This is a genomic window from Herpetosiphonaceae bacterium, from assembly GCA_036374795.1.
Classification (GTDB): domain Bacteria; phylum Chloroflexota; class Chloroflexia; order Chloroflexales; family Kallotenuaceae; genus LB3-1.
Genome location: DASUTC010000242.1, coordinates 1 through 57,671 on the forward strand (window position 1 = coordinate 1; position 57,671 = coordinate 57,671).

The following is a 57,671-nucleotide window of genomic DNA, read 5'->3' on the forward strand; positions in this document are numbered from 1 at the left end:
GCCATTCCGCTGTATCTGCGAGAACGCGATTCAGCGGGATGGCTCATTGCGGTCTACGCTGCTGATCTCAATGCAAAAATGAGCCGATTCACGCCTTCGATGACCATGTAAGCGCTGCCGATCGGTAGCAGTGAACGTGCCGGTTGCCCCGATACCTGAGCTATGGTGCCGCCGCTGCAATCGCGGAACTCCCATAGATCAAAGGTCATTGTCACATCGTAGTATCTGCTAGAAGCAGGTTTTACAAAGTTCAACACTCCGGATAGCGAGTCCATGCCTGGCATCCCGAATCCGTGGGTGTGAGATCGCGGCGTGAGGCCACACGGCCTGACGAGTTTTTTTGAAACAGGAGTACATCATGACGCTTCGTTTTGCCCGCACACTGCTGTCTATTCTTGTCCTGGCCGTGGTCTTCGGTGCTCGCCCCGCTGCCGCCGTGCCACCTGCCCCGACGCCTCTCTCGCCGACGCACGGCGCAAACGTCCTCCTGCCGGTCACTATCGCCTGGTCCGCCGTCAGCGACCCCAGCGGAATCGTCGCCTACAACTGGGAGGTCAGCCCCTCGTCGAACTTCACGACAGTGATCCTCAGCGACTCTACCAGCGGCGAGACTCAGGATACCGTGAGCGGCCTCGCGAATGGCACGTATTTCTGGCGTGTTCAGGCCGTGAACGGCGCGTTCGTCCAGGGAGCGTGGTCCCAGGCGCGGAGCTTCAACGTTACCGGAGTAGGACCCAATGCGCCGGGCACGCCCAGCCTCGGCCCGACCGTGGGGTACTCGACCTTTCACCCGTGGGAATCCATCTCGTTCAATTGGAGCGCCGTTCAGAACGCCGCGACCTACGTCCTCCATGCCTCGACAGACCCGAACTTTCCGGTGGCTACGCGGATTCAGATTGATAACATCCCGACCAACAGCTATGGATTCGCCATCGCCGACGAAGGCAACTACTACGCGCGCGTCTTCGCCGTGAATGCGGACGGCATCGCCAGCGCGCCCTCGAACGTGATCACCTTCTCCGTCTTCTACAATAACCCGGTCCCGCCGCCGCCGTCACCTGTCGCGCCAGCGAATGGCACGACGCTTACGCTGCCAGTCACGCTCACATGGACCCACGTGCTCAATCCGCAGCCCAGCGGATACGAGGTGGAGATCGCCAAAGACTCCCGGTTCGCGACGATCGAGGAGCACATTCCGCAGCTCAATGGTCCGTCCCGAACGGTATTGTCGCTCACGTCGGGGACCAAGTTCTGGCGGGTGCGCTCACACCACGGAGCCGCCTCGCCCACCACCTCCGCCGTCACTGCGTGGTCGGCTACCGGCACATTCACGGTGAGCGCCGCCCCTCCGACGCCTGTTTCGGTGACGCTGACCAACGACCCGCTGTATGGCGGCGATTCCACCTGGGTTGCGGTGCAGCTAACGACGGCGGCTCCTTCGGGCGGTGCGACGATTAGCATGACTAGCTCAAATCCGAATGTGGCACCTGTGCCAGCGACGATCGCGATGCCGGGCAACACGGCCTGGACGCAGTTCATGATGGACACCAGGCCGGTAACGTCGCCGACGCCAGTCACGCTTACCGCGACGCTCAACGGCGCCTCCGCCTCCGTCCAGCTCACTCTGCTCCCAGCATCCTTGAAGTCGATCTCGACGCCCAGCACGACCACCGGCGGCACGCCGGTAGACGCAATCATTATGCTGCATGGCACGGCTCCACCAAACGGAGCCGTGGTGCGCCTCACAAGCGACTCGCCCGCCGCCCGACCGCCCGCCGAGGTAATCATCCCATCGGGCAGCCCCTCGGCATCGGTCCTCATTCCCACCAGCGCCGTCACGACGAATACCCCGGTCACGATCACCGCGAGCTACAACGGCGGCAGCGTCCAGTCGCGGGTCACGTTGACGCCACAGCAGCCGCCTACGTCGCTGACGCTGGACCCGACCGTGACGATTGGAACAGGCGGCAGCTCCTCAGGGCTTGTCACCGTCGCGTCGCCTCCGCCCACGGATCTGCTCCTGCCGATCACCAGCAGCCACCCGGCAATCACCAGGATCAACACCAGCGTCATGATTCCCGCCGGTACGACGCGCGGCAGCTTCAATATCTTCACGAGCGCCGTCACCGAGTCGACCGTCGTCACCATCTCGGTTTCCGGCGCTGGCGTGACAAAATCGGCTACACTGACGGTGAATCCCGATCTACAGCCGACGCCGACGCCGACAGGCCCGCTGCCTGCGCCAAGCCTCGTCAGCCCCGCAAACGACGCCCGCTTCTCGCCCGGCCAGGCGATCACCTTCGACTGGGCCGATGTGAGCGGTGCCGCGAGCTATACTATCCAGATCGACGATGACCAGTTGTTCTCCTCACCGCAGGTTGTGAGCCAGAGCACGACGGCCTCGCAGTTCACTACCAGCACGCTTCCCAGCCGACGCATGTGGTGGCGGGTGCGCGCCAATGATTCCGCTGGCACGCCCGGCATCTGGTCCGCGATCCGACGCTTCGAGGTGAAGAACTAGCATCAGGCTGCCGTCGAGCATACCGCTCTGTTCCACCCGGCATCGTGTCCATCCTGCTTCACGGTATGTCCCAGCACGAAGCCGCCCGGTCATCATCTACCAGGCGGCTTCGATAACTTGATGAGCCGTCATGCTAGCTGTCGGCTTGCTCAATTCGGCCCGGCTGCCCGGCATGCGACTCGCGCCCGACCACGGGCTGCGCTATCGACCATCATTCACGCGGCGGGGCCTTGAGCATCTTCTGGTAACGTGGGTATAGCCCAAGGATTGAAGGGCTGCTACCGGAGCGGAGGGCTGGCGAGTTGCGCCAGCTCAAGCGCCTGCTCCGGGAACCATGCCCCCGCGTCCGGGTCTACCCGGCCCCAGACCGGGTCTACTACGTCGCCGCTCCCCAGGCCACGGCTGCACCGACCATCCGACTCGCCCGGCACCTTGATCCACAGATAGGCGTCCACGAGCGGATGATCGGTAGCTGCCGTCGGACGAATCCCCAGCCCACGATCCGGAGGATTGCACCACGTCTGCGGGTCCGGGAAGGACTGTGTCGGCGTCCACGGCCCCTGACCGTTGCGGCTGGTATCGATGACAAAGTGCGTGGTCGGCTCGACACCGCCGAGGATCAGGTCGTAGCGCGAGCTGATGCCAGCGGTGTTGGCGTACGGTGAATCAGCGTCATCGCTCCAGATCAGGGCCGGGTCGAGCGCCACACCCTGCCAGTTATTGGCCGGACCACCGCTCCAGTACTGGTTGCCGCACGCACCGAAGCCGGTCGGGTTCACCTGCGTGACGTAGGCGATGCAGGAGGAGATCCACGTGCCGTACGCGACCAGATTCTCCGTCCACTGGTAGTTGGACACATTGAGGAAGAAGCCGTCGGCGTCCTGCACGCCAGCCTTCAGCAGCCGGTCCGTGATGTCCCCGACATTCAACCACCCGCTGTGGGTGGCGTCCAGATAGACATGCGTGTTGGGCAGCGCGCCGAGCACGTCCACCGCGTAGTTCAGCATCGCGAAGCGATCGGCTGCGGCGGTCTGCGAGTCGGCCTCGGCTGGCTGGCACCACTCCCGCACGCCATCGATCGTGGTGTACCACGGAATGATTCCGAGGCCGTCGGGCTCAAGGATAATGATCGCCTCACGGCCCTCGATGCCGCGCGCGACGCCGTCGATCCAGGCTGTGTACTCCGCAACCGAGGTCGCGCCACCAGCGGAGTACTGGGCACAGTCACGGAATGGGATGTTGTAGAGCACCAGGACCGGGATCGCCTGCTTGCCGGCGGCCTGGTAGGTGATCTGGCGGACCTGCTGCTCCGCCTGCTTGGCGGAGCCGCTCGTCACCCAGACCGCCGTAGGCGTGCTGATCATCGCGCGGATACGCTCCGCGTCGGCCCTGCGACCCTGCGACGTCAGCTCCGCAACTTGCGCGACCGCGTCGTGATTCGGCTTCGGGGTATAGAACTGGGTGTTCGGATCGAAGCTCAGGCGCGGACCCGTCTTCAATCCTGCCGAAGCGAACGCCGACGTCGTTGAGACGATGAGTGCCGTCAGAAGCGCACTCACCAGCAGCATGTGTCTCAGCGTTGAGCGATGTGCCATGTCCGTCCCTTTCGTCTGTCCAGTCTTGTGCAGGCGAATGTACCTGCAAGCGTTTCTCCGCACGATCCGGCGCAGGATGGCGTTCGTGTGGCGTACCATCGCCACAGAAGTCGGGCCACGCTGCCCTATTCATTAACACTATTGAGACGTTTGCGCGGAATCTTACCTAAGAGTGGGCAGCGCGTCAATCCCGTTTCTGCACGCGCTGACCAGCGCCTCAGCCTCAGGATGCCGCCGATCCGCGCTACTCCGGCGACACAAAGATCCAGATACGGTACACTTCGAGATCGACCGGCGCGAACGTGGTGCCGCTCTTGATGTCGTTGGAGGAAACTGATCGTGAGCTGTATCAAAAATTCATCGCCAACTACGGCAACTACGAGCCGATCTTCGATGTTGGCGCGCTGTACGACAAGCTCAGCCCCATCTCGGAGGAGTTCGACCTGTTCAAGCTCCAGGTGATCCTCAGCGACGACGAGCGCGGCTGGTTCCTGCGCATCCGCTCCAAGACCGGCGTGATCGCGGAGCCGGTTCTGGCGCAGCTTGGCGAGCATCTGATCCGGTTTTTATCGGCTGGCTTTGCCGATCCCAACCTGCCGCTCAAGGATATTGCGCTGCTTGCACCCGACGAGATCGAACGCCTCCGAGCATGTGGTCGCGGCAGCCAGCGAGCAGCGCCCGCGCAGATCGTCGAGCAGATCCGCGATCATGCGCTGCACTCCGGCGAGCGTCCGGCGGTGGTCTGGCGCGAGCAGCAGCTTAGCTACGCCGAGCTTGAAGGGCAGTCGAACCAGTTCGCGCGGATGCTGGCTGCGGCGGACGTGCAGCCCGAGGCGCGTGTGATGCTGATCATGCCGAAATCGCTGGATGTGCCGGTATGCGTGCTGGGCGCCTGGAAGGCCGGAGCCGTCTACGTGCCGGTCGCGCCCGAACTTCCCGCCGAGCGGCTGCTGGCGCTGATCGAGGATTGCGATCCTGACTATCTTGTCGTCGGGCAGGATGTGCTCGAAAAGCTGTCGTTTAAAACGCTGGCGGAGCACGCACGATCGGCGCAGGCTCCTCGCCCGGTGGTGCTGGCCGACGATCTGGAGTACCTCTACACCGAAGAAAGCGCGGATGCTGTTTGCGCGCCGCTGGATCAGCACAGCCTGGCTTACATTATGTACACCTCAGGCACAACCGGCACCTTCAAGGGCGTGTCGATCAGCCACGGCAGCCTGAGCAACGTGCTCCAATGGTTCCGCGAGGCATATCGGCTTGGCGCGCACACGCGGCTGTTGCAGCTCACGCCGCTGACCTTCGATCCGAGCCTTGAGCAGTTGATCGGAGCGCTGGCAGCGGGCGGGCAGGTCCACCTGGCTAGCTCCTCCGAGCTAGCCGCTCCTGAGGCGCTTGCAGAGCGGATCGAGCAGCAGGCGATTGGGCAGCTCAACGCGACGCCGACGGTCATTGAGGATTTGCTGGCGAGCCGCGAGAAAATTCCGAGCCTCGAAACAGTGATCGCCGGCGGCGACAGCCTGAGCGATGAGCTGAAGGCGACGATCCTTGGCAAAGGCTACCGGCTGTATAACCACTACGGTCCCACGGAATGCACGATCGATGTGGCGGCGGGCGGGTGCCACCTTGAGCAGCCGGTGACGATTGGCCGACCGATCGACAATACCCGGATCTCGATTCTGAATGCCGACTTGCAGCCACAGCCGATTGGCGTAGCCGGAGAAATCTACGTCGGAGGCCGAGGGCTGGCGCGCGGCTACTGGCGCGATGCCGCGCTCACGGCAGAGCGGTTCGTGCCCGATCCGTTCGGCGAGGGCGAGCGCCTGTACCGCACGGGCGATGTGGCGAGCTGGACGCCGGAAGGCGAGATCGTGTTTGGCGGTCGGAGCAGCACGCTGGTCAAAGTGCGCGGCGTGCGGATCAATCCCGCCGAGATCGAGCGCGTGCTCAGCGGCGATCCACGGATCAAAGAGGTTGCCGTCGCAGCCTACCACAACGCGATCGGCGAGGAAAGCCTGTGTCTCTTTGTCGGCGGCTCGGACTACAGCGAGAGCGAGATCACGGATCTGCTGCTTCAGCGCCTACCGCACTATTTCGTGCCGTCGCGCACGGTGCTGGTCGAGCGGCTGCCACGGCTCGATAGCGGCAAAGTCGACAACACGCAGCTTCGAGCGCTGGCGTCGCAGCTTACAGTCAGGGCGGCGTACCGGGCACCCGAAACCGAAACCGAGCAGATCATCGCCGCGATCTGGGCCGACGTGCTGAACGTCGAGCAAGTCGGGATCGACACCGACTTCTTCGCGCTCGGCGGTCACTCGCTCATGGCAACCAGGGTCATCTACCGCATCTACGAGGAGTTCGGCATCGACATCAACCTGCGCACCTTTTTTGAATCGAGAACCGTCGCGCAACTGGCGACCGTCGTGGAAGAGCAGCTTTTGCTGACGATGGAGCCAGAAGACCTGGCAAGCATCGATCAGGAATCCGGCGCAGCTCAGGACGAGACGCCCGCGTCATGATCAAAGCGCGATCGAATCGTAGGGACGCGCTGCCCACACCCTGGGACGTATGCAGCCCCTACCGACGTGTTCCGAATATCGACTATCTACAAGGGAGAGCACGTGATCGATTCATCCAAGCTAGAGCATGATCTTCAAGCGCAGATGCAGGCGGGCAAGGTTCCCGGCCTCGCGCTGGCAATCTTCAACGATCGAGAGGTTCTTTACGCCAACGGCTTCGGCGTTACCAGCAGCGAGGATGGCGCTGCTCCGGTGACACCACAGACCTTGTTTCGGATCGGATCGACGACCAAGCCGCTCACGGCCACGGCGATTATGCGGCTGGTCGAGCGTGGACAGCTTGATCTCGATCTGCCGATGACGACCTACCTGCCCTGGCTGGCGGAGCAACTGCCGGAGAGCGCGACAATATAGGCCATCAGGTCCGCGATCGTGTCCCGGCGCCCGGCGTCGGTGACGTTGCCCAGCGGCAGATAGGCCATATCGTCGGCGGCATTGATAGCCGCCTCGATCTCAGCCGTCGTGGGCGCGCTCCCGCAGTAGAACGCATGGCGCAGCGGCTCGCCAAGCGGAGCGCCATACGCCAGCGCGAAGTGATAGGCCGCACCCATGGGCGTTCCGGCATCGCCGGGCGTGGGCGGCACCCACAGATGCAGCCGCGTCCCCTTCCGACCAACGTAGCGCTCGTAGTAGGCCTCATCGAAATGCTCAAGCAGACGCATGTTGGCAAGACAATTCAGCGCAGTGCCGCCGGTCAGCACCAGCTTGCTGCTTCCGATCGTGCGGATCAGGTACTCGACGATATGAAAGAGCACGTCCTCGAACAAGAGATGCATTGCCGCCGCCTTGTCCACGCGCTCGCGGGTAATCTCGGCGTGCTGAATATCCTCGACGTTGAGCACGGCATCTGGATTCCACATCTGATCGGGCGGGATCGCCGGGCCGAGGATCTCGGTCAGCGCGGCGGTGTACGGCTCGGCGTGATCGTGATGCCAGTTAGCCAGCGCGCGATTGAGATAGACCTGCCCATCGTTGCCGAAGTACATAAGCTGCCGCAACTGGCGATAGTATGGATTGGTCAGGCGATCGGTGTTGCCCCAGGCCGCCGCGCCCATGTAGCGCCCTTCGCTGCTGAGCTGGGTCCAGCCGCCCTGCGTCGAGCTGATAAAGCTATACAGCAGGCCCAGCGAGTCGTACTGGCTTTTGTTGTCGCGGATCAGCGTGAGATGGCCCTGCCGCGCGACATACAGCGAGATCGAGTTATCTTCGCCGCTGCCGTCGATCACCGTGATCAGCACCGGCTCGTCGCTGTTGGCGAAGGGCGAGACGGCGTAGGAGAAGTAGGCGTGGTTGCCGTGGTGGCGCATGCCGATGATCGGAAACGGCCTCTGGAGGCCGAGCTGCCGACCCAGTCGCTCGGCGGCCTGGGTATAGCCTTCGCCCAGCGGCACTTGCGCCGCCTCAGGCTGCGGCGCGGGAGCGGTATCCTGCTTGCTGGCGCGGCCTCGCAGCAGCCCGCGCAGCCGAGCTTTGATCGCGTGGGTAATATCGAGATGGCGAAGCTGGCGCAGCGTCCCCGGCAGCTCCTCGACGATCACGCGCGGCGAGTAAAATTGCACAAAGTCGAAGTTGGCGAGGCAGGCATGGAGATCGTCGGCGCCGATGCCACGCTCGGCCATCTGGGCCTTGAGCGCCTCGATCGCCTGCTCCGGGAACCGATCGCAGTGCTTGTGGCCGACGTAGCGCTCTTCTTCGTTATTACAGATCAGCCGCACGCCGCGCTCCCGCGACACCTCGACCAGCGCAGCGCCGGTGTTATGCGTGCGAATGCCGATCCCAAGCAAATACACTGTCTCGCCGCGCTGGAGCTTCTGATGCATCAGCATGGCACGCTGGTGGGCGTAGGCGCTGTCGGCGGTGTAAAAATGCTTCTTCGCGCTAAAGGCTTTCCATACCGGCAAGTACAACCGCTCAGAGATGTTGCCAAGCAATGGATGAGCCGGGCCATATACGCCAAACGTCCGTGCCATCTGGACTGTCCTCCCGACAGAGCTTCTTTCGCTTACCGCAGCTATGACCAGCCGATCGGATTGGCAAGGCCCTTCGACAAGCAGGGTTGGATCGCAGCGACATAGCGGCTGATCGCGGCGAGGCTAAGATTCCGCGCAGCCACAAAGACACGTTGATTCTGCACCAGGCCCGAATTTAGCACAATCGCCCATCCCGGCTTGCCTGCACCTGCCAAGGTCATCGAACGCCAGGCAGGACTTCTGATGCTTGACAGTGCTGCACAGCAACCTTACCATATTTTTATGTTTTGACCGAGCCACCCGACCACGAAGATCCCCAAGCCCGCCGAAGTTCTATGGAGGCATGCTTGCAGGTCCGTTCCGCCTTGCAGTTCGATAACGACCGAGAATTAAAGAACACAGGACCGGAGAGCTGGTGCCTTTCCCCACGATTCCCGATCTGATGTAGAATCGAGCGGTCTTTAATTCTGTACCCAGGAAACGAGCATGGACCATCAGTTAGCACAGCAGACGATTCTGATCGCCAGCTATCTGGAACCTGAGCATATCGAGCGCATTCGGGGCGTCGATGCGCGGCTGCATGTGATCTACGAGCCTGATCTGCTCAGGCCGCCGCGCTTCCCCAACGATCATATCGGGCAGCCGATCCAGCGCACGCCGCAGCAGGAGCGCCGCTGGCGCGATCTGCTGGGCCAGGCGGATATTCTCTTCGATTTCGATCATACCCACCTTGACGATCTGCCGGAGCTTGCGCCCAGGCTGCGCTGGATTCAAGCGACTAGCGCCGGGATCGGCCAGCTCGTCAAAAGGCTGGACTATCCCAGCCGCCTGCCGAACACGGTGCTGACCACCGCGAGCGGTGTTCATGCCCAGCCGCTGGCCGAGTTCTGCCTGATGGCGATGCTGATGTTCAGCAAGGATCTGCTGCGCACGCTCCGCGACCAGGCTCGCAAGCATTGGAGCCAATACTCCGTGGCGGATCTCGAAGGCCGCACGCTGCTGATCGTCGGCGTGGGCAAGATTGGGCGGGAGCTGGCGCGGCTAGGCCAGGCGCTGCGCATGAACGTGATCGGCATCAAGCGCTCGGTCGACGGTGTTGATCCGGCGACGCTGTTTCTCGATCAGGTGTACGGGCCGGAAAGCCTCCATCAGCTCTTGCCGCAGGCCGAGTATCTGGTGCTGATCACGCCGCACACGCCGCAGACCGAGCAGCTGATCGGCGAGGCTGAGCTGGCGCGTTTGCCGCGCGGCGCGATGTTGATCAATATCGGTCGCGGCGCGCTCGTGGACGAGCCCGCATTAATCGCCGCGCTGCGATCGGAGCATCTGGGCGGCGCCGCGCTTGATGTGTTTGCCGAGGAGCCGCTTCCCCAAAGCAGCCCGCTCTGGGATCTGCCCAACGTGCTGGTCAGCCCGCACTCAGGCGGCACCAGCGATCGGGAAAATGAGCGGATCGTGGATCTTTTCTGCGACAATCTGGCCCGCTGGCTGGCCGGTGAGCCGCTGCGCAACGTGTTCAATCCCCAGACGCTCTATTGATGAATCACGCCCTTACGGCGTCACCTGAATGTCGTTCGCCCGCACATCGTCGCGACTCACCGGCTCGGCCATGCCGACGACAACCTTGCGCGATCCCACAAATGGCGCGCGACCATGCGCCACCAGCATATTGTCAAGCATCAAAATATCTCCGCGCTGCCAGGGGAAGGACACCGTTTCCTGATGGTAGGCTTCCCGCAGGGCCTCAACCACCTCCGGCTCGATCGGAGTTCCATCGCCATAGTAGCTATTGGCTGGCAGATCTTCTTCGCTAAACTCCGCCAGCATCGCGTCGCGCACCATCGGGCTGAGCGTGGTGACATGGAAAAACGTCGCGTGGTTGAACCAGACCAGCTCGCCGCTCTGCGGATGGCGCAGCACGGCCTCGCGAATAGCGCGGGTCCGTAAGCGATCACCCTCGCGCCAGGTTGCCTCGATCTGGTGCTGGCGGCAGTACTCCTCGACCGCAGCCTTATCCTCGGTCTGAAACACCGTCTGCCAGGGCAAGCCGATGCCCTGCCCAAAGTTGCGCACATACATCCAGCCCTTGCGCGCAAAGCGCGCGCGAATCGCGGGATCGATCCGCTGATAGACCTTGCGCACATCGGCGATCGGCGTCTCGCCGCCCTGCTCGGCAGCCGTGACACAGAAGAAAAAGATTTTCAAAGGCCAGGTATGCTGGTAGGAGTTCTCGTTGTGGAGAAAAATCGGCTGATCGGCGGGGTAGTCGGTGGATATGTAAATATTGCCGCTGACCTGGCTGCGCGGCGATGAGCGCTCGCGATATTCAAGCAAATTTCCCGATGTCGCCCTCACAAACTGCTCGAAGTCCGCGATCTCAGGCACCGCAAAATCACGGAAGAGCAGGCCGCCGTGCGTCAGCAGATGAGCTTGAATCTCCTCGCGATGCGCTGCGGCCCAATCGATCAGATTCACCCCGTCGATCGTCGGCTGAACCAGGAGCGGCAGGCTGCTGCCGGGCAGGAGCGGAGCAACCTTGACCAGCTCTGCCTGCGCTATGTTCACCGCTTTGCGCTGGATCGATCCCGGCTTCTTTGGTCCCGGCTTCGCCGGGTCTGAGTTCGCCATCGTTCGGCCCCCTTGTCGCTCTCGAACATCAAACGCTGCGGGCGGATCGTGATTGTACCGTATGGTGAAAAACATGCAGCATGCCCGGTCATGTTGCCGACGATACGCGATAGCGGCGGGCTGCACCACCCGCCGTCACCAGCACGGGCGGTCCACCGTCCTCGGCTGGCTCAAACTCGATCAGGCCGCGCGGGCTGATAAAGCTGGTCGCCGTGAGCGGCGTGCAGACCACCTCATCGCCCCACCACTGCATATGCAACCGATCGTCGGCGATGCGAATCTTGATCGGCGTCGGGTCGATCTCCCAGACGGCATACGCGCCGGTATAGGCCGCCCACGCGCCGACATCCGGCACGAACGAGTGGTCACGCGCGAAGCGGCGGTACGGCTCGCTATCGATCATCACGTACTGCACCGGACCTGACGCTTCGGCAACAAAGCCAACGTAGGTCGAGCCGGTATGGTACAGGCCGCCCTCCACGGCGGTCAGCGGCATCGTCTCGCCGTTGAGCTCGAGCATAAGCTGATCGTCGACGATCTCGATCGTCGCGAGGCCGGAGTGGACGCTGAGATACGTGCCGACATAGCGCGGCCACGCCGATCGGTCGGGCGCGACCGCCGCTGGCTGGAAGCGGGCGGCTGGCAGATCGAGCAGCTCGTTGTAGAGCGCTCCGACCAGGCTGCCCATGTCGGAGCCGTCCTCGTAGTTGCATTGCAGAATAACGGCAAGCTCGCGCTGAGGAAAGAGCGTCAGCAGACAGTTGTAGCTTTCCAGCATGCCGCCGTGGGTGACATGCCGCACACCCTTGTAGTGGCCGGTGTAGAAGCCCAGTCCATACCCCGCCTCATAGCCGAGTCGGTAGCGGCTTGCCTGGGGCGTATGCATCAGGGCGACCGACTCGGGTGTGAGGAGCGCGGTATCTTGGAACCGGCCCTGGTTGAGATGCATGATCGCAAAGTTGGCAAGATCGAGCGTTGAGCTGATGCCAAAGCCCGCCGGATTGCCGCTCACGTTGTCGGTAAAATGATGCCTGGTACGCAGCACGCCATGCGCATCGACTTCATGCGCCAGCGCCAGCGGATAGGTCATCGCAACGGTACGGTCGAAGGTGCTGCGGCGCATCCGGAGCGGCTCGAAGATCAACTCCTGCACTAGCTGATCGTAGTATCTTCCCGTCACCACCTCGGCCAGATACCCCGCCAGGACGATGACCGTGTTGTTGTACAGATGGACCTTGCCCGGCTCCGCGATGAACTGATAGCGCGGGATCTCGTCCCACACAAAGCGCCGCAGCGCATCCGGGTCGCGCGGGCCAAAGTCCTTGCCTGCGGCTGGCAGGCCCGTGCTATGGCTCAAGACATGCCGGAGCGTAACCGCCTGGCCGAGCTTGGGATCGCTGAAGGCAAAGCCCGGCAGGTAGCTGATCACCGGCTCGTCCAGATCGAGCTTGCCCTGCTCGACCAGACGCATCACCAGCGTGCCGGTCAACGATTTGCTGATCGAGCCGATACAAAACAGCGTATCGGGCGTTACCGCGATGCCGCCATCTTCGACGCTGGTGGTGCCGAAGCCACGCGCATAGGTAATGTCGCCGCCCTGCACCAGCGCCAGCGCCAGGCCGACATAGCGCCGCTCCTGGACCGCCTGCTGGACACGTTGTTCGAGCCGGTAGAGATTCAACATCGCAGTGCTCCCGCAAAAGTCGTGTGACGAAGGCATCCTCGTGGGTGCGCCATACGATACCATGAGATCGCGCCGTACACCGCCCGCAGATTGTCCCGTATGAGAGGGTACTCGTGGGGATTTACGGCAAAGGCCGGTTGGTTTATAATCATTTACCCGCGCTGTGTTCGCCACAGGTCCGACACGTTGAGCTACCCCACAGCTGCCTGACCAAAGCGGTAGCATCCGAAGAGAGCCGCACAACCAGCGCTTCAGGAGATCAGTCATGGCATTGGTGTATCGCATTGCGGACCTGACCAAAACATATAAAGGCGCACAGCATCCGGCCAACGATCGGATCAGCCTTGATATTCACGCAGGCGAGATCTTTGGCCTGCTCGGACCAAATGGTGCCGGAAAATCCACGCTGGTCAATCAGATGGCCGGGCTGATCCGACCAAATCGCGGATCGATCCTGCTCTTCGGCATGGATGTGGTCAGGTCGTCGGAGATCGTGGCAGACTATGTATCGCTCCAGCCGCAGCATACGATGGCCTTTTGGGATCAGTACCCCGAAGAGGCCATCTTTCATACCGGGCTGCTCCGGGGCATGGCAAGAGCAGCGGCGCGCAAACAGGTCGATGAGTTGATGGCGGAGCTGAGCCTCGATCCGCTGCGCAGGCGACGCATTCGGACGCTCTCCGGCGGCCAGCAACGGCTCGTCGCGCTGGCGGTCGCCTTTGTCGGCGATCGGCCCGTGCAAATCTTTGACGAGCCAACCAACGACCTTGACCCCAAGATTCGGCGGCTGGTATGGGAAAAGCTGCTGCACCAGAATCAGCGCGGCGCGACGATCATTCTTGTCACCCATAACGTGCTTGAGGCCGAGCGGATCGTCCAGCGCGTGGGCATCATCAACCATGGCCGCCTCATGGCCCTGGGCACGCCCGGCGGGCTCAAAGCGCGGGTTGAGCAGCGCGTCCGGCTGGAATTGCTCTTCAAATCCGAGCCCAACGGCTACCGCGAACTGCTGCAACACCTGGGCGAGTGCCGCGCGCTGTCGCAGCAGCACCTCACGATCTTATGCCACCGCGATACCGCCCGCGCCGCGATCGACCATGTGCTGGCCCAGATCGGCCTTGATCAGCTCGACGATTTTCGCATTCTGACGCCATCGCTTGAAGACGTGTACCTGGAACTAGGAGGAGATAAGCGCCTTGAGTAACGACTCCCTGGCCGCGCCGCCCTACCCGCCGCCGCGCCGGACGCTCGCCATCAGCCTGTGGCGATACCTGATCCTGACGCGCGTGCTGCTCACCGAATACCGCACGACGTGGTTCTATCACTCCTTTTTCGGCACGGTCATGCCGCTTGGGTTGATCTTTTTCTTCAAAACGATGAACGGAGCGATGTCGGTGCAGCAGGCAGTTTTTTTGCTCGGCGGCAACATGGCGCTCTCGATCGCCTACGGCCCGACGCAGATGATGATCGTTAAGATCGGCTGGGCGCGCGAAACCCGCGAGTTCGACTATTGGGCCATGCTGCCGATCCCGAAGCTCGCGCTGATCCTGGCGATGGTTTCGGTGTATCTGCTCTTTGCCGTTCCCGGCATCGTCAGCTCCTATGTGTTTGGGATATGGATGTTTGGGCTGCGGCCTGAGGGCAGCCTGATCTTGATCCCGCTGGTTCCGCTCAGCGCGCTGTCGCTGACCGGCTTCGGCGCGCTGCTGGGCATGTACGCACGTACGGGACAGACCGCGATGGCCTATGCCCAGGCGCTGATCGGCTTTGTCACCTTTTTGTCGCCGATGCTGATGCCGCTTGAGGCCATGCCCCGGCTCTTGCAGATGATTGCGATCTTTGTGCCCACCACCTATGTCGCCGATGCGTTCCGTATGGTGTTGAGCGGCAACTGGGGCGCGCGCCTGATGTACGATATTCTGATTCTCACCGCGCTGGTTGGGCTATTTCTGCTCGTAAGCCATCGCAGGCTGGACTGGCGCACAAGCTGACCGATGCCCGCGCTGGCGTGGGCTACAGGCTGCTGACGATAGCCTCGCCGTCAGGTGTCGGCAGCGTCGAGCGGGGGCAGATGTTCGGAAACATGCTATACTGGCGCTCGTCCGGCGTGTCACGCTGGCGCACGGACAGCACGGCTGATCGAACAACGGACACGGCTGGCAGGAGATGATCAGCAGACCGCACCGCCCGGCATGGTATCCGCACCTCGATCCCGTGCCCGCATCCAGGACCAAATCGGGTCACTCCCCAGGCGCTTCCCTGCATACGCATAAGGACCAGGTGATGCACGACGATCCCCTTTCAAAGCAGCGCGCGGAGCTGGAAAAACGCAAGGCCCAGCTTTCGGAGGCCCAGCGTGCCAGGCTGGCGCAGCGCCTGGGTAGCCAGCACACGTCGCCAGCCGCCGCCGCGCCGAGCACCCCATTCGTCGCGCCGCGCACCGAAACCGAGCGGCAGATCGCCGCGATCTGGAGCCGCGCGCTGGGCCGAGATCAGATCAGCACGGACGATCATTTTTTTGAGCTGGGCGGTCACTCGCTCCTGGCGGTCAAGGTGATGCGCGAGATCCACGAGGCGCTGGGCGTGTCGCTGCCGATGCGCGCTCTTTGAAGATCCGACGATCGCCGGGCTGGCCGCGCAGATCGAGGCCACGCAGCAGACGCAGCTCCACGCCCACCAGATCACGCCGATTCCGCGCCTGCCGCAGCAGCCGTGGTATGCGATCTCGCACGCGCAGCGCCGCCTGCTGATCATCGATCAGGTCGATAAAACCCGACGCGCCTATCTGCAACCGCAGATCTTTACGATCGATGGAGCCGTCGACGCGGCGCGCTTGAGCAAGCCTTCAGGACGCTGGTCGAGCGGCACGAAATTCTGCGCACCGCGTTTCCGTTCGTGCAGGGCGATTATCGCCAGGTGATTCACGACGCCGACTGTTTCCGCCTGCGCTCCATCGATGCGCGCCAGCAGCCTGACCAGGACACGCTCTTGGAGCAGATCTACTACGACGAGCGGACCACGCCCTTTGAGCTTGATCGTCCTCCGCTGCTCAGGGTCACGCTGGTCGCGCTGGCCGACGATCGCGCCGTGCTGGTGCTGACCTCGCACCATGTGATCCTCGATGGCTGGTCGGAGGGCATTCTCTACCGCGAGCTGGCCCATCTGTACGAGGCGTATCGCCGGGGAGCAGCGCCGACGCTGCCGCCGCTGCGGATTCAATACAAGGATTATGCGGCCTGGCATAACGCGCTGATCGAGTTGGGCACGTTCGACGCGGACCTGGAGTATTTTCGCCGTCTGTTTGCCGCAGGCGTGCCGTCCGCGCCGATCCAGACCGACAGGCCGCGTCCGAAAGAGTTTTCGTACCATGGCGATATTCTGGCGTTTCACTTCGCGCAGGAATGGACCGACGCGCTGCGCGAGCTTGCCACACGCACCAATGTCAGCCTGTTCATGCTCTCGTTCTCGGCGCTGGCGAGCGCGCGGATCTCGCTGCGCATGCTGCTGAGCCACTCGGCTGGCCTTGCCGATCACGAGGAGCTATTTGGAGCGCGTGGCCCCGCTGGCCTGGCGCAATATGTCCGCGAGCGGATCACGCCGGATCTGCTGGTGGCCGAGCCGGGCAAAGTCTTCTCCTACAGCAGCCCGGGTCTGGATCTCGCCGGATATATCGCGGAAGTCGTCAGCGGAACGCCCTACCCTGAGCTGATGCGCCAGCTCGTTTTTGAGCCGCTGGAGATGAGCCGCACCCTGTTCGATCCGCTGGTTGCGATGACCTATCCTGTGGCGCTCGGCCACGATCTGCTGGAAGATGGCAGCGTCCGTGTCCAGCATCGTTTTGCCGAGAACAGCGGGCAATACCCCAGCAGCTTTGCGCTCTCGACGGCGCTCGATCTCGCCAACTTCGGCGCGCTGCATCTCGGCGGCGGCTCGTTCCGAGGCACCCGGATTCTCAGCGGCGATCTGGTAGCGGAGATGCAGCGCCGTCAGGTGGAAACGTACACGCCCTGGGGTGATGGCTATGGCCTGGCCTTTGTCACAGAAACGCATAAGGGCGTGCGCCGGGTCAAACAGGGCGGTATGATCGGCAGCTTTGGCAGCTTGTTCGTGCTGGCTCCTGAGCGGCAGATCGGCTTCGTGGCGCTGTACAATCTCACCGAGCAGCTTTCGCTCAACGCCCTGGAAGCGTATCTCTTCGACGCGCTGCTTGGACTACCAGCCGAATTTCCACTGCCAGCGCCGATCGAGCCAGACCGCGAGCTGTGGCAGCGCTATACGGGCGCGTACACCAGGGATGGCCGCGTGGTGCGCGTGGCGATCGGCGACGACGGGCTGACGATCCAGGGATCAAGACACCCGCTGCCGCTGATCGCATTCGGCGAGAGTCGCTACCATAACCAGGAATACGGCATCAACGTGGGCTTCGTCCCCGAAGCCGCAGGGCCGGTCAACTATATGATGGTCAACGGCGAGATCTACGCGCGCGCCGCATCCGACGAGGCTCAATCCACCGAAGACCGGTCGGATGGCTGAAGATCGCTGCTGCCAGGCAAGAGCGCCCAGGACAAGCCGCTTGTTCTGGGCGTTTATTAATCTGATGCAGGATGATCATTGCGATCAGATTCAGATATATGCTACACTACGGGCAGTTCCAAATGCGATCCTATGTAGTAGACGCAACGTAGCGCGTATGAGATCAATCGCCCAATGAATGCTCCTCAGCGATTCATTGGGGCAGATCATCCCCCAAGCGGTTGGCACGGGCGAGACTATGTATCAGCACCGGACGCATGACGAGCGCATCACTCGTCATTCGATATAAGAGATTGTGTTCATGAATGATCTGGTGAAGCGTCTGGCTGCGCTTCCTCCTGAGAAACAAGAGCTTCTTGCGCAAGCGATCCAGCAACGAGCAGCCTCACTGAATGTGTTCCCCCTATCGTCCGCCCAGCAGCGCCTGTGGTTCCTCGATCAGTGGTCGCCCGGCGATCCGGTCTACCACTTACCGGGCTGCTTACGGCTGCACGGATCGCTGGACGAAGCGGCGCTCGAACGCAGCATCCAGGCGATCATTCAGCGCCACGAGGTGCTACGGACGACGTTCGTCGCGCTTGCAGGACAGCCGTTCCAGATAGTCCATCCCGCGCTCCCGGTGACGCTCGCGCTCGTCGATCTGCGGCACCTGCCGCCGACTGAGCAGGAGGCGCAGGTCAAGGAATTGTCGCGGGCAGAGGCTCGCCGCCCGTTCGATCTGGCCCAGGGGCCGCTGCTGCGCACGACGCTGCTGCGCTTGAGCCAGCGCGAACATATACTCCTGCTCACACTGCATCATATCGTCGCCGATGGCTGGTCGTTGGGCGTATTCTGGCGCGAGCTTGGCGCAGGCTATACCGCATTCGTCGGAGGCGATCCTTTAGCATTGCCCGCGCTCTCGATCCAGTACGCCGACTTCGCGCACTGGGAGCAGCAGCGCCTCACGGGAGAGCGCCGCAGCACACTTCTGGCCTACTGGCAGCAGCAGCTCGCAGGACTACCGCCGCTGCTGGATCTGCCGACCGATCATCCGCGTCCGTCGGTGCAGACTACCAACGGCACGCGCGCAGCCTTCCTGTTCTCGCGCGCGCTGACCGACGCCCTGATCGCCTTGAGTCAGCGGGAGGGCGTGACGCTCTTCATGACGCTGCTGGCAGCCTTCCAGGTGCTCATGGCGCGCTACAGCGAGCAAGCTGATATTGCGGTCGGCACGGCGGTTGCAGGGCGCACCCGCACGGAAACGGAAGCGCTGATCGGCTGTTTTGTCAATACGCTCGTTTTGCGCACGGATCTTGCGGGCAATCCCACGTTTCAAACGCTGCTCGCGCGCGTGCACGCGGTCTGCGCCAGCGCGTACGCCCACCAGGAGCTACCCTTCGAGCAACTGGTCGAGGCGCTCCAGCCCGATCGCACGCCCGGCCACACGCCGCTGGTTCAAGTCTTTTTTGCGTTGCACAACGGGCCGCTGCCGACGCTGATCCTGCCGGATCTCACGCTCATACCCGGCGAGAGCAGCAGCGGCACAGCCAAGTTCGATCTCGCGGTGGACATGACGTTGACCGGGGAAGGGTTACGCGGCGAGATCGAGTACAACACCGATCTCTTCGAGGCCGCGACGATCGCGCGGCTTCGGGAGCACTTCCAGGTGTTGCTCGCCGCGATCGTCGCCAATCCGCTGCTGCGGATTCTTGAATTGCCGCTGCTGACCGCCGCCGAGCAGCAGCAGATGCGCCACTGGAACGCGACCGCCGCGACGTATCCCGCCGACCAGAGCATCCATGCGCTCTTCGAGATTCAGGCGCTGCGCACGCCCGACACGCTCGCTGTGGTCCACGAAGCCGAGCGCCTGACCTACGCCGAGCTTAATCAGCGCGCGAATCAGGTGGCGCGCTATTTGCGAGCCCTGGGCGTCGGGCCGGACACGCCCGTCGGCGTCTGTGTCGAGCGCTCGGCGGAGCTGATCGTCGTGCTGCTGGGCGTGCTCAAAGCGGGCGGCGCGTACGTGCCGCTCGATCCGACCTACCCGCCCGATCGTCTCGCGCTGATGGTCAGCGCGGCGCGCATGCCGATCGTGGTGACGCAGCGGCACCTGAGAGACAGCTTGCCCCAGAGCGTCGCGCAGCTTGTCGAGCTGGACAGCGATCGGCAGCAGGTCGCGCAGCAGCCTGTCGATAACCTGCCGCCCAATGTCCAGCCCGATCATCTGGCCTACGTGATCTACACTTCCGGCTCGACCGGACAGCCCAAGGGCGTGGCCTGTGCTCATCGTGGCGTCGTCAACCTGATCGCCGATTTCAGGGAGCGACAGGAGCTTCCTGTCGGCGCGGCGTGCAGTTGTTGGACCAGCATCAGCTTCGATGTGTCGGTGTACGAGATCTGGCAGCCGCTGCTGACCGGCGGCACGCTGCATCTAGTGCCGGAGTCCGTGCGCGCCGACGGAGCGGCGTATCTCGAGTGGCTGAGCGCGCAGCGTATTCAGAGCGCCTATCTACCGCCATTCTTAGTATCGGATCTCCACGCATGGCTGGAGCATGCGCCGCAGCGCTTAGCACTCCGACGGCTGCTGGTCGGCGTCGAGCCGATCCCCGAAGCGCTGCTGGCGTCGATCTGCGAGCGCGTGTCGGGACTCCAGATCCTCAACGGCTACGGCCCGACCGAGACGGTGGTATGTACGACGCTGTACGAGATCTCACCGGCAGCCGCGTATGAGCGTCACACGCCGATTGGCCGGCCCATGCGCAACAGCCGGATCTATCTGCTGAACGAGCAGCTTCAGCCGGTGCCGGTCAATGTGCCGGGCGAGATCTACATTGGCGGCGTGCAAGTGGCGCGCGGCTACCTCAACCGGCCCGACCTGACCGCCGAGCGCTTCCTCCCCGATCCGTTCAGCCGCCCAGAGGGCACCCGCCCAGGCGCGCGCCTCTATAAAACCGGCGACCGAGCACGGTACCTGCCCGACGGTAATCTGATGTTCTTGGGCCGCAGCGACCGGCAGGTCAAGATCCGAGGCTTTCGCATCGAGCTGGAGGAGATCGAGCGGACGCTGAGCCAGCATCCAGACGTGCGTGAGAGCGTCGTGCTGGCACGGGAAGACGCTCAGGGCGATACTCGATTAGTAGCGTATATTGTCGAAAGCCAGAGCAAAGCACAAAGAGCAGCGAGCAGCACGACCAGCGACTCGTGTTCTTTGTTGCAGGTGCCAGGCGGGTGCCAGGCGGGCGCCCCACATCTTTGTTCTCCTCAAGAACTGCGTCAATTCCTGGGCGCGTGTCTGCCCGCCTACATGATCCCATCCGCGTTTTTGGTCCTCGAAGCGCTGCCGCTCATGCCGAATGGGAAAGTCGATCGCAGCGCGCTGCTAGCGATGATGCCGACTCAACAGCATGCGGAAGACTCCGCCGCGCCGGGCACGCCCTTTCAGGAGCGCGTCGCGCAGGAATGGCGCGAGCTGCTGGGGCTACAGCAGATCGGTTTGCACGACAACTTCTTTGAGCTAGGCGGCCACTCGCTGCTGGTCACGCGCCTGCTGGCTCGGCTGCGCGCCGCGTTTGACGTGGATCTGCCGCTGCGCAGCGTGTTCGAGGCTCCCACAGTCGCCGCCCTGGCCGAGCGGATCATGATCGCACAGCAGGCCAGGCTTCAGCGCACCCTGCCGCCGATCGTGCCCGCGCCCCGCGATCAGCCGCTCCCGCTCTCATTTGCGCAGCAGCGGCTCTGGCTCCACGAGCAGATGGAGCCAGGAGACATCAGCTACAACATCCCGCTCGCCCTGCGCCTGAGCGGAACGCTGGATGTGCCAGCGCTTGAGCATAGCCTGAATACGCTTGTCGCGCGGCACGAGGCGCTACGAACCACGTTTACCACGCATCGGGGAGAGCCTGTGCAGGTCATCGCGCCGTCGCTGGTGGTACCCCTGCCGCTCATCGACCTGAGCAGCGAGCCGCACGCGCAGCGCGAAGAGTCTGCGCGGCGGCTGCTCGTGGCCGGCGCTCGGCAGCCCTTCGATCTGGAGCGTGGCCCATTGCTACGAGCAACGCTGCTGCGAGTCGCCCCGCAGGAGCATGTTCTGCTGCTGAACATGCATCATATTGTCTCCGATGGCTGGTCCACGGGCGTGCTGATCCATGAGCTTACGACCGCCTACACGGCCTATGCTGCCGGACGGCCCGCGCAGCTTACCGATCTTTCGGTACAATATGGCGATTATGCGGTTTGGCAGCGTCGCTGGCTGCCGGAAGCGGCGCTGGAAGCTCAACGCGCGTACTGGAAAACGCAACTCGGCGGGCATCTGCCGCAGCTCGAATTGCCGCTTGATCATCCGCGCCCAGCCCGGCGCGCTTTCCTGGGCGCTCAGCAGCCGCTGATCATCTCTCAGGATGTTACCGTGGCGCTCACGGAGCTGAGTCAGCGCGAGCAGGCAACCCTGTTCATGACGTTGCTGGCGGCGTTCAACGCCTTGCTGTACCGCTATACCGGACAGGAGGACATCATCATCGGCTCGCCGATCGCTCATCGCACGCAGGCTGAGATCGAGCCGCTGATTGGTTTTTTTGTGAACATGCTGGCCTTACGAACTAATCTCGCGGGCAATCCCAGCTTCCGCGAGCTGCTCGCGCGCGTGCGCGAGGTCTGCCTGGAAGCGTATGTTCATCAAGATCTTCCGTTCGAGCAGGTGGTCGAGGAGGTGCTGCCGCGCCGCCACAGCAGCCCGACCTCGCTCTTTACAGTGGCCTTTGTGCTGCAAAACGCGCCGCTGCCGCCGCTGGCGCTGCCCAATCTGGTGCTTCAGCCACTTGATGTCGACAGCGGAACCACAAAGTACGATCTGACCTTGAATCTGATGGACACGTCCGACGGATTGCGCGGCATGCTGGAGTACGACACCGAGCTGTTCGACGCGACGACGATTGAGGGAATCGTCGAGCACTATCAGATCTTGTTGCAGGGAATCGTCAGCGATCCCGATCAGCGCCTCACGGACTTACCGCTGATTTCAGAATCGGAGCAACGTTTATTAGAAGAGTGGGGAAATATGTGACCCTCATCAGTCCTAGAGGTGACTGCGATGCTCAGCACAGTTATCACCGACCTATTCCATGCCATCGATACCCGTGACTGGGATGCATTTGAGCAGATCTTTCATCCAGATATCGTCTATGATCGACCAGGATACGAATCGTTCAGCGGCATCGAGCGATTGCTGAAGTTCTATCGTGAGGAGCGCATCCTGGCATCCGGCAACCATTACATCGAACAGATCGTGATTGAGCATAACCATGGTGCGTGCTGGGGACGCTTTATCGGTGTCAAAAAAGATGGATCACCAGCCGACGTGTTGTTTACCGATGTCTATTGTTTTGAACATGGCAGGATCAAAAAGCGCCGATCCTACTTCTTCCAGCCAGCCGTTTAGGTCGATCCGATCAGCGAATCTGAAGAAACACGTCATCGACGCACGTACGGGCAGGGTGGAGGCGATGGCCTCCCGCTTTGCTGCGTGCGGTCATCGCTTGCTCGCGCCTCATTCAGTCTCGTGAGGAACTACATGCAGCAGCCCGAAGCTACGTATCAACCGATTCATAGATTGTTTGAAGCGCAGGCGGCGGCTCGTCCCGACGCGCTTGCGCTGAGCTACCAGGATGCCCACTGGAGCTACGAGCAGATCAATCGCCGCGCCAACCAGCTCGCGCATTATCTCCAAAAGCAGGGCGTAGGCCCGGACGTGCTGGTCGGTATCTGTGCCGAGCGCTCGCCGGATCTGGTGATTGGCCTGCTGGGCATCCTCAAGGCGGGCGGCGCGTATCTGCCGCTCGATCCGCTGTTCCCCCAGGATCGGCTCCAGTTTATGCTCGACGATACGGGCGTATCGCTCTTGCTGACCCAGGAGCGGCTGCGCCCGCTGCTGCCTGCGCACGCGGCGCGAACGATCGCGCTCGACGCCGACTGGGAGCAGCTCGCTCTGGAGCCGGATACCAATCCCACCAGCGCCGTCACGATCGAGCACCTGGCGTATGTCACCTACACCTCAGGCTCGACCGGACGGCCCAAAGGCTCGGCGATCCCGCACCGGAGCATCCCCGGCTTTATGTTCAACGTCGATTATGTCGATCTCAACGCGACGCAGACCTGGCTGCACTACTCGTCGATCTCGTGGGACGCGCTGACGCTGGAGCTGTGGCCCGCGCTGCTGTATGGCGCGCGCTGTGTGCTCTATCCGGCGCAGATGGCATCGCCGCATGAACTGGCCGAGGCGATCCGGGCGCACGGCGTTGATATTCTCTGGCTCACCGCCGCGCTCTTCAACGCGATGATCGACATGGTGCCGGAGGCACTGGCGGGCGTGAAACAGCTCATGGTCGGCGGCGAGCAGCTCTCGGTGCAGCATGTGCGCCGCGCGCTCAAGCTGCTGCCCAGCACCCGCCTGATCAACGGCTACGGCCCTTCGGAGTGTACGGTCTTCTCCTGCTGCTATCCGATCCCGCAAGGCTTGCCAGACAACCTGAGCGCGATTCCGATCGGCAGGCCCATCGGCGATCGGCGGGTATACCTCCTTGACGCACGCCTCCAGCGCGTGCCGATCGGCGTGCCCGGCGAGCTGTATGTCGGCGGCCCCGCCGTAGCGCGCGGCTACCTCAACCGCCCGGAGCTGACCGCCGAGAAGATCGTGCCCGATCCCTTCAACAAGCAGCCGGGCGCGACGATGTACAAGACCGGCGATCTGGTGCGCTACCGGCGCGACGGGCTGATCGAGTTTGTGGGCCGGATCGACCATCAGGTGAAGGTGCGCGGCTTTCGCATCGAGCTGGAAGAGATCGAAACCGTCCTGCGGCAGCATCCGCAGGTCAGCGAGGGCGTGGTGCTGGCGCGTGAGGATGTGCCGGGCGAGAAGCGGCTGGTAGCGTACGTGGTAGAACAGAGAACGGGCGCCATGCAGGCACCCGGCATGGGCACCCGGCATGGACACCCGGCACACCAAGAACAGGAGTCATCGGGGGCGATGTTCTCTGTGCTTGGTTCGCCGCAGGAGCTACGGAAGTTCCTGGGCGAGCACCTGCCCGACTACATGATCCCATCCGCGTTTGTCGTGCTCCCGTCGCTGCCGCTCAACGCCAACGGCAAGATTGATCGCGGCGCGCTGCCAGCGCCGGAGCAGATCCGACCCGATCTTGACCAGCCATTCGTCGCGCCGCGCACGCCGATCGAAGAGGTGGTGGCAGGCATCTGGGCCGATGTGCTCGATCTTGATCGGGTGGGCGTCTACGACAACTTCTTCGAGCTTGGCGGGCAATCGCTGGTCGCGGCGCGGATCATGGCGCGGGTGCGCGAGGCCTGCCATGTCGAGCTGTCGATTCGCAGCCTGCTTGAGCAGCCGACGGTCGCCGGTCTGGCCGAGCAGATCGCGTCATCGCAGCCAATCCATCAGGCAGCGCCCATCACGCCAGCTCCGCGCGAGGCTGCGCTGCCGCTCTCGTACGCGCAGCAGCGGCTCTGGTTTCTGGATCGCTTGGAGCCGAATAGCCCGCTGTACAACGTTCCGGCTGCCGTGCGGCTCATCGGATCGCTCGACAAAGCCGCCTTGCAGCACAGCCTTGACCGGATCGTCCAGCGCCACGAAATTCTGCGAACAACCTTCGTCGAGGGATCATCCGCCGACGGACAGACCCGGCAGATGATCGCCGCTACCGGCACGATTCCGCTGGCCGAGATCGACCTGCGGACGATGCCTGCCGCCGAGCGCGAGGCCGAGGTCGCACGGCTGGCGATTGCCGAGGCGCGGCAGCCCTTTGACCTTCAGCGCGGCCCGCTCGTACGTACGGTGCTGCTGGCGCTCGACGACGCCGAGCATGTGCTGCTGCTGACGATGCATCACATCATCTCCGATGGCTGGTCGATGGATGTGCTGATCCGCGAGGTTGCGGCGTTCTACGCGGCCTTCGTGAGCGAGCAGCCCGACGCCGCCGCCGTGCCCGATCTGGCGATCCAGTACGCCGATTACGCGATCTGGCAGCGCGACTGGCTGGCCGGAAGCGCAGGCGATAGCGTGCTGGAGGATCTGTTGAGCTACTGGCGGCAGCAGCTTGCCGGAGCGCCGCCGCTGCTCAAGCTGCCAACCGACCGCCCGCGACCGGCGGTGCAGAGCTATCGGGGAGCGCGACATGCCTTCACGCTGCCGACGAGCCTGGCTGGCGATCTCACCGCGCTGAGCCGCCGCGAAGGAGTCACGCTCTTTATGACGCTGCTGGCGGCGTTCGATGTGCTGCTTCAGTGGTACAGCGGCCAGGACGACATCGTCGTCGGCTCGCCGATCGCCGGACGCAGCCGGGTTGAGCTTGAGCCGCTGGTCGGCTTTTTCGTCAACACGCTCGTGCTGCGCGTCAACCTGGCGGGACAGGAGACGTTTCCGGCGGTGCTGCATCACGTGCGCGATGTGACGCTCGGCGGCTACGCCCACCAGGATCTACCGTTCGACAAGCTCGTCGAGGCGCTTCAGCCGGAGCGGAACCTGAGCTACATGCCGCTCTTCCAGGTCTGGTTCGTGCTCCAGAACGCGCCGCGCGCCGCGCTGAGGCTGCCGGGCCTGACCCTGCATCCGCTCGAGGTCGACTACGGCATGGCGCGCTACGATCTGCGGCTTGGCCTATCCGAAAGCGCCGAGGGGCTGAGCGGCTCGTTCGAGTACAACAGCGATCTCTTCGATGCGTCGACGATCGCCCGGCTCGCGCAGTTGTACGAATCATTGCTCACGGCGGTCGTGCAGCAGCCCCAGGCGAGTCTCGACGATCTGCGGTCACTGCTCGCCGAGGCCAGCCGGGAGCATCAGGCGCGCGAGCAACAGACGCTCAAAGCAACCAGTCTTCAGAAGCTCAAGCGAGCCACTCGCGAATCGATCCGTGGCACAGAAACGAAAGGTTGATCAACCATGCAGCCGCAAGAGCCCAAAAAACCAAGCATCAAAGGCCCAGGCAGCCCGCGCCGTCAGGCCGTCAATATCGCGCAGCAAGAGGTCGTTAAGCTGAGCCAGCTTCAGCCCGATCAGCCGCTTCCGCTGCTGATCCAGCCCGCGATCGACGGCGTCGATCTGCTGAGCTGGGCCGGGCAGCACCGCGAGCAGATCGAGGGCTACCTGCTGGAGTACGGCGGCATCCTGTTTCGCGGCTTCAACATCAAAGCGATCGAAGCCTTCGAGCAGGTGCTCGTCACGATCTCCAACGAGCTGCTTGAATACTCCTACCGCTCGACGCCGCGCACGCAGGTCAGCGGCAGGATCTACACCTCGACAGAGTATCCCGCCGATCAGTCGATTCCGATGCATAACGAGATGGCCTACACCACGAGCTGGCCGATGAAGATCGGATTCTTCGCGGTGACGGTCGCCGAGCAGGGCGGCGAGACGCCGATCGCCGACAGCCGCAAGGTCTTCGCGGAGATCGATCCCCTGATCCGTGAACGGTTTGCGCGAACGGGCGTGATGTATGTGCGCAACTACGGCGGCGGGATCGATCTTCCCTGGCAGGAGGTCTTCCAGACCAGCGATAAGGCCGAGGTCGAGGACTACTGCCGCAGCGCGGGTATCCGCTTCGAGTGGAAGGACGGCGATCGTCTGCGGACCAGCCAGGTGTGCCAGGCCGTCGCGAAACATCCCAAGACCGGCGCAAGCGTCTGGTTCAATCAGGCGCATCTCTTCCATGTCTCGGCGCTGCTGCCGGAGGTGCGCGACACGCTGCTGGCAAACTTCAAGGAAGAAGACCTGCCGCGCAATACCTACTATGGCGATGGCTCGCCGATCGAGGCTGAGGTCCTGGATGAGATCAGACGCGCCTTCGACCGGCATACCGTGGTCTTCCCGTGGCAGGAAGGCGACATCATGATTCTGGACAACATGCTGACGGCGCATGGACGCATGCCGTTCGTCGGAGCGCGCAAGACGGTCGTCGGTATGGCTGAGCTGATCCGGCAAGACGGATTGTGACGGTTTAAAGAACAAAGAACAAACAGAGCACCAAGAATCCTTTTCTCCCCCTCTCCTATGGCAATGGGAGAGGGCGGGTGCCCTCTGGGCCCGGGGTGAGGGCCTCGCCGAGAACAAAGAACAAACAGAGCACCAAGCACCGGGTGCCCTCTGGGCGCACCGAGAACCAGGGAAACTTGGAACTTGAAACTTTGAACGTTGAACTCGAAACGCAGAACTCGAAACTCGAAACTTGGAAGGCAGGATCATGGTTCAGACCCCGACCGAGGGCTTTCGGCTATCACCGCAGCAGCGATATGTATGGCAACTTCAGCAGGCAAGTCCCCAGCAGCCGTTTTATGCCCAGGCGGTGCTGCGGCTCGACGGGCCGCTCGATCGCGAGTCACTCGTTACAGCAATCGCGCTCGTCGTGCAGCGGCATGAGATCTTGCACACCACGTTCCAGCGCTTACCGGGCATTCAATTTCCGCTGCAAGTGATCGCCGAGCTGCTGGCTCCGACGCTGGACGAGCACGATCTGAGCCTGCTCGACGCGACAGGCCAGGCAGCGGCGATCGAATCGCTCATGCGGGCGCAGCGCCAGCAGCCCGTCGATCTCGACCAGGGGCCGCTGCTGCGCTGCACCCTGGCGCGGCTGTCCGCCGCGCAGCACATGCTCCTGCTCCACCTGCCCGCGCTCTGCGCCGACGCGGCATCGCTGGCGCTGCTGGCCCGGGAGCTGGGCGCGGCGTATGCGACCGCCCGACAGAACGCGCCGCTGCCGGAGGATCCGCCGCAGTACGTCGATCTGGCGGCCTGGCAGAATGAGCTGATCGAATCGGAAGAGACGGCATCGGGGCGGGCTTTCTGGAAGCAGCAGGATCTTAGCGGATTACGCGCCTCAACGCTCCCGCTGATCCAGCCGGTCGATCCTGCCGCGCCGTTTGCTCGACAGCAGGTAGCGCTCGCGCTGCCCGCCCCGCTGGCCGCGCCGATCGCCGAGCTTGCCGGACAGGGCGCTGTTTCTGCGGCGGCATTCTTCCTGGCCTGCTGGCAGCTTGTGCTCTGGCGCTTCGGCGAGCAAGAGGAGCTGATCGTCGCGGTTGGGCACGAGGGACGCAAGTACGACGAGCTAGCGCATGCCCTGGGGCTGTTCGCAACCGCATTGCCGATTCGCGGCCAGATCGACGCGCAGATGACGTTCGACGAGCTTGCGCGGCAGGCCGATCGGGCGTTGCAGCAGGCCGACGAGTGGCAGGAGTATTTTGCCTGGGAGTATCTGCCGGATGCTCAGGCGCGCGACGGATCGCCGCGCTGGTGTCCGTTTGGCTTCTCCTACGCCGAGCAGCCAGCGCCACACACGGCGGGCGATTTCACGATCTCGATCGAGCGACAGTTGGCGTGCATCGATCGCCAGACGCTCCTGCTGGCCTGTGGCGCGCGTGGCGCGTCGTTCGATCTGATCCTGCACTACGACGCGCAGCGGTGTAGCGCCGCCGACGCCGGGCGTCTGCTGGCCGCCTTGAGGATCGTGATCGAGCAGGCCGCGCGACAGCCCGCCTGGCCGCTCCATGCCTACGCGCTGGTCGATCCTGCCGAGCACGATCGCCTGCTGGCGCTGGTCAACCCGTCGACGAGCGCGAGACAGGCGGGCGAGCCGTTCCACGAGCGGTTTACGGCACAGGCTCGTCGCACGCCGGACCTGCCCGCCGTGGTCTTCGAGGACGAGACGCTGAGCTACCGCGCCCTGGACACGCGCACCGATCAACTGGCTCAACACCTGAAAGCGCTGGGCGTCGGCCCCGATGTGTGCGTCGGGCTGTGTGTCGAGCGCTCGCTGGATTTCATTGTGGGGCTGCTGGGCGTCCTCAAGGCGGGCGGCGCGTATGTGCCGCTCGATCCCGCGCTGCCGCCTGAGCGCCTACGCCAGATGCTCGATGATATACGGGCGAACGTGCTGCTGACTCAAACGGCGCTGCTAGGCCCAGAGGGCACCCGTCTGCCTGCCTCGGTTCAGCGTATCTGTCTGGACGCGGATTGGCCGACGATTGAGCGGGCAGTTGAGCGTCCGCGATCCCGCCCGACCGATCCGGCCAGCCTGGCGTATGTGCTCTTCACTTCCGGTTCCACGGGACGACCCAAGGGCGTTGCCGTCGAGCACCGGCAGCTTAGCGCCTACCTCGACGCGATTCTGGAGCGGCTGGATATCTCCCGACAGATGCACTTCGCGCTCGTCTCGACGGTCGCCGCCGACCTGGGCAACACGGCGATCTTTCCAGCCCTGACGACCGGAAGCTGCCTGCATATCATCTCGTCCGCCCGCGCCGCCGATCCCGATGCGCTGGCCGACTATCTGCGGCAGCATCCGATCGACTACTTGAAGATCGTGCCGTCGCATCTGCGCGCGCTGCTCAGCGGCGACGCTGCCTCAGCGATCCTGCCTCGGAAGCGCCTGATCCTTGGCGGCGAGGCGTCGCGCTCCGATTGGGTGCGGCAGGTACAGAGTCTCATGCCCGCTGGCGGGCGCATCGTCAACCACTACGGCCCGACGGAGACGACCGTCGGCGTGCTGACGCTGCCAGTTGATACCAACGCACCCCAGATGAGCACACATCTGCCGCTCGGTCGACCGCTGGCTGGCGTCACGGCCTATGTGCTGGACCGGCATCTGCGGCCCGTGCCGGTCTGGGTGCCGGGCGAGATCTACATCGGCGGCGCGCAGGTGACGCGGGGCTACCTGCACCGGCCCGATCTGACCGCCGAGCGCTTCCTGCCCGATCCATTCAGCGACAACCCCGGCGCGCGGCTCTACAAAACCGGCGATCGGGCGCGGATTTTGCCCGACGGCACGATCGAATTTTTGGGCCGCGTCGATCACCAGATCAAGCTGCGCGGCTTCCGCGTCGAGCTGGGCGAGATCGAGGCCGCGCTGCGACAGCATCCCGCCGTGCGTGAGGCCGTGGTGCTGCTCCGCGACGAGCGGCTGGTAGCGTACGTCATAGAGCAAAGAACAAAGGAACAAGCGGAGAATCCAGAACTCGAAACTCGAAACGTTGAACCTGGAACGCTGCACTCCGCACTCCGCGCCTACGTGAAGGACCGCCTGCCCGACTACATGATCCCTTCGGCATTCGTCTTCCTCGACGCGCTGCCGCTGACACCCAACGGCAAGCTCGATCGCCGCGCACTGCCCGCGCCCCAGCCTGAGGCGGACACCCGCATCGTCGAGCCGCCGCGCACGCCCGACGAGGAGCTGCTGGCCGACCTCTGGCGGCAGGTGCTAGGCGTGAGCCAGATCAGCCGCGCCGATTCGTTCTTTGCGCTGGGCGGCCACTCGCTGCTGGCAACGCAGCTTATCGCCCGCATTCGCACGGTCTTTCAGGTCGAGCTGCCGCTGCGGGTGCTCTTTGAAACGCCGACGCTGGCCGGTCTGGCGGCGCAGCTCGCCGCGCTGCGGGCAGAAGCCACGCAGCCGAGCGCAGCGATCCCGATCGCCTCCCGCGACGCCGACATACCGCTGTCGCTGGCACAGCAAGGCCTGTGGTTTATCGCGCAGATTGCGCCGGAGAGCGGCGCGTACACGATGCCCCTGGCGATCCGCGTGACCGGCGCGCTCAAGATCGCGGCGCTTCAGCAGGCGATCAATGGGCTGGTGCGGCGACACGAAACACTGCGCACCAGCTTTCCGATCGTCGATGGGCAGGCAATCCAGCAGATCGCCGAGTCGCAGCCGGTGGAGCTTGTCACCCATGACCTGCAAGCGCTCGCGCCCGACGAGCAGCAGGCGACCGTCATGCGTCTGGCGGCGGAAGACGCGGGCCGACCATTCGATCTGCAAAATGGCCCGCTCGTGCGCGTGAGCGTGCTCCTGCTCAGCCCGAACGACTCCGTGCTGCTTGTGGCGCTGCACCACCTGATCGGCGATGGCTGGTCGCTGCGGGTGCTGACGCGCGAGTTGGCTGCACTCTACCGGGCTGCGATCACGGGAGCCGACGCTGAGCTGCCGCCGCTGCCGATCCAGTACGCCGACTATGCGCTCTGGCAGCGCGGCTGGCTCCAGGGCAGCGTGCGCGAGCAGATGATCGGCTACTGGCAGCAGCAGCTCGCTGGTGTACCGCCGCTGCTGGAATTGCCGACCGATCATCCGCGTCCAGCGGTCGCCATCTATCGCGGCGCGACCCACACGTTTACGCTGCCGCCGACGCTCGCCGCTGCCGTCCATAGCCTTTGCCAGCGCGCGGGAGTCACGCCCTTCATGACGCTGCTGGCCGCGTTCCAAACGCTGCTCCACCGCTACAGCGGCCAGGATGACATCGTCGTCGGGACGCCGATTGCCAACCGCACCCAGGCCGAAACGGAAGGCCTGATCGGCCTGTTCCTCAACACGCTGGCGCTGCGCGCACGGCTGTCTGGCGGCCCGTCGTTCCTCGATCTGCTCGATCAGGTCCGCGATATGACGCTGGGAGCGTACGCGCACCAGGCGCTGCCGTTCGATCAGGTCGTCGAGATCGTCCAGCCGATCCGCAACCTGGGCTACAATCCGCTCTTCCAGGTCTTGTTCATGTTCCAGAACATCCCCACGCCGCCCGTCGCCCTGCCGGGCCTGGATGTTGAGCTTCTTGAGGTCGACAGTGGCACGTCGATGCTTGACCTGACGTTCGCGCTGATGGAGACGAGCGCCGGACTGTACGGCGTGGTCGAGTACAGCACCGATCTGTTTGAGGCGACGACGATCGAGCGGCTTGTGCAGCACTACCATACGCTGCTTGAGCGTCTGCTGCCCGATCCCCGCCAGTCGATCGCGGCCGTGCCGCTGCTGACGCCTGCCGAGACACGGCAGATCGCCGCCTGGAACGCGACCGACGCGGCGTATCCTGAGACGACATGCCTGCATACGCTGATCGAGGCGCAGGCGCTCCGCACACCGCAGGCCGTGGCGGTGATCTTCGAGGAAGCGTATCTTACCTACGCCGAGCTGAACGCGCGCGCCAATCAACTGGCGCATCATCTGCGGACGCTGGGCGTTGGGCCGGAGTCGCGGGTTGGCGTGTCGCTCCATCGCTCGATCGATCTGATCGTGGCGCTGCTGGGCGTCCTCAAGGCGGGCGGCGCGTATCTGCCGCTCGATCCGAGCTATCCGCGTGAGCGCCGTCACTACATGCTCGCCGACTCGGATGCCGCCGCGCTGATCACCCAGGAGGCGCTGAGCGCGGAGGTGCCCGATCTGCCGCTGCCGGTCGTCTGCCTGGACGCCGATCGCTCGGCGATCGAGCGCCAGCCGAGCACCAGCCCGCAAGGCACGACGCTGCCAGACAATCTGGCGTATGTGATCTACACCTCCGGTTCGACCGGACAGCCCAAGGGCGTGTACGTGCCGCACCGCGCGGTCGTCAATTTCTTGCACTCGATGCGACGACAGCCGGGGCTGACCGAGCGCGACACGCTGCTGGCGGTGACGACGCTCTCGTTCGATATTGCCGCGCTTGAGATCTTTCTGCCGCTGATCGTCGGGGCGCGCGTGGTGCTGGCAAGCCGTGAGGTTGCGACCGATGGCGCGCAGCTTGCGGCGGCGATCGATGCCTGCGGCGCGACGGTGATGCAGGCTACGCCCGCGACGTGGCGCATGCTGCTGGATGCCGGTTGGACGGGCAATTCCAACCTGACGATCTTGTGCGGCGGCGAGGCACTGCCCCGCGAACTGGCCGATCAGCTTGCCAGCCGCAGCGCCGCGCTCTGGAATCTCTACGGCCCCACCGAGACAACGATCTGGTCGGCAGCCGCGCAGATTGCGGTCGGCACCGGAGCCGTGGCGATCGGGCCGCCGATCGCCAACACCCGGATCTACCTCGTCGATTCGCGACTCCAGCAGGTGCCGGTCGGCGTGCCAGGTGAGATCGTGATCGGCGGCGCGGGCGTGGCGCGCGGCTACCACCGGCGGCCCGATCTGACCGCCGAGCGATTCATTCCCGATCCGTTCAGCGGAACAGCCGATGCGCGGCTCTACCGCACCGGGGATCTGGCCCGCTATCGGCAGGATGGCACGCTCGAATTTTTGGGCCGCATCGATCACCAGATCAAGCTGCGCGGCTATCGCATCGAGCTGGGCGAGATCGAGGCGATCCTCAACCGGCATCCGGCTATCCGGCAGAGCGTTGTCCTGGTCCGTGAAGATCGGCCCGGCGACCAGCGGCTCGTGGCGTATGTCGTGGGAGAACAAAGAACAAAGGAACAAGCGGAGAATCCAGAACTCGAAACTCGAAACGTTGAACCTGGAACGCTGCACTCCGCACTCCGCGCCTACGTGAAGGACCACCTGCCCGACTACATGGTGCCGAGCGCGTTTGTGGTGCTCGATGCGCTGCCGCTGACGCCGAACGGCAAGGTCGATCGCCGCGCACTGCCCGCGCCCGATGGTACGCTGAGCGCTCACGAGCAGACGTTTGTCGGGCCGCGCACGCCGACCGAGGAGGTGCTGGCGGGGATCTGGGCCGCCGTGCTTGGGCGCGCGCAGGTCGGAGTCCACGATCATTTCTTTGAGCTTGGCGGGCACTCCCTGCTGATCACCCAGGTGATGTCGCGAATCCAGGCTGCCTTCCAGGTCAAGCTGCCGCTGCGAGCGCTCTTTGAAGCGCCGACGATCACAGAGCTGGCCCGGCGCGTCGATCTGGAACGTCACGCGGCGCGAGGGATGGCAATGCCCGCGCTCAGACGCGCCCCGCGCCAGGGCGAGCTGCCGCTCTCCTTTGCACAGCAGCGGCTCTGGTTCCTCGACCAGTTGGAGCCTAATAGTCCGTTCTATAACATCCCGGTGGCGCTCAGGCTCGACGGCACGCTCGATTCCACGGCCCTGGAGCGGGCGCTCAACGCGATCGTGGGGCGACACGAGGCACTGCGGACGACGTTTCCGAACGTACAGGGTCGCGCCGCGCAGGTGATTGCGCCGACCGCGACGATCAACCTGGCCCTGGTCGATCTCCGCAATCAGCCGCCGATGACGCGCGAGGCCAGGATCAAGCGCCTTGCCGCCGAGGAGGCGCGCCAGCCCTTTGACCTTGCGCACGGCCCGCTGCTGCGCGCGACGCTCGTGCGCGCCGACGACGCCGAGCATATCCTGCTGGTGACGATGCACCACATCACCAGCGATGGCTGGTCGATGGGGATTTTTGTGCAAGAGCTGGCGGCGCTCTACCGGGCATGCGCATCGGGAGCAGCCGAGCCGGAGCGCATGCTGCCGGAGCTACCGATCCAGTATGCCGACTATGCGATCTGGCAGCGCGAGTGGCTGCACGGCGCGGTGCTTGACGAGCAGCTCGCCTACTGGAAGCAGCAGTTGAGCGATCTGCCGACGCTGGATCTGCCGACCGATCATCCGCGTCCGCCGGTCCAGTCATTCCACGGCGCGACGCAGCGCTTCGAGATCTCGGCACCTGTCACCGAGGCGCTCCGCGCTCTGAGCCGCCGCGAAGGCGTGACCCTGTTTATGACGCTCCTTGCGACGTGGCAAACGCTGCTCGCGCGCTACAGCGGCCAGCGCGACATCGTGGTCGGCACGCCGATCGCCGGGCGGACCCACGCCGAGACTGAGAGCCTGATCGGCTTCTTCGTCAACACGCTGGTGCTGCGGACCAACCTGACGGGCGATCCAGGCTTCCGCGAGCTGCTGGCACGGGTGCGCGATGTGGCGTTGGAGGCATACGCGCATCAAGATCTGCCCTTCGAGATGCTGGTCGACGAGCTTCAGCCTGAGCGCGATATGAGCCGCAATCCGCTCTTCCAGGTCTTGTTTGCCCTCCAAAACATGCCGATGCCAGCGGTCGAGCTGCCCGATCTACGGCTGGAGAGTATTCCGGCGGAGAGCGGAGCCGCCAAGTTCGATCTGTGGCTGGCGCTGCGGGAAGGGCCGGATACGCTGCTCGGCACGCTGGAGTACGCCACTGATCTTTTCGATGCCAGCACGATCGCGCGCATGATCGATCATTTCCAGCAACTCCTGATGAGCATCGCAGACGAGCCTGATCGCCCGGTGTCGCAGGCGCGGCTGCTGAGCGATGCCGAGCGCCGGACGATGCTGGTTGAATGGAATACCATAGCCTCCGCTCCGAGCCTTGCCGCGCAAGACGCCTGCCTGCACCAGCTCGTGGAGGCTCAGGCGCAGCGCACGCCCGACGCGGTCGCGGTGATCGACGGCACGGCCCGCGTCACCTATCGCGAGCTGAACGAGCGGGCCAATCAGGTGGCGCACTGGCTCCAGGCGCGCGGCGTCGGCGGGTGCCATCAGGGCGAGACACCAGTCGGCATCTGCGTCGAGCGCTCAGCCGCGCTTGTGGCTGGCGTGCTGGGCATCCTCAAGGCGGGCGGCGCGTATGTGCCGCTCGATCCGGCCTATCCGCAGGAGCGGCTGGCCTTCATGCTGGCCGACTCGCGGGCGATGGCGCTGATCACGCAGCGCCATCTATCCGAGCGGCTGCCCGCTCACGGGCTAGCTGTGCTGCACATCGATCAGGCCGAGGATCTGCTGGCTCAGCTCAGCCGCGCCACCCCGACGAGCGGCGTCACGCCCGACAACCTGGCGTATGTGATCTATACCTCAGGCTCGACAGGATTGCCCAAAGGCGTGCCGATCGCCCATCACAGCCCGGTCAACCTCGTCACCTGGGCGACCGCGACCTACACCTCGACAGAGCTGGCGGGCGTGCTGTTCAGCACCTCGATCTGCTTCGATCTGTCGGTCTTCGAGCTATTCGTGCCGCTGAGCTGCGGCGGCTGTGTGATCATCGCCGAGAACGCGCTGCATCTGCCGGATCTGGCCGCCGCGCAGCAGGTCACGCTGATCAACACGGTGCCATCCGCCGCCGCAGAGCTTGTCCGTATCAGCGGCATTCCCGCCTCGGCTCGGACGATCAACCTGGCGGGAGAGCCGCTGCCGCTGCATCTCGCGCAGCAGCTCTACCAGCAAACGCCCGTGCATCAGGTCGTGAACCTGTACGGCCCATCGGAGACGACGACCTACTCGACGTGGATGCGAATACCGCGCGAGATCCAGAGCGCGCCGCCGATCGGTCGACCGCTGGCACAGACACAGATCTATCTGCTCGATCGTGCATTGCAGCCGGTGCCGATCGGCGTGCTCGGCGAGGTCTATATCGGCGGCTCCGGCCTGGCACGCGGCTACCTGAATCGCGCGGAGCTGGCCGCCGAGAAGTTCGTGCCCGATCCGTTCGGCGCGACTCCGGGCGGGCGGCTCTACCGCACGGGCGACCTGGCGCGTTACCTGCCGGATGGCACGCTCGAATTCGCGGGCCGCATCGATCACCAGATCAAGATCCGAGGCTTTCGCATCGAGCTGGGCGAGATCGAGGCGACGCTGCACCAGCATCCAGCCGTACGCGACGCGGTCGCGGTAGTCCGCGACGACGGCGGGCAGCGGTTGGTAGCGTATGTCGTGGCAGAACAAAGAGGCCGCGAGGCCGGGGATGTGGGCCTCAACTCCGAACTCGGACCATTGGCGACTGATCAGGTCGATGCGTGGCAGGATGTCTTCAATACCGCCTACCACGAAACCAGTCCATCCGACGATCCGACCTTCAACATCGCCGGATGGCGCAGCAGCTACACCGGAGCGCCGCTGCCCGCCGAGACGATGCGCGAGTGGGTCGATCAGACCGTGGAGCGGATTCAGGCGCTCCGCCCACGGCGCGTCCTGGAGATCGGATGCGGCACCGGATTGCTGCTGTTCCGCATCGCGCCCGGCTCTGAGCGCTACGTCGCCACCGATCTGGCGCAGGCGGCGATCGACCAGCTCCAGCGCCAGACCCGCGATCTGCCGCAGGTCAGGCTGCTTCAGCGCGCCGCCGACGATTTCAGCGGCCTTGAGGCTTCCGCGTTCGACGTGGTGATCATCAACTCCGTCGCGCAGTACTTCCCCTCGCTCGATTATCTCGTGCGCGTGCTGGAGAGCGCGCTCCACGTGCTCGCGCCGGGCGGTGCGGTCTTCCTGGGCGACGTGCGCAGCTTCCCGCTGCTGGAAGCGTTCCACGCGGCGGTCGAGCTGCATCAGGCACCGCCAACCCTGACGATCGCGCAGTTCCGGCAGCGGGTACAGCGGCGGCTGATTCAGGAAAACGAGCTAACGATCGCTCCCGCATTCTTCCTGACGCTCCGGCAGCGCTACCCGCAGATTGGTCAGGTCGCGATCCAGCTCAAGGGCGGTCGCTTCCACAGCGAGGTGACGCAATTTCGCTATGACGTGGCGCTGCGGCTCGACGAGCGAGCGAGCCGCGAGCCGCTGCCCTGGCGCGACTGGCCCGAGTCGTGGCTGACGACCGACGCGCTGCGGCAGGTGCTTCGGGCGGAGCAGCCGGAGCGCCTGGGGCTGCGGCGTGTGCCAAACACCCGAATCGCCAGCGAGCTTCGTCTGCTGGAGCTGATAGAGCGCGAGCCGCCGACGCTCACGGTAGCCGAGCTACGCCACAGGCTGAGTGTCGCGGCCATCCCGGCGATCGATCCAGCCGACCTGTCGGCGCTGGGGGCGGAGCTTGGCTACACGGTCGCGCTGCGCTGGTCCGGCGCTGGCGACGACGGCTGCTATGAGGCGATCTTTCGGCGGGCCAGCGCCGGGCAAGCCACCGACCTGTGGAGCGCTGCGGCAGCCGATCTGCCGGATCTATCTGCCGCCGAGAGCCTGACCGCATATGCCAATCATCCGCTTCAGGCCAGGCTGACCCGTGAGCTTACGCCGGTGCTGCGCGGCCATCTCAGGGAGCGCCTGCCGGAGTATATGGTGCCCTCGGCGTTCGTGATCCTTGACGCCGTGCCACTCACGCCCAACGGCAAAGTCGATCGCGAGGCGCTACCTGCGCCGCTGACCGTGCCGGAGCTAGAAGCCGAGATCGTGCCGCCGCGCACGCCGCTTGAGCAGACGCTGGCCGAGATCTGGGCGCAGATCCTGGGCGTCGAGCAGGTAGGCATCCACAACAATTTCTTCGGCCTGGGCGGTGACTCAATCCTCAGCCTACAGGTCATCGCGCGGGCGCAGCAGGCCGGGCTACGCATCACGCCCAGGCAGATGTTCCAGCACCAGACGATCGCGGAGCTGGCGGCGGCGCTCGGCGCGAGCGCGCAGATGGCCGAGCAGCAGCTATTCCCGCTCGCGCCCGGCCAGCGATGCCTGGTCGAACACGAGCAGCTTGCTCCTGATGTCGTGCAGATCGAAACGCCGCCCGGCCTCGATGCCGCCCGGCTCGCAATCGCGGTCGACGCGCTGCTCCGGCAACAGGCCGCGCTCCGGCTGCGGCTGGTGCGGGGCGAGAGCGGCTGGCGGCAGCAGATCGCCGCGCCGAGCACGGAGCTGCCGTTCAGCCACATCGATCTGACCGCACTCCCGCCCGATGCCTACCCAGCGGCGCTTGCCGACGCCAACGCAGTGGCACAGCGCGAGATCGACCCGGCCAGCGGGCGGCTGCTCCATGTCAGCTACCTGGATCGCGGGCCTGGGCTGCCGGGCCGCCTCCTGCTGGTCGGTCATCCGCTGGCCCTCGATCGCGCCTCATGGTCGATCGTGGCGCGCGATCTTTGGACGGCGTACGAGCAGCAGCGCCAGGATCAGCCGATCGAGCTGCCCGCTCCTGCGGCGACATTCCAGCAGTGGATCGGTGAGACATCCGCAGACATTACAGGCTCCGCTCAACGGGGCGAGCTCGATCACTGGCTGGCAATCGGACGCGCCGAGGTTGCACGGCTGCCGCAGGACGGGCCATCCAATGGAGAAGCCGCAGCCACGATCCAGGCGGGCAGCGGGCAGCTTAGCGCCGAAGAAACGCGGCAGCTTCTCGACGATGTTCACCAGGCATACCATACCCAGGTGACGGATCTGCTGCTTGCCGCGCTGGCGCAAAGCATCACCGGCTGGACCGGCGGAACGACTCTGCTGGTCGATCTGGAAGGCGATGGCCGCGCGGCGACGACGCTGGATCTGTCGCGGACCATTGGCTGCTTCACGACGGTCTTTCCCGCGCTGCTCGCGCTGCCGGAAACAGCGGATCAGCCCGCAGAGGTCTTGAAAACGATCAAGGAGCAGCTTCGACGTATCCCGCGCCAGGGCCTCGGCTATGGCATCCTGCGCGCGGACGATCAGCTTCGGGGCTTGCCGCAGGCGGAGCTACGCTTCGTGTATGGCAGCGCTGCCGATCAGCTCATACCGCCCGGCACGCCTCTGGCACTCGCACCCGAAGCAGACGAGCCGATCGCTCGCTCGCGTACGCAGCGGCCATACCTTCTGGAGGTCAGCGCCCGGATCGTCGGCAATCAACTGCGCCTGATCTGGTCCTACGACGCCCAGGTCTATCAGCGGACGACGGTCGAGCGGCTATCCCAGGCGTATCTCGACGCGCTGCGGGCGCTGATCGCTCACTGCCGAGCGGCGCAAGGCGAGACGTACACGCCTTCTGACTTCCCCAAGGCAAAGCTGAGCCAGAAGGATCTGGATAAGCTGATGGGCCGCCTCAGCAAACCCGGCAACAGGAGAACTTCATGACCCCGGATCAGATCGAGGATATTTACGAGCTATCGCCCTTGCAGCAGGGCTTTCTCTTCCATACCGTGTATCTCCCAGCCGAGGGAGCATACTTCGAGCAATTCATCTGGACGCTGCACGGCGATCTCGACATCGCCGCCTTTGAGCAGGCCTGGCAGGATGCTGTCGCGCGCCATCCAATCCTGCGCAGCTCGTTTCACTGGCAAGATCTCGACAATCCGGTCCAGGCCGTCCATCGCGAGGTGACGCTGCCGATCGAGCGGCTGGACTGGCGCGACCTGCCGCCATCCTCGCACGCGGATCGGCTTGAGGCATTGCTTGCCGCCGACCGCGAACAGGGCTTTGACCTGGAGCAGCCGCCGTTGATGCGTGTGGCGCTGGCACAGCTCGCCGCGCGGAGCTGGTACTTCGTCTGGAGCTACCATCACCTGCTGCTGGATGGCTGGTCGATGTCTGTGCTGCTCGCCGATGTGTTTCGGAGCTACGATGCCCTCTCGCACGGTCGCACGATTGCGCTCCCGCCGGTGCGGCCCTATGGCGATTACATCGAGTGGCTTCAGCAGCGCGATCCGGTGGCGACCGAGGCGTTCTGGCGGCAAACGCTGGCCGGATTCGCCGCGCCTACGCCGCTGATCGCGGGCCAGCCCGATGCCGCAGCGTCCGATCCAGCCGAGCGCTACCAGGAGCAGCAGGTTCGATTGTCGACAACAACGACCGCTGCGCTGCAAGCGCTGGCGCGCCAGCAGCAGGTGACGCTCAACACGATCTTTCAGGGCGCGTGGGCGCTGCTGCTCGGCCGCTACAGCGGCGAGCACGACATCGTCTTCGGCGCGACCGCCTCCGGTCGGCCCAGCGATCTGCCGGGCTTCGAGTCGATGGTCGGGCTGTTCATCAACACGCTGCCGGTGCGGGTCCAGACGCCGCCGGACGAGGCGCTGCTGCCGTGGCTCAGGCGGCTTCAGGCGGTGCAATTCGAGCTGCGCCAGTACGAGTACAGCCCGCTGGTGCAGGTACAAAGCTGGAGCGATGTGCCGCACAGCATCCCGCTCTTCGAGAGCATCGTCGTCTTCGAGAATCACCCGGTCGATCGAGCGTTGCAGACGCTCAGCCGCGACCTGGACATTGATTTCGTGCGCTGCCTCCAGCGCACCAGCTATCCGCTCACCGTGATGGCTGTTCCAGGCTCGGAGCTGCTGATCCGGCTCTCGTATGACACGCAGCGCTTCGACGCCGCGACGATCACGCGCTTGCTGGGCCATCTCGAAACGCTGCTGGAAGCGATGACGACCCACCAGGAGCAGCATCTCGGCAAGCTGGCCCTGGTGACGCCTGCCGAGGAGCGCGCGCTGCTGGCGTGGAACGCGACGCAGGCGGCGTATCCAACCGAGACGCCGATCCACGAACTCTTTGCCGCCCAGGCCGCGCGCACACCCGATGCTATCGCGCTGATCTTCGAGCAGGAGCGGCTCAGCTACCGCGCGCTCAACGAGCGGGCGAATCGCCTCGCTCACTATCTCCAGGCGCTTGGCGTCGGCGGGTGCCCTCAGGGCGAGACGCCGGTCGCGCTGTGCGCCGAGCGCTCGATCGACAGCGTGATCGGCATGCTCGCGATCTTCAAGGCGGGCGGCTGCTACGTGCCGCTTGATCCGGCCTATCCGCAGGAGCGTCTGCGTTTCATGCTGGACGATACCCAGGCCCCCGTGCTGCTCACACAGGCTCGATTGCTTAGCCCGGAGAGCACCCGCCTGCCTGAGCATCACGCCCGCGTCGTCTGCCTGGATCGCGACTGGGCAGAGATCGCGAGCTATAGCGCGGACGATCCGCAGATCGCGGTGCGCGGCGACGATCTGGCCTACATGATCTACACCTCAGGCACGACCGGCAGACCAAAGGCCGTGATGGTCGAACATCGCCATCTGGTCAATACCATGCTGGCCGGTCAGGAAACATGCGGATTTACGGCGGCGACGATCATGCCCTGTATCGCCTCGTTTGCCTTCGACATCTCGCTCTTCGAGCTGTGGACGCCGCTGCTCGTCGGCGGCACGACCGTGCTCGTCACCAGGGAGCGAGCGCTGGATCTGCCGGGCTTTGCCCGCATCCTCCGGGGCACAACCGCGCTCCATGCGCTGCCGAGCCTGATGCGCGAGATCGTCGATTTCGCCCGGCAGCGCGCTGAGCCGTACGCCGAGATTCGTCAGGTGCTGGTCGGCGGCGATCTCGTGCCCGTGGATCTGGTTCAAGATATGCAGGCGTGCTTCCCCGCCGCTCAGATCTTTATCGCGTACGGCCCCACCGAAGGCACGATCCTCTGCGCGATGCATGTCGTACCAGGCGAGCAGCAGATCCAGAAGCATCTGATCGGCACGCCGCTGCCCAATACGATCCTGCGGATCTATGACCCGCAGCAAAACCTTGTGCCGATCGGCGTGGCTGGCGAGCTCTACCTGGGCGGCGCGGGCGTTGCCCGTGGCTACCTCAACCGGCCCGAACTCACGGCGGAGCGCTTCGTGACGCTCGATGGACAGCGCTGGTATCGCACGGGCGACCTCGTGCGCTACCTGCCCGACGGCACGATCGAATTTTTGGGCCGCATCGACCAGCAGGTCAAGCTGCGCGGCTTCCGCATCGAGCTGGGCGAGATCGAGGCCGCGCTGCGGCAGCATCCCGGTATCCGCGAGGCGGCGGTGATCGCGCGGGAGGACCTTCCTGGCGAGAAGCGGCTGGTAGCGTACGTTGTGCCCAGCGCCGCGCAGGCCGGGGGGGGTGCCCTCTGGGCCCGGGTGGCCCCCACCAGTTCCTCCCCCTCGCCTATGCAATGGGAGCAGGGGCCGGAGGGTGAGGGCCTCCACTCCGAACTCGAAACTCGCTCCAGAGCCAGCACCGCGCGCAGCGATGCCATCGAGCTATGGCCGTCGATCGGCGAGTATGCGATCTACGACGAAGTGCTCTACTATGGCCTGACCAACGACACGCGGCGGATCGCGGGCTACAAGGCCGCGCTGGAGCGCACCGTGAGAGACAAGGTCGTCGTCGAGATTGGCACCGGCAAAGACGCGATCGTTGCGCAGCACTGTGTAGCGGCAGGCGCGCGGCGGGTCTATGCGCTTGAGATTCTGGAAGAGCCGTACCGCGCGGCAGCCGAGCGGATCAGGGCGCTGGGCCTCGACGACCGCGTGATCGTGATCCACGGCGATGCCACGACGATCGAGCTGCCGGAGCCTGCCGATGTCTGCGTTTCCGAGATCTTCGAGGCGATCGGCGGCGGCGAGGGCGCATCCGAGATCCTGAACCGCTCGCGGCGGCTGCTCAAGCCGGGTGGCACGATGATCCCCGCGCGCAGCCTGACCAAGATCGCCGCTGTCTGCCTGCCCGAAGCGCTGGCCGCCGACCCGCGCTTCACCGGCGTCTCCGGCTATTATGTCGAGCAGATCTTCGAGCATGTCGGCCATCCGTTCGACCTGCGGCTGTGCATCAAGAACTTTCCGCGCTCGCAGATTATCTCGAACGAGGGCGTCTTTGAAGATCTGGATTTTAGCGACTATACCGCCTCCGAGTACTGTCACAATCTCAGCCTGACGATCGACCGGGCCGGACGCTTCGACGGCTTTTTGATCTGGCTCAACCTGCACATGATCGAAGGCGTGGTGCTCGACGCGCTCGATCACGACTACGCCTGGTTTCCGGTCTATTTCCCGATCTTCGATCCCGGCGTTGCGGTCGAGCCAGGCGATCGGATCGAGCTGATCTGTAGCGCATCGCTCTCGGCCAACGGCATCCACCCCGACTACGCGGTCGAAGGGCGGCTGCTGCGGCGCGACGGAACGCCTCTACCGTTCGCGTATCAATCGGTTCATCACGAGCAGCGCTACCGGGCGACGCCGTTCTATCAACGTCTGTTCCGCGAGGACACGATTCCGATCCAGCCAGACGCACAGCGCGACGATCTGATCGCCGGAGCGCGCGACCACCTCAAAGCGCGCCTGCCGGAGTATATGGTGCCGAGTGCGTTTGTGCTGCTCGACACGCTGCCGCTCACGGCCAACGGCAAGGTCGATCGCAAGGCCCTGCCAGCGCCGGAGGCTGCCCATGCGCGCGCCACGGAGACGGCGATCACGCCGCGCACGCCGATCGAGCACAAGATCGCGCAGATCTGGCAGGAGGTGTTGCAGCTCGACGGCGTGGGCGTCAACGAGAACTTTTTCGATCTCGGCGGCCACTCGATTCGGATGATGCAGGTCCATAGCAAGCTGCAAGAGCGCCTGAACCGCGACATCGCGATGACCGATCTATTTCGCCATCCCACGATCGCGGCCCTGGCGCAGTTCCTCAATCCGGAGGTGGACGAGAGCGCGGCGCAGGAGCAGGCCAGCGCGCCACACCCGCCGCGAGCACCGATCGCGCCAATCGCGGATACCGCCATCGCAATCGTTGGCATGAGCGGACGCTTTCCGGGCGCGCGCGATGTCGAGCGCTTCTGGCAAAACCTGTGCGCCGGCAGCGAGTCGATCACCTTCTTCACCGACGACGAATTGCTCGCGGCGGGCATCGATCCGGCCCTTCTGAGTCATCCCGATTATGTCAAAGCGGGCGCGATCCTTGACGACATCGAGCTGTTCGACGCCGGTTTCTTCGGCTACAGTCCGCGCGAGGCCGCGATCATGGACCCGCAGCACCGCGTGTTTCTGGAGTGTGCCTGGGAGGCGCTGGAGCGCGCGGGCTATAATCCCGACGCCTACGAGGGCGGCATTGGCGTCTTCGCCGGTGTCAGCACCAACAGCTATCTGCTGTTCAACCTGTATGCCAACCGCGATCTGCTGGAGTCGGTCGGCGGCTTCCAGACGATGCTCTTGAACGAAAAAGACCATCTGACGACGCGCGTCTCGTATAAGCTGAACCTGCGCGGGCCGAGCGTCAACCTCCAAACGGCGTGCTCGACCTCGCTCGTGGCGACGGTGATCGCCTGCCAGCAATTGCTGCTGCGTCAGTGTGACATGGCGCTGGCTGGCGGCGTGTCGATCAACGTGCCGCATACGGCGGGCTACCGCTACCAGCCGGGCGGCATTCAGTCGCCCGACGGCCACTGCCGCGCCTTCGATGCCGATGCTCAAGGCACGATCACCGGCAACGGCGTCGGGATCGTCGTCTTGAAGCGGCTGCACGACGCGCTGGCCGACGGCGATCAGATTCAGGCGGTGATCAAGGGCTTCGCGCTCAACAACGACGGCGCGCAGAAGGTGGGGTATACCGCGCCCAGCGTGGACGGACAGGCCGCCGTGATCGAGGAAGCGCTGGCGATGGCGGGCGTCGCTCCCGAAACGATCTCGTATATCGAGACGCACGGCACGGGCACGCCGCTGGGCGATCCGATCGAGATCGCGGCGCTGAGTCGCGTCTTTGGGCCGGTCGCCAAAGAGGCGCAGCGCTGCGCGCTGGGCTCGGTCAAGACCAACATCGGCCACCTCGACGCCGCCGCCGGTGTCACGGGCCTGATCAAAACCACGCTGGCGCTGCACCACAGCCAGATCCCGGCCAGCCTGCATTTCGAGCGGCCCAACCCGATGATCGACTTTGCCCGAAGTCCGTTTTATGTCAATACAAACCTCGCCGAGTGGCAGGCAAACGGCACGCCGCGCCGCGCGGGTGTCAGCTCGTTTGGCATCGGCGGCACCAACGCGCATATCGTGCTGGAAGAAGCGCCGCCGATCGAGCCATCGGGTCTGTCGCGGCCCTGGCATGTGCTGACGCTGTCGGCGCGCAGCAGCGCCGCGCTTGAGCAGGCCGTAGGCAACCTGGCGAGCTACTTGCAGCAGCACCCCGATCTCAATCTGGCCGACGTAGCCTACACCTTGAATGTCGGACGCAAAACCTTCAGCCATCGCCAGATGGTCGTCTGCCGCGACCTTATGGATGCCGTGGAGACGCTCGCGGCGCGTGATCCGCAGCGCGTCTCGATCCAGGTGCAGGAGCGCCAGGATCGCCCGGTGGTTTTTCTGTTCCCAGGACAGGGCGCGCAGTATGTCGAGATGGCGCGCGAGCTGTATCAGGCCGAGCCGATCTTCCGCGAGCACGTCGATCGCTGCGCCGCGCTGCTCAAGCCGCATCTCGATCTGGATCTGCGCGACGTGCTCTATCCAGCACCCGATCAGCTCGCCGCCGCCAGCGGCCAGTTGCATCGGACCTGGCTGACGCAGCCCGCGCTGTTTGTGATCGAGTATGCGCTGGCGCGGCTCTGGATGGCCTGGGGCGTACGGCCTCAAGCGCTGCTCGGCCATAGCATCGGCGAGTACGTGGCGGCCACCGTCGCGGGCGTCTTCTCGCTTGAGGACGCGCTGGCGCTGGTCGCGCTGCGGGGACGCCTGATCGAATCGCTGCCGGAAGGCGCGATGCTGAGCGTGCCGCTCTCTGAGGCAGAGCTGCGTCCGCTGCTGGGGCCGGATCTAGCGATTGCTGCCGTCAACGCGCCGTCGCTGTGTGTCGTCGCGGGGCCGCACACCGCGATCGAGCGCATCGAGCAGCGGTTGGTCGCGCGCGGCGTGGATTGCCGCCGCCTGCACACCTCGCACGCCTTCCACTCGCCGATGATGGAGCCGATCCTGGCGCAGTTCGCAGAGCATATGCGTATGGTGGCACTGCACAGGCCGCGCATCCCGTATCTCTCCAACCTGACCGGCGACTGGATCACGCCGGAGCAGGCGACCGATCCCGACTACTGGGCGCGGCATCTGCGGCAGCCGGTGCGCTTCGCCGATAACGTGGCCGCCGTCCTCAGCGATCCCGATCGCGTGCTGCTTGAGGTCGGGCCGGGCCGTATGCTCGGAACGCTGGCGCGGCGGCACCAGGCCAGCGCCACAGTGCTGGCCTCGCTGCGCCACCCGCACGATCGAGAGTCCGACGTAGCCTTTTTGCTCAACAGCCTGGGCCAGCTCTGGGCGGTCGGTGGGCGGCTTGACTGGCGGCAGCTCTATACCGCCGAGCGCCGCCGCCGCGTCGTGCTGCCGACGTATCCGTTCGAGCGGCAGCGCTACTGGATCGATCCGCCCGCCCAGCGAGCTATGTCGGAGCAATCGAGCGCCGACCTCGAAGAGCGAGCCGCCGAGCGCTCGGCGGCGCTGGCAGCATTGCAGCCTCGACCAAACCTGCTCAATCCGTATGTCGCGCCCGGCACGACGATCGAAGAGTCGATCGCCGAGATCTGGCAAGAGCTGCTGGGCGTAGGGCCGATCGGCATCCACGACAACTTCTTTGATCTCGGCGGTCACTCGCTGATGGCGACGCAGGTCATCACGCGCCTGCGGGATCGCTTCCCGGTCGATCTGCCCGTCGCGGATGTCTTCGACGCGGCCACGGTTGCCCAACTGGCGGCGATCATCGAGGCCAAACTGATCGAGAAGCTCGACGATCTTACCGAAGAAGAAGCCCGGCTCCTGATGTGAGAGGGAAACTGTGAACTTTGAACTTGAAACTTTGAACTTGAAACTCCCAACCTGGAGCGCATGATATGTCCAAGCTCGAAACGCTTTCCAACCAGCCTGACCTTTCGCCAGCCAAGCGGGCGCTGCTGGAAAAGTGGAAGCGTGGTACTTCTTCCAAAACAGCCGCATCCGAGAGCATTCCGCGCCGCCAGGAGCAGGGACCGATCCCCGCTTCGTTTACGCAGCAGCGGCTCTGGTTTCTGGATCAGCTTGTGCCGAATAGCCCGGCCTACAATATTTCGTTTGCGATCCGCCTGGATGGCAGCCTCGACGAGGCTGCGCTGGCTCGGAGTCTGAATCAGGTTGTCCAGCGGCATGAGGCGTTGCGGACGACGTTTACGCAAGGTGCCGATGGACAGCCCGCGCAGGTGATCGCCCCTGAGCTGCTGATCGATCTGCCGGTCGTCGATCTGCACCCAGAGGGTACCCGGCTGCCTGAGGACGAGCGCGCCGCCGCGCTTCAGCGCGAGATCGACGACGAGACGCGCCGCCCGTTCGATCTGGCGCGCGGCCCGCTGATCCGCGCCTCGCTGATCCGCCTGGGAGCGTGCGAGCATGTCTTTCTGCTGTCGCTGCATCATATCATCTCGGATACGTGGTCGGTCGGCATCTTTGTGCGCGAGCTGGTGACGCTGTACGCCGCGTTCTCCGGAGGGCAGCCCCACCGGGTGCCCTCCGGGCATGATACCCGTCTGGCGGATCTGCCGATCCAGTACGCCGACTTTGCGCTCTGGCAGCGCAACTCGCTGCGCGAGTCGGTGCTCGATCAGCATCTTCGCTTCTGGCAGCAGCAGCTCGCGGATGTTCCGACAATGCTTGAACTGCCGACGGATCATCCTCGCCCGCCGATCCAGACCTTTCGCGGCGCGGTCCAGCGCTTCGTCGTGCCAGCTGCGCTGACCGAGACGCTCCGCGCGCTGAGCCGCCAGGAAGAGGTCACGCTGTTCATGACGCTGCTGGCGGCATTCCAGGCGTTGCTGCATCGCTACAGCGGCCAGCGCGATATTCTGGTCGGCTCGCCGATCGCCGGACGCGCACGGCCCGAAACCGAGTCGCTGATCGGCTTTTTCGCCAACACGATCTTGCTGCGCGGCTCGTTCTCCGGCAATCCCACGTTTCGCGAGATGCTCAGGCGGGTTCGCGAGACAACGCTGGCGGCCTATGCCCATCAGGAATTGCCCTTTGAGCAGATCGTCGAGGCGCTGCATCCTGAGCGCGACATGAGCCGCAATCCGCTGTTTCAGGTGATGTTCGTGCTCCAGAACACGCCCATGCCGACCGTCCAGCTTCCCGATCTGCGCCTGAGCACGCTCCCGACCAGCAGCGGCACGGCCAAGTTCGATCTGTGGCTCTCGGTGACGGAAACCGACGACGAGCTGGCCGCGCTGCTCGAATACAACACCGACCTCTTCGACGCGCCGACGATCGCGCGGATGATCGAGCATTTTCACACGCTGCTCCAGGCTGCCGTCGCCGATCCGGCGCTGCCGATCACCCATCTGCCGCTGCTGACCGAGGCGGAGCAGCGCCAGCAGGCAGCCTGGAACGCCACCGACGTGCCCTATGATCTCGATCGCTGTCTCCACTGGCTGATCGAGGAGCAGATCGCGCGCACGCCCGGCGCGCTGGCTGTTACCTTTGACGCGCGCCGCCTGACGTATCATGAGCTGAACGACCGCGCCAATCAGCTTGCGCATCATCTGCGTAGCCTGGGCGTCGGACCCGACACGCCTGTCGGCATCTGCATCGAGCGCTCGCTCGATCTGGTGGTGGGGCTGCTGGCAATTCTCAAAGCGGGCGGCGCGTACGTCCCACTCGACCCATCCTATCCCCAGGAGCGGCTGGCGTTCCTGATTCGGGATGCCCAGGTTCCAGTACTGCTCACGTCTGCGGCGCTCGCCGAGCGGCTGCCGGAGCATAGCGCGACCGTGGTGTGCCTGGACACGGATTGGCCGCAGATTGCCGAGCAGCCGGTCAGCACACCAGCCAGCGGCGTCCAGCCCGACAACCTGGCCTACATCATCTACACCTCCGGCTCGACGGGCCTGCCGAAGGGTGCCATGATCAGCCACCGCGCGATCGTTAACCGGCTCCTGTGGATGCAGGACACCTACCAGCTTACGGCTGACGACCGCGTGCTGCAAAAAACGCCGTTCAGCTTCGATGTCTCGGTCTGGGAGTTTTTCTGGCCGCTGCTGACCGGCGCGACATTGGTCGTGGCGCGGCCCGAAGGCCACAAAGACCCTGAGTACCTGATCGACGTGATCAACCGCGAGCGGATCACCACGATCCACTTCGTGCCGTCGATGCTTCAGTCGTTCGTGGACGCGCGCGGCGTCGAGAGCTGCCGCAGCCTGCGCCGCGTGATCTGTAGCGGCGAGGCGCTGCTGCCGGAGCTGCAACAGCGCTATTTCGCCTGGCTCAGCGCCGAGCTGCATAACCTCTACGGCCCCACCGAGGCCGCCGTCGACGTGACGTGGTGGCCCTGCGAGCGGACGAGCCTTCGCCGCACGGTGCCAATCGGACGACCGATCGCCAACACGCAGATCTATGTGCTCGACGCCCACCTGAATCCCGTGCCGATCGGCGTGCCCGGCGAGCTGTATATCGGCGGCGTGCAACTGGCGCGCGGCTACCGCCACCGGCCCGACCTGACCGCCGAGCGCTTCGTGCCCGATCCGTTCGGCGGATGCCCTCAGGGCGCACCCGGCGCGCGGCTCTACCGCACCGGCGATCGAGTGCGCTACGCGCCCGACGGCAACATCGAATATCTGAGCCGGATCGATGGGCAGGTCAAGCTGCGCGGCTTCCGCATCGAGCTGGGCGAGATCGAGGCCACGCTGCGGCAGCATCCCGCCGTGCGCGAGGCGATCGTGGTGGCGCGCGACGACAATCCACAGCATAAGCGGCTGGTGGCGTATGTCGTGCCGGAGCAGAACCAAGAACCAGGAACTCAGAACTCAGAACTCGAAACGCGAAACTCGGAACTTGGAACTTGGAAGTCGGAGCACGTGACAAGCTGGGAGCATGTCTTCGATACGGCCTACACCGAGAGCGCTGCTGATGCCGATGCGGCCTTTAACATCGTCGGCTGGAACAGCAGCTACACAGGCGAGGCGCTGCCCGCCGAGACGATGCAGGAGTGGGTTAATCAAACCGTCGATCGCATTCTGGCGCTGCGGCCCCGGCGCGTGCTGGAGCTTGGCTGCGGCACCGGCCTGCTGCTCTTCCGCGTCGCCCCCGAATGCCTGCGCTACGTCGGCACCGACATCTCGGCGGTCGCGCTTGAGGCGCTCAACCGACATGTGCAGGCGCGCGGCCTGGCACACGTGGCGCTCCACCAGCGGCCAGCCGACGATCTGGATCGCCTCGCCGACGAAGCCTTCGACGTGGTGATCATCAACTCGGTGGCCCAGTACTTCCCAAGCGCGGAGTACCTGGCGCGCGTGCTGGAAGGAGCGGCGCGGCTGGTAGCTCCGGGCGGCGCGATCTTCGTCGGCGACGTGCGCAACCTGCGGCTGCTCGACACATTTCATACCTCGGTCGAGCTATTCCGGGCCAGCGATGAGCTTGCGCCTGAGCAGCTTCGGCGTCGTGTACAGATCGCCATGGCGCAGGAGCAAGAGCTAGTAGTCGATCCGTCGTTTTTCGCGGCGCTTCAGCAGGACATCCCCCGGATTCGACACATCAGCGCTCAGCTTAAGCGCGGTCGTAGCCACAACGAGCTGACCAAATTCCGCTACGATGTCACGCTCTACCTCGACATGCAGCCGACGTTTGCCGGACAATCCTGGCGCGACTGGCAGCAGGAGCAGATGACGCCCGCCGCGCTCCGCCGGGCGCTGCAAGCGTCCGCGCCGGAGATCATCGGCTTCGCCAACGTGCCGAACGGGCGCATCCAAGACGACATCCACGCGCAAACCGTGCTCAATCACGCCGCCGATCTGCCCACCGTGGCCGAGCTGCGCGCGTCTCTGTCGAGCGCCACGACAGAGCCAGGCATCGATCCTGAGGAGCTGTGGGCGCTGGAGCGCGATCTCCCGTACACTGTCGAGATTCGCTGCTCGGCGGCGCGCGAGTGCTACGATCTCGTGCTGCGGCGCGTATCGGAGCAGGCACCTGCGCTCGTAGAGATCGCATCGCCGGTCATCCGCGAGCGCGCGGAGTGGAGCGCGTACGCCAACAATCCGCTTCAGGCCAGGCAGAGCCAGCAGTTGACGCCGATCCTGCGCAGCTATCTTCAGGAGCGTCTGCCCGAATTTATGATCCCGACGGCGTTTGTGCTGATCGAGAGCGTGCCGGTGACGCCCAACGGCAAAATCGACCGCGATGCGCTCCCGCCGCCGCTCCTGCTCGACCTCGACACCGAGCTGGTCGCGCCGCGCACGCTGTTCGAGCAGATCTTAGCCGACATCTGGGCACAAGTGCTGCGGATCGATCGCGTCGGCATTCATAACAACTTCTTCGCGCTCGGCGGCGATTCGATCCTGAGCCTTCAGATCATCACGCGCGCTCAGCAGGCCGGTCTGCGGATCACGACCAAGCAGATGTTTCAGCACCAGACGATCGCGGAGCTGGCTGAGGTTGCCGAGCGGATCGTGCCGCCTGGCGCGGAGCAAGGCCAGGTGACGGGGCCGACTCCGCTCACGCCCGTACAGCGCGAGACGCTGGCACAGCCGGATCTGAGCCGCAGATACCAGGAGCTCGTGCTGGAAACACCACCAGGGCTGCGCGCTACCTGGCTTCAGGCGGCGGTCGCGCATGTTGTGCAGCACCATGACGCGCTGCGGCTGCGCTTTCACGCTACCGATGCGGGCTGGCAGCAGACGATCGCCCCGCCCGACCCCGATATTCCTTTCAGCCACGTCGATCTGACGGCGCACGCGCCGGAAGATCAGGCCGCTACCGATGCGGCGCTGGCGGCGGCGCGTGCGCGCCTGAATCTATCGGCAGGGCCGGTGCTGTCAGTCGTCTTTGTCGATCGCGGTCCATCCCTGCCCGGTCGGCTGGCGCTGGTGAGCCACGAGCTCGTACACGATCAGCGCTCATGGGCGTTGGTGCTGCACGATCTCTGGATGGCCTACCAGCAGCTTAGCCGTGGCGAGATTGTCGCGCTGCCGCCCAAGACGGCCTCCTTCCAGCAGTGGGCCGAGCGCCTGGCTGCATGGGCAGCCAGGCCCGCGCTCGATCAGGAGGCGCGATCCTACTGGCTCGCTGCATCGAACGATCAGGGGATCGCGCTGCTGCACGATCCGTCGGTCAATGCCCCTGACGACCAGCCAGGAGGCCAGGCGACGATCGTTGTGGAGCTGAGCGACGAGGAAACCCGCGCCCTGCTGCATAACGTCCATCGAGCGTATCGAACGACGGTCGAGGATCTGCTGCTGACGGCGCTCATACAAAGCAGCGCTGGCTGGACCGGCTCGCCAGCACTGCGTGTCGATCTCGAACGCGACGCGCGATCCGGCGTCTTCGGCGATCTGGACCCGTCGCGGACGGTCGGGAATTTCACCAGCCGCTTCCCGGTGCTCCTCGATCTCTCACCGCTGGCGACCGACGACGCAGGAGCGGCGCTGAAGCTCGTCAAAGAGCAGCTTCGCGGCGTGCCCAGCCAGGGGATCGGCTATGGCATCCTCCGGCATCTCAGCCCGGATCGATCGATCGCGTCGGAGCTTCAAGCGCTGCCGCAGCCAGAGATCCGCTTTACCTATCACGGAGCGAGTGATCAGGCATTGCTCGAAGCGACGCCGCTCGCGCCTGTAGCGCAGACGCGGCAGGCGATGCCGGGCTACGCGCTGGATGTGAGCGCGACGCTCAGCCAGGATTGCCTCAGTCTGGTCTGGAGCTATGATCCGCGACGCTACCGGAAGACGACGATCGAGCAGCTTGCGCACGGGCACGGCGCCGCGCTACGAGCGCTGATCGAGCATTGTCTGCTGCCGGATACCTCCGGCTACACGCCCTCCGATTTTCCACTGGCGCGGCTCAGCCAGTCGCAGCTCGACACGATACTGGCCGATAGAGGCGCGGTGACAGACATCTATCCACTGGCACCCGCACAGGAACACATGGTCCTGCGCTACATCGCGGGGCCGGTGCCGGGGCTGTACCTCGTCTTTGGCAACTTCTTCCTTCAGCCATTGAACGTGGCCGCCTTTGGTCGCGCCTGGCAGCAGGTGATCGATCGGCATACCGTCCTGCGCACCTCCTTCGTATGGCGGGGCATCGAGCGTCCGCTGCAAGTCGTGCATGGCAAGGTGCCGATGCCGATCGAGCAGCACGATTGGCGTGGCCTCTCGCCGGTGGAGCAGCAGGAGCGTCTGGCGGCGTATATCCAATCGGTTCGGGATCAGGGCTTTGACCTATCGCGCGCGCCCTTCACCCGCCTGGCGCTCTTCCAGGTTTCGGAGGAAGCCTATCAGTTTTTCTGGGGCTTCAACTACATGCTGCAAGACGGCTGGAGCTTTCCGCTGCTGATGAAGGACTTTTTCGAGTGCTACGAGGCGGCATGCCAGGGCCGCGAGGCGAGCCATGCGCTGCCTCAGCCGTACCGCGACTATATCGCCCGTCTGCAAGGGCTGGATCTTACGGCAGCCGAGCAGTTCTGGCGCAGCCAGCTCACGGGCTTTACCGCGCCGACGCCGCTGGTAGCAAGCCTGGCCGGAGATCCGGCGCGGCGGCGCGATGGCTTTTTCCAGCAGCAGCTATCGCTCTCAGTAGCGACGACCAACCAACTTCAGGCGCTCGGCCAGCGGCATCAACTGACGCTGAATACCATCGTGCAGGGCGCGTGGGCGCTGCTGCTCAGCCGCTACACCCGCGAGGCGGATGTCGTCTTCGGCTCGGTCGCGTCGGGACGCTCGATCGACCTGCCGGGCATCGAGACGATGGTCGGATCATGCAACACGATCCTACCGATGCGGGTTGAGATCAGCCAGGAAGCGCCGCTCCTCGCATGGCTGCAAGCATTCCAGCTCCGGCAGGTCGAGCAGCGCCAGTATGAGTACACGCCGCTGGTCAAGATCAAAGCGTGGAGCGATGTTCCTGCCGATCAGCCTTTGTTCGAGACATACCTGACCTTTGAAAATTTCCCGATCGAGGCCGCGATTGTCGAAAAAGGAGCGCATTGGATGCGGCCATTGAGCAGCGAGACGCAGACCGAGCATGCGCTGCGCGTAACGGTCTGGCCGCTGCGCTCGCTGTCGCTGTATATGTCATACTATGGGCACTGCTTCGACGATGCGACGATCGCGCGGATGCTCAGGGATTTCCAGATCCTCCTGGAGTCGCTGGTCATGCATCCAGAGCAAACGCTCGGCGAGTTGCAGCGCCTCGTCGAGACTTAAGCGGGCCGTGACGGTTTGACGGCTTGACAACCGGGCCGTGCTGTAGCATCCTGCATGTCACCAGGCCAGCGGCGACGAGACACCTGTCGCCGCTGGCCTCATGCGCCCGGCCGAGCAGCTACGTCGCGTCGACGAGCACACCGTATCGCCCCGATGCCACCATCCGGGGAGGAGGCACGCATGGCAGACCTCACATCGATCGATCCTTACAACTGGCAGACGATCGAGCCGTTCTATTCCGCGCTGCTCGCCGAGCCGCTGGCCGCTGAAACGATCGCTGGTTGGCTTGCCCGCTGGAGCGATCTTGAGGCGATCATCGTGGAAGCGCAGGCCGCTGCGTTCCGGGCAAAGACCGAAAACACAGCCGATGCCGTAGCCGAGCAGCGCTACCAACATCTGACGACGGCGATCGAGCCCAGGGTTCTAGCGGCCAACCAGCAGCTCAAACACAAGCTGCTCGGTGTCGAGCAGCTTGATCGGCAGCCCGAATATCAGCAGTTGCTGCGTCGCCTCAAGAGCGAGGCGGATCTCTTTCGCGAGGCCAATCTGCCGCTTCTGGCCGAGGAGCAGGCACGCTCCGGCAGCTTCTACACCATCACCGGCGCGATGGGCGTCGTGCTGGACGGACAGGAATTGACGATTCCCAAGGCCGAGCAGCGGCTGCTCGATCCCAACCGCGACCGTCGCGAGCAGGCTTGGAGGGCGATTGCCGCCCGGCGGCTGCGCGACCGCGACGAACTCAGCGCGCTCTACCGCGAACTGCTCGCGCTGCGCCGCAAGATCGCGGCCAACGCCGATTGTCTCGATTACCGGGCCTACGCCTGGCGGAAGCTCAGGCGCTTCGACTACACGCCGGAGGACAGCCTGAGGCTTCATGCCGCGATCGAGGCTGAGATCGTGCCGCTTGCAGCGCGCATGGCCGAACGTCGTCGCAGGCGGCTTGGCCTGGACACGCTGCGACCGTGGGACACGCGCGTAGACGACCCTGACCGTCCGCCGCTGCGTCCGTTCAGCACCGCCGACGAGCTTGAGCAAGGCGTGGCCCGCATCCTGACACGCATCGATCCTGAGTTTGGCGAGGCGTTTCGGCGCATGAGCAACGGCTTTCTGGATCTCGGAGCGCGCCAGGGCAAGGCGCTGATGGGCTACCAGAACTTCTTTGCGCGCGCCAGAATGCCCTACATTTTTATGAACGCCGTGGGAACTCATCTCGATGTGATGATCTTGCTGCACGAGGCTGGTCATGCGCTGCACGCGCTTGCGGCCAGCGCCAATCAATCGCTGATCTGGTACATCGTGGATACGCCGGAGGAGTTCAACGAGGTTGCCTCGCAGGCGCTGGAATTGCTGGCGACGCCCTATTTGACGGTCGAGGAAGGCGGCTTCTACTCCGCCGAGGATGCCCGCCGCGCGCTTCACGAGGAGCTTGATATTGTAGTCTCCAGCCTGCGCAATATCGTCGCCAAGGATGCCTTTCAGCACTGGGTCTATACCGAGGCGTCGCCCGGCGTCACGCCGGACGAGCTTGACGCCCGGTATCGCGAGTTGCAGCAGCGCTTCTTTCCCGAAGAAGATTGGAGCGGCCTTGAGCGGGAGCGCGGCATGCGCTGGCAGATCGGCCCGCATATCATCGCGCTGCCGTTCTATTCGATCGAGTACACGCTGGCGCGGCTGGGAGCGCTGCAAATCTGGCGCAATGCCCTGGACGATGAGCGGGCCGCGATTCGTCAGTACCGCGCCGCGCTGAGCCTGGGCAGCTCGCGCCCGGTGCCTGAGCTGTATCGGACGGCTGGCGCGCGGCTGGCCTTCGACCGCGAAACCGTGGCGGATCTTGCCGGGCTGATCGCCGCCCAGCTTGAGCTTGATTGATTCGAGTTGCAGGTTCCAGGTTTCGAGTTTCACGTTTCGGGTTCTCGGTTCTCCGCTTGTTCGGGAGCATGGGTTCTTGGTGCTCCCTTTGTTCTTTGTTCTTTCGTCCAGTACGCGCCTGGTTCATCTTGCTGATCCCAATTGTAATTTAAACCTCATTAAAAAATCGAGCAGCGCATCGTAGAATGGTAACGTGACAGATCATTCGTCTAATGCGCTGCTCGCGATCCGTTCGTTCCCGCGCAACTACCATCGGAGGCATGAACTTGATCCCCGACACCGACGTTCTCCAACCGACTGAGAGTGCCCCCTCCTGGCTCGCAAGCCATCAGCCGGGAACAACCATCGAGTGCAGTGTGATGCAGCCTTGCGGCGACGGTATGCGCGATGTTCGTTACATTCTCGATGAGCCATCACCAGACGTGTGGCGCTGGTACGATACCTATGATGGCACCCACGATGAAACGCCTGATTGGTACGCGCTCTCTCTGCCCCAGGAAAGCGACATCAACACCATCTTTTTCGTGCATGGCTCGATGGTGCCGGTAGGCGGCTGGTGGAAGACGTTGCAGCCTCAATACCTCGATGCTGCTGGCGCGTGGCAGCCGATTTCGTCCTTCACGATCACGCCGACGTACGACTTTCGGGATGAGCGTGGCAATCGCCAGCCCTTCGAGCCGTTCCTGATCTGCTTTCCATCGATCTGGACGCGGGGAGTTCGCCTGTTTGGACAGCCCGGCGGCGACTTTGGGATCACTACGCTGGCCTACCTGGCCGCAGGGACGGCGACGCCTGAGCAGGCGTTAGCGTATCTTGACACGCTGCGTCGTCCAAGCCCGCCGATCTTCCAGCTCCTGCCGCCGAATACATTATGGAATCTCATGGCGAGCATTCGTGATGTCACGCGCATTGGCTTCGATGTCCGCAGCAGCGCGGGCCTCGGCCTCGATCATTTCCTCGACGAGGAGCACTTCAAACAGTTTCACGCGCAAG

The 57,671-nt window shown here is 64.3% G+C and carries 22 protein-coding genes and 1 pseudogene (1 of these 23 running past the window's edge); 19 read left to right on the forward strand and 4 right to left on the reverse strand.

The annotated features are described in order from the left end of the window. Positions 1-358: 358 nt before the first annotated feature. Both VFZ66_18025 and VFZ66_18030 read left to right on the forward strand, forming a co-directional pair. On the forward strand, positions 359-2,521 hold the full coding sequence (locus VFZ66_18025) for a hypothetical protein (protein HEX6291088.1): 2,163 nt from the start codon (positions 359-361) through the stop codon (positions 2,519-2,521). A gap of 130 nt (positions 2,522-2,651) precedes the next feature. Next, a complete protein-coding gene (locus VFZ66_18030; GenBank protein HEX6291089.1) occupies positions 2,652-2,780 on the forward strand; it encodes a hypothetical protein in 129 nt (42 codons plus the stop codon). A gap of 19 nt (positions 2,781-2,799) precedes the next feature. Here VFZ66_18030 and VFZ66_18035 read toward each other — a convergent pair whose 3' ends face one another. Further along, positions 2,800-4,116 carry a glycoside hydrolase family 6 protein gene (locus VFZ66_18035; protein HEX6291090.1) on the reverse strand — a complete coding sequence of 439 codons (1,317 nt, stop codon included), beginning with the start codon at positions 4,114-4,116 and terminating at the stop codon, positions 2,800-2,802. Positions 4,117-4,433: 317 nt separating this feature from the next. Here VFZ66_18035 and VFZ66_18040 point away from each other — a divergent pair, with 317 nt between their 5' ends. Both VFZ66_18040 and VFZ66_18045 read left to right on the forward strand, forming a co-directional pair. After that, on the forward strand, positions 4,434-6,632 hold the full coding sequence (locus tag VFZ66_18040) for a non-ribosomal peptide synthetase (protein HEX6291091.1): 2,199 nt from the start codon (positions 4,434-4,436) through the stop codon (positions 6,630-6,632). A gap of 102 nt (positions 6,633-6,734) precedes the next feature. Further along, a complete protein-coding gene (locus VFZ66_18045; protein HEX6291092.1) occupies positions 6,735-7,046 on the forward strand; it encodes a serine hydrolase domain-containing protein in 312 nt (103 codons plus the stop codon). Here the strand turns inward: VFZ66_18045 and VFZ66_18050 are convergent. Further along, positions 6,998-8,662, reverse strand: coding sequence for a carbamoyltransferase N-terminal domain-containing protein (locus tag VFZ66_18050; GenBank protein ID HEX6291093.1), 1,665 nt, complete (start codon positions 8,660-8,662; stop codon positions 6,998-7,000). The genes VFZ66_18045 and VFZ66_18050 overlap by 49 nt on opposite strands. A 486-nt stretch (positions 8,663-9,148) precedes the next feature. Here VFZ66_18050 and VFZ66_18055 point away from each other — a divergent pair, with 486 nt between their 5' ends. Further along, a complete protein-coding gene (locus VFZ66_18055) occupies positions 9,149-10,201 on the forward strand; it encodes a D-2-hydroxyacid dehydrogenase (protein HEX6291094.1) in 1,053 nt (350 codons plus the stop codon). A gap of 12 nt (positions 10,202-10,213) precedes the next feature. On the opposite strand, the gene VFZ66_18060 is transcribed toward VFZ66_18055, so the two are convergent. Together VFZ66_18060 and VFZ66_18065 are read right to left on the reverse strand one after the other, a co-directional pair. Then, positions 10,214-11,290: a TauD/TfdA family dioxygenase gene (locus VFZ66_18060; protein HEX6291095.1), complete on the reverse strand. Its 1,077-nt coding sequence runs from the start codon at positions 11,288-11,290 to the stop codon at positions 10,214-10,216. 88 nt (positions 11,291-11,378) lie between these two features. Further along, complete coding sequence (locus VFZ66_18065) at positions 11,379-12,974, reverse strand: serine hydrolase domain-containing protein (GenBank protein HEX6291096.1); 1,596 nt, start codon at positions 12,972-12,974, stop codon at positions 11,379-11,381. Positions 12,975-13,239: 265 nt separating this feature from the next. Here VFZ66_18065 and VFZ66_18070 point away from each other — a divergent pair, with 265 nt between their 5' ends. The 14 genes and pseudogenes from VFZ66_18070 to VFZ66_18135 form a co-directional block, all read left to right on the forward strand. Beyond that, the gene (locus VFZ66_18070) at positions 13,240-14,178 is read left to right on the forward strand and encodes an ABC transporter ATP-binding protein (protein HEX6291097.1); all 939 of its coding nucleotides are present in this window, start codon (positions 13,240-13,242) and stop codon (positions 14,176-14,178) included. After that, on the forward strand, positions 14,171-14,965 hold the full coding sequence (locus VFZ66_18075) for an ABC transporter permease (protein ID HEX6291098.1): 795 nt from the start codon (positions 14,171-14,173) through the stop codon (positions 14,963-14,965). Before VFZ66_18070 ends, VFZ66_18075 begins: the two co-directional genes overlap by 8 nt. A 292-nt stretch (positions 14,966-15,257) precedes the next feature. Then, on the forward strand, positions 15,258-15,584 hold the full coding sequence (locus tag VFZ66_18080) for a phosphopantetheine-binding protein (GenBank protein ID HEX6291099.1): 327 nt from the start codon (positions 15,258-15,260) through the stop codon (positions 15,582-15,584). Positions 15,585-15,815: 231 nt separating this feature from the next. Continuing rightward, a pseudogene (locus VFZ66_18085) lies at positions 15,816-16,436 on the forward strand (condensation domain-containing protein). Further along, on the forward strand, positions 16,428-17,507 hold the full coding sequence (locus tag VFZ66_18090; protein HEX6291100.1) for a serine hydrolase: 1,080 nt from the start codon (positions 16,428-16,430) through the stop codon (positions 17,505-17,507). Before VFZ66_18085 ends, VFZ66_18090 begins: the two are co-directional and overlap by 9 nt. A 301-nt stretch (positions 17,508-17,808) precedes the next feature. Beyond that, positions 17,809-22,545 (forward strand): amino acid adenylation domain-containing protein, encoded by a 4,737-nt coding sequence (locus VFZ66_18095; protein HEX6291101.1) that lies wholly within the window; start codon positions 17,809-17,811, stop codon positions 22,543-22,545. Between the two features lie 27 nt (positions 22,546-22,572). Further along, positions 22,573-22,920 (forward strand): nuclear transport factor 2 family protein, encoded by a 348-nt coding sequence (locus VFZ66_18100; protein HEX6291102.1) that lies wholly within the window; start codon positions 22,573-22,575, stop codon positions 22,918-22,920. Positions 22,921-23,052: 132 nt separating this feature from the next. Beyond that, complete coding sequence (locus VFZ66_18105) at positions 23,053-26,421, forward strand: amino acid adenylation domain-containing protein (protein HEX6291103.1); 3,369 nt, start codon at positions 23,053-23,055, stop codon at positions 26,419-26,421. Between the two features lie 6 nt (positions 26,422-26,427). Next, complete coding sequence (locus tag VFZ66_18110; protein ID HEX6291104.1) at positions 26,428-27,477, forward strand: TauD/TfdA family dioxygenase; 1,050 nt, start codon at positions 26,428-26,430, stop codon at positions 27,475-27,477. A gap of 247 nt (positions 27,478-27,724) precedes the next feature. Beyond that, positions 27,725-39,988 carry an amino acid adenylation domain-containing protein gene (locus VFZ66_18115; protein HEX6291105.1) on the forward strand — a complete coding sequence of 4,088 codons (12,264 nt, stop codon included), beginning with the start codon at positions 27,725-27,727 and terminating at the stop codon, positions 39,986-39,988. Then, positions 39,985-47,424, forward strand: coding sequence for an amino acid adenylation domain-containing protein (locus VFZ66_18120; GenBank protein ID HEX6291106.1), 7,440 nt, complete (start codon positions 39,985-39,987; stop codon positions 47,422-47,424). The genes VFZ66_18115 and VFZ66_18120 overlap by 4 nt, the downstream gene beginning before the upstream one ends. Positions 47,425-47,489: 65 nt before the next feature. After that, positions 47,490-54,809, forward strand: a complete 7,320-nt coding sequence (locus VFZ66_18125) for an amino acid adenylation domain-containing protein (protein ID HEX6291107.1) — start codon at positions 47,490-47,492, stop codon at positions 54,807-54,809. A gap of 180 nt (positions 54,810-54,989) precedes the next feature. Further along, positions 54,990-56,678: a M3 family oligoendopeptidase gene (locus tag VFZ66_18130; protein HEX6291108.1), complete on the forward strand. Its 1,689-nt coding sequence runs from the start codon at positions 54,990-54,992 to the stop codon at positions 56,676-56,678. Between the two features lie 380 nt (positions 56,679-57,058). After that, positions 57,059-57,671 carry the start of an STAS domain-containing protein gene (locus VFZ66_18135; protein ID HEX6291109.1) on the forward strand. The gene runs 782 nt beyond the window's last position, so 613 of the gene's 1,395 nt are visible here — the first part of the coding sequence; its start codon is at positions 57,059-57,061; its stop codon lies beyond the right edge, outside the window.

Coding starts and splice junctions, on each gene's coding strand:
- VFZ66_18025 (HEX6291088.1), top strand. CDS start 359: ATGACGCTTCGTTTTGCCCGCACACTGCTGTCTATTCTTGTCCTGGCC.
- VFZ66_18030 (HEX6291089.1), top strand. CDS start 2,652: ATGCTAGCTGTCGGCTTGCTCAATTCGGCCCGGCTGCCCGGCATGCGA.
- VFZ66_18035 (HEX6291090.1), bottom strand. CDS start 4,116: ATGGCACATCGCTCAACGCTGAGACACATGCTGCTGGTGAGTGCGCTT.
- VFZ66_18040 (HEX6291091.1), top strand. CDS start 4,434: ATGTCGTTGGAGGAAACTGATCGTGAGCTGTATCAAAAATTCATCGCC.
- VFZ66_18050 (HEX6291093.1), bottom strand. CDS start 8,662: ATGGCACGGACGTTTGGCGTATATGGCCCGGCTCATCCATTGCTTGGC.
- VFZ66_18055 (HEX6291094.1), top strand. CDS start 9,149: ATGGACCATCAGTTAGCACAGCAGACGATTCTGATCGCCAGCTATCTG.
- VFZ66_18060 (HEX6291095.1), bottom strand. CDS start 11,290: ATGGCGAACTCAGACCCGGCGAAGCCGGGACCAAAGAAGCCGGGATCG.
- VFZ66_18065 (HEX6291096.1), bottom strand. CDS start 12,974: ATGTTGAATCTCTACCGGCTCGAACAACGTGTCCAGCAGGCGGTCCAG.
- VFZ66_18070 (HEX6291097.1), top strand. CDS start 13,240: ATGGCATTGGTGTATCGCATTGCGGACCTGACCAAAACATATAAAGGC.
- VFZ66_18080 (HEX6291099.1), top strand. CDS start 15,258: ATGCACGACGATCCCCTTTCAAAGCAGCGCGCGGAGCTGGAAAAACGC.
- VFZ66_18090 (HEX6291100.1), top strand. CDS start 16,428: ATGCTCTCGTTCTCGGCGCTGGCGAGCGCGCGGATCTCGCTGCGCATG.
- VFZ66_18095 (HEX6291101.1), top strand. CDS start 17,809: ATGAATGATCTGGTGAAGCGTCTGGCTGCGCTTCCTCCTGAGAAACAA.
- VFZ66_18100 (HEX6291102.1), top strand. CDS start 22,573: ATGCTCAGCACAGTTATCACCGACCTATTCCATGCCATCGATACCCGT.
- VFZ66_18105 (HEX6291103.1), top strand. CDS start 23,053: ATGCAGCAGCCCGAAGCTACGTATCAACCGATTCATAGATTGTTTGAA.
- VFZ66_18110 (HEX6291104.1), top strand. CDS start 26,428: ATGCAGCCGCAAGAGCCCAAAAAACCAAGCATCAAAGGCCCAGGCAGC.
- VFZ66_18115 (HEX6291105.1), top strand. CDS start 27,725: ATGGTTCAGACCCCGACCGAGGGCTTTCGGCTATCACCGCAGCAGCGA.
- VFZ66_18120 (HEX6291106.1), top strand. CDS start 39,985: ATGACCCCGGATCAGATCGAGGATATTTACGAGCTATCGCCCTTGCAG.
- VFZ66_18125 (HEX6291107.1), top strand. CDS start 47,490: ATGTCCAAGCTCGAAACGCTTTCCAACCAGCCTGACCTTTCGCCAGCC.
- VFZ66_18130 (HEX6291108.1), top strand. CDS start 54,990: ATGGCAGACCTCACATCGATCGATCCTTACAACTGGCAGACGATCGAG.